We start from the raw sequence: 57,671 nt of genomic DNA, 5'->3' as shown, positions 1-57,671 counted from the left end.
TGCCGCCCAGGAAGAGCCGGAGTCGAACCAGACATCCATTGTGTCCATCCCTTTGCGGTAGGTGCGTCCGTTGTTGCGGTACGCTTGCGGCAATAGCTCCTCGATCGGCAGTTCCCACCAGGCATCCGAGCCTTTTTCGGCGAAGATCTTCTGGATGTAGTCGATCGTCTCCGCGTTCAATAACGGCTCATTGGTTTCCTCGTCATAGAACACCGGAATCGGTACGCCCCAGCTTCTTTGCCGCGAGATACACCAGTCCGATCGCTCCGAGACCATTGCTGTGATGCGGTTTTCGCCCTGTTCGGGAATCCATTTGACTTCGGCGATCGATCGCATTGCCTCTTCACGGAAGCCGTCTACCGAAGCAAACCACTGTTCCGTAGCGCGATAAATCACGGGCTTTTTGGTGCGCCAGTCGTAGGGATAGCGGTGGGCGTAGGTTTCTTCTTTCAGCAGTGCATGGGCATCGCTCAATGCCTGGATAATGGCTTCATTTGCGTCTTTCAGAACATTGAGTCCCTGAAACTGTCCCGCCTCGGCGGTAAAGTTGCCGACATCATCGACCGGAGACAGCACAGGCAGACCATATCGCTGACCCACGATAAAGTCGTCCATTCCGTGACCGGGAGCCGTATGCACCAACCCTGTACCCGATTCCGTCGTGATGTAGTCGCCGCCGACCACGATCGGACTGGTGCGATCGAACAAAGGATGCTGATAGCTAGAAAACTCCAGAGCTCTGCCGCTCAAAGTCGCCTTCACCGTTAGTTCGGTTTCAAACAGCTTCGAGAGGCGTTCGACCAGTTCGGTCGCGACGATCAGATATTTCACGGGCAATTTGTCATCGGCAGCTTCGACGATCGAATATTTCAGATCGCCATTCACCGCGACTGCCAGGTTCGCCGGAATTGTCCAGGGCGTCGTCGTCCAGACTGCCACGCCCAATTGCGGCAAATAGGGTGCAAATTCTGCTGCGCTGTCCGCCAGGCTAACGACGCGAAACGCTGCATAAACGCTGCGGGACGTGTGACCTTCGGGATATTCCAGCTCCGCTTCTGCCAGTGCTGTCTGAGAACTCGGACTCCAGTACACCGGCTTCAAGCCCCGGTAGATGTAGCCCTTGAGTGCCATTTGTCCAAATACACTAATCTGCGCTGCTTCATAGTCGGGCGTCAGCGTCAGATAGGGATGCTCCCAGTCTCCCCACACACCGTAACGCTGGAAGCCTTTTGCCTGCGCTTGCTGCTGCTCAATCGCCCAGGTTTTTGCCCGCTTGCGAAGTTCGATCGGGGTGAGGTGCGATCGAACTTCGGGCTTCATCGCTTGCAGCACTTTCAGTTCGATCGGTAGCCCGTGGCAGTCCCAGCCGGGAACGTAGCGCACCTTGCGACCGCGCAAAAGCTGATATTTATTAATCGTGTCTTTCAGAATCTTATTGAGCGCGTGCCCGATGTGGAGCGAGCCGTTTGCATAAGGAGGACCGTCGTGCAGAATGAAGGGTTCGCCCGGATTGCGCTCTGACAGCGTTTCGTAAATTTGATGCTTTGCCCAAAACTGCTGAAGTTCGGGTTCGCGCTTGGTGGCGTTTGCCCGCATATCAAATTTTGTTTGCGGCAAATTAACCGTGTCTTTGTAGCTTCCGGGTTCTGTCACTGTCACAGCAAATTCTGAGTAATGCGATAGGGATAGTCACGATTGTATCGAATCATGCTCGATCGCGGCTGGTTTTGGGCATGGTGAGTCTGTCACCGAGTAAGTTAATTTAGATTCGGTCTCTTGCTCCCGGCATATTCTGCGGTTTTATGCTGCCTTTTTTTATGCTTCCTTTTAAAGGCTCAAACGATTGCTTCCCAGTCTCCCAAAGGGGTAGTCGTCCCTTTCCAAATCTTTCAGCCCCGTCTGCTGCTTTTCCCCAGACCGCTTTCCAGGAATCGTTCCAGGCTGCTGCTCAGGCTGTGCCCCTGGCTCGTACTCAGCGACGGGCAACCCAACAGCGCATCTCCTCGTCGGGGAAAGCGAATTCCTTGCGATCGGCTCAGCGACGCCGGGGCGTTCTAAAGCAGGGCGATCGATTTAGCTTTGGGCTGTCATCGTTTATTGACGAATACGAACTGCGCGGCATTCAGCCCGGACAGCAGATTGAAATTAATCTCAAATCAAACCAATTTGATGCCTATCTCGAACTGCGGGACGTTCGTTCTGGACGGGCACTGCTGTATGGCGAAAGCATCGATGCCTTTAACTCCGATGCGCGGCTGGTGTTTACGGCTCAGCCTGGAGTGCGTTATCGGGTGCGCGTCAGTGTGTCTCCAAACCCCGTTTCCGGATCGCGGGGCGAAGGACGATACAGCCTGCGAACCCAGAAGATTTCACTTGTTTCCGGTTTTAACTTTTTCTATGGCTACGGCTTAGTGAATGCAGCGGCGGCAGTGGCTCAAGTCGTTGGGCAACCCGTGCCGATCGCCAAACTCACAAACAGCCCGAACTGGGGCACCAATGCGATCGGGGCAGCCGCACCCTGGGCAAAAGGCTTTGAAGGACAGGATGTGGTGGTGGCAGTGCTGGATACCGGAGTCGATTATCAGCATCCAGAGCTGGCGCAAAACCTGTGGAGAAATGCAAACGAGATTCCCGCAAACGGGATCGATGACGACCAGAATGGCTTTATTGATGATGTCAACGGCTGGGATTTTGCCGCCCAGGACAATGACCCAAACGACTCTGATGGTCACGGAACTGCCGTTGCCGGAATTATTGCCGCTTCAGCAACTGCTCAGGCAAAAGGCACTGCATCCCGTGCTCGCCTTATGCCCGTACGCGTCCTGAGCGACAACGAAGAAACTGAAGACAGTGACGCAGTCGCCCAAGGCATTCGCTACGCCATCCGCAACGGGGCAAAGGTAATCAACATGAGCCTTAGCTCTTCACAAGGCAGCTCACTGTTCCAGCCATTGTCCGAAAATATCGCTGCCCTGCAAGAAGCGGCTCAAGCAGGCGTGACCGTGATTTTTGCAGCCGGAAACGATCGCCAAACCTACGGCGCACTGCGTCCCCTGGAGCCTGCATACACTGCTCTTCAGGGATTGGGCATTGCCGTTGGTGCAGTCGATCGAAACCGCCAGCTTGCAGATTTCTCGAATCCCGCAGGCAACCGCCGCATGCCCTTTGTGGTGGCTCCCGGTGTTGATATCTTCTCAACCGATCGCGGCAACAGTCACCGTTCAGATAATAGCGGCACGTCCTTTGCAGCTCCCTTTGTTTCTGGTATCGCCGCCCTGATGCTGAGCGCAAATCCCACCCTCACCCCCGCCCAAATCGCCAGCACCCTCACGACAACCGCCACAACCCAGGGACTTAACCTCTCTCTGTAGGAGTTTGGAAGAGAGTTGAGGGAGCCAAAGGAGCTTAGGAAGAAGGAGCTTAGGAAATTGAAGGGAGTTGAAGCAAACCCTACCCCTGGCTCTCCTGGCTCTCCTGCCCCACCTCACCCCCTCATCTCCCCCAATCAAAAAACTTTCCTCAACTTCCCCCCCTTCCCCCTTAGAATTAACCAGGCGTGAAGAGCCGCCCGCGATCGGCAAAGCAGGAAACATGGTCGGAAGAATTACGAGTGAGGGCGATCGGGCGATGCGCTCTGATGTTGCCCGTCGGCTTTTTGGGTTAACCGGGAAAGGAATCACGATCGGCATTATTTCCGACAGCTTTAATGTCTTGGGAGGTGCAGGAAGAGATGTGCGAGGCGGTGACTTACCGGGAAAGGGCAATCCGTTTGGCTTGAGGCAGCGCGTGAAAGTGCTGAGAGACGATCGAGTGGGCATCGACGAAGGGCGGGCGATGGCGCAGATTGTGCACGACGTTGCGCCGGGGGCAAAGCTGCTGTTTCATCGATCGGGCATAACCGAAACAGAATTTGCAGGCGCGATTCGACGGCTGGCACAGGCAGGAGCCGATGTAATCGTAGACGATATTGGCTATTCGACTGCGCTATTGCTGCAAGACGGCATTGCGGCTCAGGCGGTGGATGAGGTGGCAGGTCAGGGAGTGCTGTATTTTTCTGCCGCAGGTAACGATGGTAACCGATCGTATGAAAGTCCTTTTATTCCCAGCAGCACATTTGACTTTCGCGGCACAACCTATACGGCTCATGATTTTGCGGCTGGAGCTCCTGCCCCAGCGGAACCAGATTTGTTTCAAGACATTAAAATTTCTGGCTTTAATCCGATCGGGCTGTTGTTGAACTGGGATCAGCCTGCCGGACGAATCAGCTCCGATATCGAACTCTTTTTGCTTGATCGTCCCCTCCCTCCCGGTCAGGGTTCCAGCATTCTGGCGCAGGGCGTTCTGCCTAGCTTGGGACTGATAGATCCTGCGCTGCAAAACAATCCGGGAAAGCTGCTGGTCTATCAAAATCAGCAGTCGATGCCCCAAACGGGTTACCTGATGCTTGCCCTCCGTACGTCTGCCAGTTTGCCCTTTCCGTCTTTGATGAAGTGGATCAGCGTTGCGAACGGGGGAGACAGCGACACCGCTTACCAGTACGTCAACGATCAGCCAAACGCAGCCGGAGGATCAACCGTTTATGGACACCCGAATGCGGCAGGTGCGATCGCCGTTGGTTCTGCCTTTTATCGCCGGACACCTGCATTTGGGGTGAATCCTCCCCTGTTAGACAAGGACTCAAGCCGGGGGGGGTCGCCAATTTTGCTGAGTCCGGCAGGCGATCGATTGCCCGCAAGCCAGGCGCGGCTCAAACCAGAAATTGTGGGTCCAAACGGGGTTTCAACAACTGTATTTGGGTTTGCGCCCTTTTTCGGCACTTCGGCAGCAGCTCCCCATCTGGCGGCAGTCGCGGCACTGATGCTGCAACGCGCTGGGGGCAGAAAGAGCCTGACCCTGTCTCGAACCATTACAGACCTGCAACAAACGGCAATCCAGATCGCTGCGGTTCCGGGTCTGAATCCACAAGTGGGCTTTGTGCAGGCAGAAGCGGCAGTGCTGAGCGCGTTTCAGTTTCGACAGGCTGGCTCAACCCGATCGGACACCCTGCAAGGCACAATTCAGGCAGACAATTTGCTCGGATTAGAGGGATCCGACCGACTGTTGGGCAACAAGGGGTTTGATTGGCTCAATGGCAATGCGGGAGTCGATCGCCTGCGAGGGCAGCAGGGCAATGATCTTTTGACCGGGGGCACAGGAGCCGATCGCTTGGAAGGTGGAGCAGGCAACGATACGCTTATTGGCGGCATGAGTCGGGATGTTTTGCTGGGCGGCAGAGGAGCTGATCTGTTGTGGGGTGGCGCAGGTTGCAATCGCCTAATCGATGGGCAGGGCAAAAATACTTTTGTGCTGAGTCGAGGCGGATTTGCCAGAATTACCGACTTCCAGCCGGGACGCGATCGTCTGGGGCTAGCCGACATTCCCTTTGCCCGTCTGACGATTCGCCAGCAGGAACAGGACAGCCTGATTCAGCTCGGACGCAAAACGCTGGCAAGCCTGGAGGAGATCGACGCGACGCTCCTGATCCGAAAGACTTTCCTGGCGGTAAATTTGCCAGAAGCGATCGGGTAATTTCTTTTGGGAAATGCTTTGAAATTCCTTATTTTGAGATTCCTAACAAAGCCGATTTGATCAATCGAGATCAGGTCTACGAATGGCATCAAACGATCGCCGAGGTCGCTTGACTGCATCGGGAATCGATTCGATCGAGCCGTCGATTGTTTCCATTTCCGGGTCGCTGTCAAAGTCCAGATCGCTCCATTCGGCAGCCAGCTCAGGCTGGGGAGAGCTATCGACTTCGATCCGAACAGTGGCGATTTCGGGAGAGCTGGAATTTCTGTCTCTGCTAGAATCCATGTCTTTAGAGGGGGAACTGACAGGGAAGCTACTTTGAGGAGGAAAGACCGTCTGGGGAGGAAAGACAGAGGGCTGAACCGCTGCGGCAGGAGAAGAGGAAGACGGAGCGGAATTTTGGGGAGGCTGAATGGTTTCGCTGACTGTTGTACTCATCAGAGCCCCAATCCAGATTCGTAGCCGATCGAGGGCAGAGACCGTATTTTCAACCAGGCGATCGAGGTTGACTAGAACCGAGGAAGGCTCGGAATTTTGGCGCAGCCGCAACCGATACTGAGCAATTCGCGCTTTGATCACATCCGCCGGGGCAATTGGAGAAGCAGAACTGGGCGATAAGCTATTGCTTGGATGAGAAGGTTTTGCCTGTCCTGAAGTTTCTATTCTTGAAGTTTCGACCAGGCGCAGCTTCAGGGTTTGCCAGCCAAACCAGCCGATCAGAGAAACGCTAGCAACCTGCCCCAGCAGCACCCCGCCTGTCATTCGTCCTGCACACACCCACAGCACCAGCCCGTAAAACAGCCCTACACCGCTCCAGATCAGGTCGTATTTGCGATGGACTTCCGGCAGCAAGAAAGCAGCGAGATACAAACTCAGGCTTCCCAAAGCGACTGCGATCGCCAGAATATAGGCAAGCATTTTTTTCTCCGATTTCAGGCACTCTCCGATCGAGCTTACTCTACCGTACTTGCTTTGTGCTTGTCCTGCTTATCGCAAATCACCCTGATGAGCCACCGCTCTGGAGGAAGACTGCTTTACAAAAAATCATGTATTACATTACATTAATAAATCTATCTATTTCGGTTTTGATTCAGTCTGTGCTGTTGTTATCTCTACAACTTTCAGCTTAACCTCACCTGATTGATTGAGCTATGCTATTTTTCACTGCTCTCTGTATTACCGTCGGAGCCGCGCTTCTGTCCGACCGGGTAGTTCACAGCTTTCCTGAAGTTGCTGTTGGCTGCCTCTCGATCGCTCTTTTGGCACTGGTGATCACGCTTGTTTCTGCTCCCTGGCAAGTTCAGCTTTTGCTAGCGGTTGCGGCGATCGTGTCTTACCGTTCGCTCAATCAGATCAGCGGATAGGCGCAGCGTTGATTCGCTTTGGCGGGCTGAACTTGCCAGAGGGAAAGACTCATTTCAGTTGGCACAAGCGGCTGAGGCTGGTAGCGATTCCTGAGCAGAATGCCCTGCTGCTGAAAAAGTTGCTTTAAGGGCGCAGACGGGTTAAACAAAAACGTGGTTTGACAGGAATTTGCCCAGTTTAAGACGGTCTCAGCAGGCGCGATTCGTATCTGAACTTCGGGCTTGAGCAAATGGCTGATCGATAGCAGATCCATCACTTGGGACGCTTCTGCCAGCAAGAGGGGCGCATTTGCCTGGTTGATCACTGCTGCGATCGCTGGATTGCTGAGACTGCGCGTTTTGTGATAGCGGGAGGGCTGCTGAAGCTGAAACAAACATGAACAAATGCTGATCGCAATTAACCCCACTAAAACACCCGACCAGAATCGCTGTCGGAACGGATGCTTGAATAAGTCAGGAATGCGATCGGACAGGAAAAAGGCGATCGTTAGCAGAACGCCCAGAAGCACGGGCATCATATAGCGCGGAGCCGTCGAAAGCCGCCCGTTTGCGAATAAATCAAACACAATGAGAGGAACGGGAAGGGCAGCCCAAAAGACCACGACAAACAGCCAGACTTCTCGAGGCGTTTTTTGAATTAGCTCTCGTAGCGCAAAGCCCATTAGCCCTACGAGGATAGCAGCGATCGTTACCTGGGCCATTCCTACAATCGGTGGATTGAGCACGACAGGAACATCAAAAAATAGCACTGCCAGCGTATAAATCCAGGTTGCGAGCATTGGCAGCAGTCCCAACGGCAGCCGCGTCCAGGTAGTGTTGTCGTGTAGGGTGGTCAACTGGGAAAGGATCACCCCGATCCAGGGAGAAAATAGCAGCACTGCCCCGATCGCCGCTCTAATCCACCAAAGTCGTTGCTTGCCCCAGCAGAGGGAAACATAAATTCCCTGTCCCCCCAACACCAGCAGCGACAGCAGCGATGTATAAAGTCCGATCGCAGCAGCGACAGCATACAGCAGCCAATCTTGACGCTGTTGCGTTCGCACTGCCCTTAGTAACGTCGCTCCCATCAAGAGCAGCGTCAAACTCCACAAGCTGTAGGGACGCGCTTCCTGAGCATATGCTACAAAAAACGGCGACACCGACAGCAGCATCACCCCAATCCAACTCGTGCGACGCGAATGAAACAGCTCTTCGCACAGCCAGAACAGCGCCGGCAGAGACAGCAGACTGAACAACACCGAGAGCGATCGAATCTGAGCAATGCCATTGCCGGTCAGCTGCAGCCAGAACCGAGCGAAGAGGAAGTACAGAGGAGCGTGTTCAGGGCTGTGGTAAAGAGCGGCAAGGGTGGCAGACCAGGGAAGGGCAGGATGAAGCTGTTGGACATCCAGGAGGTGCTGCACGGTAAGCAGTTGTCCGGTGGCAAGCTGCTGGGTGAGCAGTGCTTTGGTGGTTCCGGCAATGCGAATCGAGGTGGCAACTTCATCCACCCAGTACACTTTGGCTTCCAGATGAATGAACCGAAAAAAGATGCCCAGCAGCACGGGAAGGGCAAGTAGCCAAATCCACAATCGATTCAATTTCCAATTCACGTTCGGATTCATTGTGCCGTTCCCTGCTCACACCCACTGCCGTTCTGCTGAGTTTGCCCGTTTTGAACCTGTTTGTTTTGAACCTGTTTGTTTTGGAGCTGCCACAGCGATAAGTGAATATCTTCCGGGGTCAGCAGTTCCGGTTGATAGATTTCCTTTAGCGTGAATGGTGTGTTATTGCTCAGGCGATCGACCAAACCTGGGGTGGGATTAAACAAAAAATTAGTGTTACAGAAATTGAGCGAAATATCTGAATCAATGGAAGGAAAGATTTGCAGTGTGGCTGGTCGCAAACTGTGACTGAGTGACAGCAAATTCATTGTATTCGCCGCCTCACTCAGGATGAATGGACGATTCGCCTGATTGATAATGGCAGAGATCGGCAGATTAAACCGATTATGCGCCTTTTGATAATCTGGAATCCGATTCAGATTCGATATGCAAGACATCAAACAGAATCCAATCAGCAAGATAAAGATGAACGGCTTGAGAGAACGTCGCGATCGATTGACAACAATTCCAGCGTGATTTTTTTTCCAACCCTGAAAGGAACCGTTCAGCCAATGACTCATCACAAACAAAACCACAAGCTGAAGCGGCAAAAGATAGCGCGGCGTTGCCGAAGCCTGCCCCTGCGAAATCAAATCAATGAACAACAGGACGATCGGAATCGGCAGCGCAAAAGTCAGCAAAAATAGCCGGGTCGATTTTGATGATCTGCGAAGCGAATTAAGTGCAATCCCAATCAACGCCAAAATAAATAGTGCAGTGAATGCTTTGGCGATCGTTTCAACACTCAGCGACACCGACACAGGCAAATCAAAAAAGAGAACCACAACGCTATAAAGCCAGATTGCCAGCATTGCAATCGGTGACAAAGGAATTCGTGCCCAGGTGGTATTGTCTTGAAGCATTGTCCACTGCTGCAAAATCACAATTATCCAGGGGCTAAACAGCAGCACTGCAACACCCGCAGCCCTGATCCATTGCTGCAAAATTCCTGAGTCTTGTTGCCGTCTCAGTGCGACATAAATTCCCTGTCCGCCCAACACCAGCAGCGACAGCAGCGATGTATAAAGTCCGATCGCAGCAGCGACAGCATACAGCAGCCAATCTTTACGCTGTTGCGTTCGCACTGCCCTTAGTAACGTCGCTCCCATTAAGAGCAGCGTCAAACTCCACAAGCTATAGGGACGCGCTTCCTGAGCATACGCCACAAAAAACGGCGACACCGACAGCAGCATCACTCCGATCCAACTCGTGCGACGCGAATGAAACAGCTCTTCGCACAGCCAGAACAGCGCCGGCAGAGACAGCAGACTGAACAACACCGAGAGCGATCGAATCTGAGCGATGCCATTGCCGGTCAGCTGAAGCCAGAACCGGGCGAGGAGGAAGTACAGAGGAGCGTGTTCAGGGCTATGGTAAAGAGCGGCAAGGGTGGCAGACCAGGGAAGGGCAGGATGAAGCTGTTGGACATCCAGGAGGTGCTGCACGGTAAGCAGTTGTCCGGTGGCAAGCTGCTGGGTGAGCAGTGCTTTGGTGGTTCCGGCAATGCGAATCGAAGTGGCAACTTCATCCACCCAGTACACTTTGGCTTCCAGGTTTGCCCACCGAAAAGAAACGCCGAGTATCAGCACAACGAGCAGCCCGATTACCCCAAAGGGGGAACTGCTTCGCATTGCTTCTGCAATCCAAATTCCTTGTTGTTTCTTTTTCTGCTGCAACCGATCGTCCCCGGCAGGAAACTGCTTTGCATCGCCCATAACCCTTGCTCGATCGCGAACTTTGACACCCACTCCTGAGGAGGTACTTTATCAGGTTATTGCGCCTGCTGTGGACGCGCATATTTCTGGATAAATTGCTGAATCGCTTGCCAGTAAATTCGATCGCCGACCCGTGAGACATCGTTGTGCGTTGCGCCAGGAATCAGCAATAGCTGCTTGGGCTGAGGGGCAGCCTCGTAAAGGCTCTGGCTCATAACGGTGGGAACGGTGCGATCAGCAGTGCCGTGAATCAGCAAAATTGGAGACCGAAGCGATCGAACTTTCGTGAGTGAATCAAAGGATTGCGTCAGCAGCCAGTCGACCGGCAAAAAACGTGAATAGCCTCCTACATCTGCCATTTGTCGCATCGACGAAAACGTACTTTCAACAATGATTCCCCCCAGCGTCGACTGACGGCTTGCCAGATCGATCGCCACCGCGCCCCCGATTGATTGTCCAAACAAGAAAATGCGATCGGGCGAAATCTGGCGTGTTTGAGTGAGATAGTTCCAGCTAGCGATCGCATCTTCATAAACGCTTGCCTCCGAGGGAAACCCGCCTGTACTCGCCCCATAGCCGCGATAGTCGATCAGCAGCACCGCTGACCCCATCTGATGAAACTGTGCCGCCCGATTCACCAAATCACCAATATTGCTGCCATTTCCGTGAAAATAAAGCAACACAGGCGCATTTGGCTGCCTTGCCGGAATCCACCACCCGGTAACGGTTCCTTTAGGGTTTCGCTCTGCGCTAATCGCATTCTCGATCGGTAACTCGACGGTTTCATAAGCCAGGTTCACGGTCGCAGGAGTGGCATCAAGCGATCGGGGTGGAAAGAAAATTAGCCGAGTTTGCCCAAAATACAAAGCCAGACAGAACCCGGCATACAGCAGCAAAATCACCAGCCCTAAAGAGCGCAGCAGCGACAGGAATTTCAGGAGCACCATGCGATCGTCCATCAATCGTTTAATTGTTCATTAATAGTCGTTTGCAGTCATTTGCAGTCATTTGCAGTCGTTCAATTGTAGAAGCACGCTGGCGATCGGAATTTAGAATAACGCTAAGCAGGCAGGGCAGCATTCCCTAAATTAACGTTCCACCCCCAACCGAGATTCGCGGGCAATAAATTCATCGCTTTTGCTAGAGACTTTTCGGTTAGGGCATTCTGAAAGTAGGATGGAGTCGATTACCTCGAAGAGAGAACAGCGAAGCGATCGCAGGATACGGGGTGAAGAAGTCCAGGATGCAGAAGTCCAGGATGCAGAAACAGCGCAAGGCGCATTTTTCAGGGAGTTAGGGGGAAAAGACAATGACTGAGCTACTGGAAAGCGACAAACTCAAAGCCAAAAATCAAATTCTGCATTTGCTCAAGCTGCATGGACCGCAAACTGCCGCCGTTTTAGCCGCTCAGCTTCAGGTGTCTGCAATGGCAATTCGGCAACACCTCCAGACATTGCAGGCAGATAACCTGGTTACTTATCAAGAAGAACGCCGTCCGGTTGGTCGCCCGATCAAGCAGTGGCAGCTCACCGAAAAGGCAGCAAAACGCTTTCCCGATAATCATGCCGAACTGCTGGTGAATGTTCTGCAGGGCGTTGAGCAGCTTTTTGGTCAGGACGGACTGGACGCTTTGCTTGCCAAACGCACCCAACAGCAAATCGACAACTATCAGGCACAGCTTCCCGAAGATGGCTGGCAGGCGCAAGTGAAGACGATCGCTCAACTTCGTGCCCAGGAAGGCTATATGGCAGAAGTTGTGCAGGAAGCGGAAGACGCAGTGCTGCTAATCGAAAATCACTGTGCAATTCACTCGGCAGCCCGGACATGCAGCCAGATTTGTGCTTCAGAGCTACAGGTTTTTTCGGCACTGCTGGGATCAGACGTGAAAATTGAGCGAGTTGAGCATCTGATTGCCGGCGATCGTCGCTGTGCCTATCGTATCTCGTCCGCAGAATAGACTTTCTGAAGCCCCCTATAACGAATCAACGCGGTGCAGTGACTCAATCAGCTCCTCGATCTCTTCATCGTCCTGGCACTGCTTCACCTGCGATCGAAACCACGTCAACTCTTCTGGCTCAATCTCCTGCGACTGATAAACCAGCAGCGTGCCTGCCAGGCGTGCCAGCGTAATCGGTTCCCAGGCAATGTGATCTAGCAGTCCCAAAGCATCTTGATAAAGCTGCTGCGCTTCGGCTTCGTCGATCGGCTGTCCCAAGTCGGTGGCGATCGCCTGTAAGCTGTCTTGGATCGTTAATTGCAGTTCGGAGTCTGGAGCAGAAAAGTGAGTCATGGGGCTTGGGAATGGATTTCAGATTTTCATGCACCTTCCATCATGCCGCGAACCCGGAGTGTTCAGGGCTTGGCGTAGCACGTTCCACAAGCCGATTACCCCATCGGGAGAACTGCTTCACATCGCCCAATCGCCAGCCCTAACCCCCCTTCAACCTGCAATCCCGCAATACAATAAAATTGTTAAGAAAATGTCACAAAAATGAAGGCTTGATCTCAATGAGTTTGTTTTTTGCGGCGATCGGAATTGTCCTGTTCCTGCTGATCCTGGGGATAGGGGTTTATCTCCTAACGGCTCGCCGCTATCAATCTGCTGATTCGGTCGCTCATTCCTACGATGAATGGACTGAAGACGGCATTCTAGAGTTCTACTGGGGCGAGCATATTCACCTGGGACATTACGGTTCGCCGCCAAAACGCAAGGATTTTCTGGAGGCAAAAGCAGACTTTGTGCATGAAATGGTGCGCTGGGGCGGCTTAGATCGGTTGCCTGCGGGCACAACGGTGCTAGATGTGGGTTGTGGCATTGGCGGCAGCAGCCGCATTTTGGCGCGAGACTACGGGTTTGCTGTCACCGGAGTGACCATCAGCCCTCAGCAGGTGAAACGTGCTCAGGAGCTCACGCCCGCCGATTTAAATGTGCAGTTTCAGGTGGATGATGCAATGGCACTGTCGTTTCCCGATGCCCGTTTTGATGTGGTTTGGTCGATCGAAGCCGGACCCCATATGCCTGACAAAGCCATTTTCGCCAAAGAACTCATGCGGGTTGTCAAGCCGGGAGGCATCATGGTTATGGCAGATTGGAACCAGCGAGACGATCGCCAGAAGCCGCTTAATTTCTGGGAAAGACCCGTGATGCGCCAACTCCTGGATCAGTGGTCGCACCCGGCATTCTCCAGCATTGAAGGCTTTGCTGAACTTTTGCAAGCAACCAGGTTAGTTGAAGGCGAAGTCGTCACTGCCAACTGGACAGAACCTACCCTTCCTTCCTGGCTGGATTCGATCTGGCAGGGTATTGCTCGACCGGCAGGACTGGTGCGGTTTGGTCCATCGGGCTTGATTAAATCGCTGCGAGAAGTGCCAACACTGCTGCTGATGCGGCTTGCCTTTGGTACAGGTCTTTGCCGTTTTGGGATGTTTCGGGCAGTGCGATCCGAAGCAGTTCCCCCGTTAGGGTAATCGAACGGACAGCCCCAGAAGCCGGAAACCCGTTCAACCCAGCCAGCTCAGGTTTGCCGATTCGCGAGCAATGCCCTATCCTTGATATCGCTGACGCTGAAAGGCATAAAAAGGCAAAACCACCTTCTGTCGCCGAACTGGATCAATTTGCTCCCAGTCGATCGTTTCTCCCTGAACATACTGCTGAGCGAATCCGGTTAGCTCCTGCACGATCGCTTCCCCGCCTTTCTCGATTAAATTGTTTTGGCTCGCCGCACTGCTCTGGAAGAAACCCATTACAGATTGACCCGATCGCCATGCCGTCAGTTTTGCCTGAAGGTCAGAACTTGAAGTCATCACCACGGCTATCCGGTGAGCAAAATGCGATCGTCCGGTGTAGGCAGTAAAGCAAAGGTCGGCGATCGATTGTTCAGGATGATGGCTCAGGTGAACGATGTAGCGATCGACTAGCTGATGCAGGGCAGTTTCGCTGCGGGCAGAGAGGGTAAACAGATGTTGGGTTGGAACCGGGGCAGGCTGAGGGCGATCGCTCACGGGTGGGTCTGCGATCACAATATGGGCATTGCTGCCGTTAAACCCAAAGGCACTGATTCCGGCGGTTCTGGGCTGATTGAGGGGCTGGTCTTGCCTTGTCCAGGAAACGGGATCGATCGGCACTTTCACCGGGAGCCGTTGCCAGTCGATGTGGGGATTGGGGGTTTGGAAATGCAGATTGGGCGGAATTTCTCCATGCTGAAGTGCCAGCACGGTTTTGATAAGTCCGGCAATTCCGGCGGCAGCTTCCAGGTGTCCAATATTCGTTTTGACCGAGCCGAGCCAGAGTGGAGCCGATCGATCCTGCCCAAAAACTTCCGCGATCGCATTCACTTCGATGGGATCTCCGATCGCCGTTCCGGTTCCGTGGGCTTCAAGGTAACTGACCTGCTCGGGCGGAATCCGGCTATTGCTTAACGCCTGACGAATGGCTGCCTGCTGGGCAATGCTGCTGGGAACGGTTAAGCCGCTGGTGCGCCCGTCGTGGTTGGTGGCTGATCCTAAAATTACGGCATCAATGCGATCGCCCGCTGCTACTGCATCCCGGTAGCGTTTTAGCACAATCAAGCCGCAGCCTTCTGCCCGCACAAAGCCGTTTGCTGCCGCGTCGAAACTTTTACAGCGATCGTCGGGGGAAAGCATTCGCGCCTTAGAAAAATTGATGTTGGTTTCGGGGGTAAGAATCCGATTGACGCCGCCTGCCAATGCCACCGAACATTCCCCCTGCCGCAAACTTTGACAGGCGAGATGAACCGCCGTGAGTGACGAAGCGCAGGCTGTATCGATCGATAAACTCGGTCCTGTCCAGCCCAGCAAATAGGCAAGCCGCCCGGATGCGGTGCTATGGGTATTGCCGGTGGTGAGATAAGCGTCGATCTGAGCCCGATCGCGGCTGAGCAACTGCTGCCAATAGTCAATGCTGCAAATGCCGACAAACACGCCGCCCTGAGTTCCAATCAGATGATCGGCTGACAGTCCGGCGGATTCCAGTGCCTCCCAGCCCACTTCGAGCAAAAGCCGCTGCTGCGGGTCGAGGCTGATCGCTTCGCGGGGGGCAATCCGAAAGAAGGGCGCGTCAAAGTCGTACGGGTGGGGCACAAAGCCGCCTTCACGGGTGTAGAGCTTACCGGGAGCCTGCGGGTCAGTGCTGTAAAGATCATCAGTTTGCCAGCGATCATCTGGAACCGGGGTAATGGCATCGGTGCAGCTGCGAAGCAGTTTCCAGAAATCCTCAGGCGTATCTGCACTGGGAAAGCGACAGCCCATGCCGATAATGGCGATCGGTTCGTGCTGTGCCTGCTCTAGGGCGTCAAGTTTTGCCTGAAGCTGCTGAATTGCGAGGAGGGCACGCTGAGTTGGCGTTCGGGTTTCGGTTGCTTTTTCTGTCATTGCGATCGGGCTGTGCATTCCTATAAGTTAAGCTGTTCCAGGGTTTGCAGCAGTAAGGCTTCGGCTTCTGCATCCGAAAGGGACTCAATCTCGGACGGCAGATCGATTCCCCCACTCGGGGAAGTACTTTGCATTGCTGGAGTTTCCCTTCCTTCAGGAAAGGAACTTTGTTCTATCGCCGTCCCAAATAGCCATTGCAGCAGATGATCGGTCAGTGTGGTGATTGTCGGATAATCATACAGCAGCGCGACCGACAACGGTTTTCCCAGACTAGTTTGCAGCCGATTTCTCAGCTCTACGATCGTCAAAGAATCCATGCCCATTTCGGAGAATCCCTGATGCAGATCGGTCAGCGTCTCTGCATGAACGCCCAAGATTTTTGCGATGTGGGCTTTTACATGATGGGTGATGAGGTGAGGGCGATCGTCTGACGGGGCATTGACCAGAGTTTGATAAAAGTCTTCAGCGTCCTTGAAAACAGTGGGGGGATGAGGACGTGAAGAAGGGGAGGAAGGAGGAGAGGCTTGAGCAGAGCATGGTGCGACGAGGGGCTTGAGTGCCGCAGGCGGATTCCAATTTGCCCAATCGATCGGCAAAACGCCGACCTGCACGGATGATTGGTTCAAGAGGGTTTCCAGGATAATGAGTCCGATTTCGGGGGAGATTACCCCAACGGGGAAAGCGCTTTGCATCGTCTCTCTTCCCTCAGCCTGAGCCGTTCTAGAACGGGCTGCCATTCCTGTGGATTCCCACGCTGCCCAGTGAATGCTGAGTCCGGGTAAGCCAAGCGATCGTCTAACCTGAGCCAGCGCATCCATAAAACCGTTTGCTGCTGCGTAGCTGGACTGTCCGCCTGATCCCAGAAGCGAAGCCGCTGAGGAAAACATCACAAAGCAGTCGATCGGGTGATGCTGCGTTAGCTCGTGCAGATTTAAGGCTCCCCGAACTTTGGGGGATAGGACGGACTGGAAGCGATCGGCGGTCTGGTGCTGGAGAATGCCGTCATTAAGGACGCCTGCAGCGTGGAAGATGCCGAGCAGGGGCGGAGGGGAAGGGAGGCGAGTGGGTGGGTGGAGGTAGGGAGTGAGAAGGGTTTGGAGGGATTGTTGATCCGTGATGTCGAGTTGGGCGATCGTGATCTGGATTCCCTGAGCCTGGAAATGATCGAGTTTGGTTTGGGTTTCGGGGGTGGGTTTGCTGCGTCCGATCAGGAGAAGGGAGGTTGCGCCGCGATCGATAAGCCATTGGGCAACGTGCAGTCCAAGTGCGCCGAGGCCGCCTGTAATCAAATAAGTGCCGCTGGGTTTGACGGTGAAAGGCTGTGAGACTGGATGTGAAACGGGAGCAGGTTCAGGGTGGGCAATGACGATTTTGCCGATGTGCTTTGCCTGCTGCATCCAGCGAAAGGCTGCGATCGACTGACTCCGATCGAACACTTTGTGCGGCAGGGGCTGCAGCCCGCGCGAATGAAACTGCTGCAAAAGCTGGCTCAGCAGGGCCTGAATTGTTTGTGGCTGTTCCTGGGTGGTCTGCATTAGATCCATGATGTGATATGCCACATCAGAACGAACCTGAGCAACCTGTTCGGTTGACCAGATGCCCTGCTTGCCGATTTCGATCAGGCGACCGCTCCGACGCAAAATTGACAGATTTGCCGGGATAAATTCGCCGGACAGGGAATTGAGGATAATATCCATTCCTTGTCCCCCAGTTTGAGCCTGGATGGCTGCGGCAAATTCAGTCGATCGATCGCTCAAGACGTGTTCAACGCCAATCGATCGCAAAAAGTCCCACTTCGCCGGAGCTGCGGTTGCCCAGAGTTCTGCCCCTGCCTGCTGCGCGATCTGGACTGCGGCCAGACCGACTCCACCTGCTGCCGAGTGAATGAGCACCCGTTCTCCGGGTTTGATCTGGGCAAGGTGATGCAAGCCATACCAGGCAGTCAAAAAGGCGATCGGAATCGTAGCGGCTGCGGCAAAGTCTAGATCAGAGGGCAGGGGAACCACTCGCCGCGCATCAACCGTGACCCATTCGCTAAAGCTGCCCGTCGCCAGTGCCACCACCCGATCGCCCACTTGAACCGAGGTCACACCCTGGCCGACAGCGACCACTTCCCCGGCACACTCCAGGCCCAGCAAACCCGCTTCGCCCGGATACAGCCCCAGCACGTTCATCACATCCCGAAAATTTAGCCCCGTTGCCCAGACGCGAATCTCGACTTCGCCGGGTTGGGGAGGACGGCGATCGATCGGCTGCCAAACAAGCTGATCCAGCGTGCCGCGATTGAGAATTTCGAGGCGGAGCGATTGAGCAACGTCAGGCAACTTCTCCGTGAAATGTTTTACAACAGAATGTCGTACAAGCCGCGCTGCATAACGGGTTTGATTGCGATAGGCAATCTGGTTTTCCCCGTCCTGGCTGACGAACTCTGCCCAGAGCAGACTTGCGGCTTCTGCGCCCGAAAGGTTTTCTAGATCGATCGTGATGCAGTTCAGTTCGGGATGCTCTAGCCGAATCGATCGCGCCATGCCCCACAGCGGAGCCTGTCCGGTTGCCTCCAGCAAGATCGACGGCTGACAAACGCCTCGCGTCACAATCCAGAGCTGCGGTGGCGGGTTCAGATGAGTTATAGACTGAACGATCGCCAACAAACGGCTGCACTGCTCAGAAACAAACTCTTCCAGGGAGTCGAGAGTTAAAAGTTCAGGGGTCACGGCATCCGCAAAGAAGATAACCCCGCGCAGGTTTGCCCCGCTAGCCCCCTCATTCTGGGGAGAATCTTGCCGATTATTCTGACTTTCAAAGTCCCCTCGGTGTAAGGAATTTAGGGAGCTTTCAGAACCTTCAAACGAAGCCCACTCCTTTAGAGAGGATAAATCAGCCGGATCAAGCCTTGCCCAGGGTTGTTGCTGGGTTTCGAGCAGCCCAGTCAAAGCGTCGATCGAATCATTTGCTTCGCCCACAATCAGCCAGTAACCTCGATCGCTGCAAAGCATTTTCCCTGCTGGAGTCATTGCCTCCTGTGAAGAAACCAGGGGAACAGGTTGCCAATCAATCTCATACAGCCAGTCCTGCCAGGAGAACGATCGCACCCGATCGGATGAAGGTTGAATTCGCTGAAGGGTCAGTCCTTCGATGTGGGCAAGGCATTCACCAGAGTCACTGTACAGCGATAAATCAGCCGTAATGTGAGTCGAATTGTCCGCCCAAGAGCGTAGCTGCACATGGCTCCAAACCGTTCCCGCCGGACGCTGAAGCAGGCTGAAAGACTCGATCGCCACAGGCAAATAAGTCACGCCTTGCAGACGAGCGGGCAGGGCTGCCGCTGCAACTTGAATGCAGGCATCAAGCTGGGCAGGATGAATCTGATAGGGCTGAGCATCACAGGATGAAATTTGCCCTAACGCTTCACCGTCTTTGCGCCAGAGCTGTGCAACCCCCCGGAAGCTTGCCCCATATCGAATGCCTGCGGCTTCAAAGCTTTGATAGTGGGTTTCAGCGAATCGCCGCTCAGAAAGACGCTGCCGGATTTGTGCCAGGCTTGCGCTGGGTAGAATCGGACGATCGCAAACCTGCGCCTGTCCTGTGCAGTGAAGTGTCCAGCCAGAATCTTGCTGGTAATCGGGCTGCTGATGATCGGGCTGTTGACTGTAAATTTCAATGCGAATCCCGGAACCAATTACCTCGCTGCGGTTGGACAGAGGAATTGGGGTGGCGATCGTCTGAACCGTTTGCGGTGTGGATGACAAAATGAGCGGCTGCTGAAACTCGATCTGGCTCAGCGAAATCGTCTCGGTTTTCAACTGTTGCACAGCGATCGCCAGAGCCATTTCCACAAAGGCAGTTCCCGGCAAAATGGGGCGATCCTCAAGGCGATGATCGGTGAGGAAGTCCGGCGAATGTTCGCAGAGAAGCGACTGAAACAGCGCAATTTTAAGCGGCGTAGAAACACGGTTTCCTAACAGAGGATGACTTTCGGAAGCAGTGAGAACAGGCTGAGCCGATCGCTTCGCCGCTTCCTGAAGGGGAAATTGCCCAGGCGGATCGATCCAGCAGCGTTGTCGCTGAAACGGATAGGTCGGCAGAGACATCCGATGACGAGAAAAGCCTTGGTGGAACGCCTGCCAATCTACAGGGATACCCTGCTGATAAAGTTCGCCCAGGCTTTGCAGCAGCGTTTCGGTATTCGAGCGATGCGAAGCCGTTTTCCCTCTGGTTATCGCTCTGGTTGTTTCTCTGGGCAAATCGCGTCTCAAACTTGGCAGCCAAATGCGGCGATGCGAAGCTGTTCCCCCTAAGGGGTCATCGGGAAACTGTTCACGTCCCATCCCTAGCAGCACCGGATGCGCTCCACATTCCAGGAAAATTGCACAACCCGATCGAATCAGGGTCTTCATTCCGGCAGCAAATAAAACAGGCTGCACCAGATGGCGACTCCAGTAGTCTGGGGAGGCGATTTCGTCAGCGATAAAATCCCCGGTCAGGTTAGAAATCAGCTGGCGCTGCGGTGTGGAATAGCTGACTTGGCGCGCAATTTGCTCAAAGTTCGGTTCGTTCGGAGTTGCGCTTTGCGCGAATCGCAGTGGTTCCAGCAGGGGCGAATGAAACGCATGGGAGACATTGAGCCAGGTCGTTTTAATGCCGCGATCGGTGAGGCGATCGACCAGAGTTTGCAGCGATGGAATTTTTCCAGACACAACGATATTTTGATCGCTATTGATGGCAGCGATCGTCACCGTTTCCGGGTCAGTCTCACCCTCAAAATCAGCAAGGAACGATCGCACCGTTGCCTCATCGCTTCTGATTGCCACCATGCCCCCTGGCGGTAACACCTGCATCAGCCGACCCCGCGCCGCCACCAGCTTTAAGCCATCCTCCAGGCTGAATACCCCCGCCACACAAGCCGCCACATATTCACCGATGCTGTGCCCCATGACGATATCTGGCTCAACGCCCCAAGACATCCAGAGCTGCGCTAGAGCATAGTCGATCGTAAAAATGGCAGGCTGGGTATAGAGAGTTTGATTCAAAAGTTCGGCAGCATCTTCGGCAAAGAGCAACTGCCGCAGCGGTCGATCGATTTCTCCTTGTAAGATTGCCTCACACCGATCGATCGTTTCCCGAAACACGGGTTCCGTTTCATAAAGCTGCCGACCCATCCCGGAATACTGCGAACCCTGTCCGGTGAAGAGAAATGCGATGGGCGAAGAAATGCCAGAACGAATGGAGCGGGGACGCTGGGCAATCTGTTCGAGGAGATGCGGAATTGAGTTGGATACGAATGCGAGTCGATGCTCAAAGTGCGATCGTCCGACGTTAGTGGTGAAGCAAAGATCGGCGAGAAAGCGATTGGGTTGTTTGAGGCAGGTGAGCGCTTCTGCATTGCCCCCCAAATGCAAACATTGCTTGAGAAACCTTTCATAGCGGTCAAGCAAATCGTTCAGAGCAGATTCGCTTTTGGCAGATAGCGTCAGCAAATGATCAGGACGATCCGCCGCATTTCCCAATGCCGCATTTCCCAATAGGGAGGAATCATCCGCCTGCGTCACAGCCGCGATCGTCGGAGCTTCTTCAAGAATGACGTGGGCATTGGTGCCGCCGATTCCCAGCGAGTTCACCCCTGCCCGTCGTGGATGCCCCGCTTCCTGCCAGTCCAACAGGCGCGTGTTGACGTAAAACGGACTGCGATCGAAATCAATTTGCGGATTTGGAGCTTCAAAATGCAGGCTCGGCGGAATCTGGCGATGATGCACCGATAGCACTGCTTTGATAAATCCCACCACGCCCGACGCAACGTTTAAGTGTCCCACATTCGTCTTGACGGAGCCGATCGCGCAAAACTGCTGCTGCTGAGTGCTGAGGCGAAACGCCTGGGTTAGTCCGGCAACTTCGATTGGGTCGCCTAACGAGGTTCCGGTTCCATGAGCCTCGACATAGCCGATCGTGTCTGCGGGGACATCTGCCATTGCCAGAGCTTCTGCGGCAACCGTTGCTTGACCCTCGGCGCGAGGAGCTAGATAGCCCACTTTTTGACTGCCATCATTGCCGATCGCCGAACCTTTAATGACCGCATAAATTCGATCGCCCGCTTCGATCGCCTGGTCCAGCCGCTTTAACACCACCACCCCCGCTCCGCTGCCAAAAATCGTGCCTTGTGCCTTTGCATCAAAAGCGCGACAGTGACCATCCGGCGACAAAATTAGCCCTTCCTGATACAGATGCCCCACCTGCTGCGGCGTATGCACCGAAACCCCACCCGCCAACGCAATCTCACATTCGCCCGATCGCAAACTTTGCGCTGCCAAATGAATCGCCACCAGCGAAGTCGAGCAAGCAGTTTGCACGTTCACACTCGCGCCTGTGAGATTCAGCTTGTAAGACGTGCGCGTGGTCAAATAGTCTTTATCGTTGGCAATCGTCACCTGAAATCCGCCCATCGAACTCAGGTTAAACACCTGCATATTTTCGTGGGCATCTAGCCGATCGCGGTTTGGATAAACATGATTTAGCAGGTAAGTATTCATTGACGCACCCGCATAAAGCGCGATCGATCCGGGATAAGAAAACGGGTCATAGCCTGCATCTTCTAGACCTTCCCAAGCACACTCCAGCAACAGCCGCTGCTGTGGATCGATTAGTTCTGCTTCTCTGGGGCTGTAGCCAAAAAATTCTGCGTCGAAGCGATCAACATCCTTCAAAATTGGACTTGCTTTGACATAGGCAGGATTCTGGAGCAGCGTTGGATCAATCCCCGAAGCCAAGATTTCTTCATCGCTAAAAAAGGCGATCGACTCCACTCCGTCACACAAATTGCGCCAGAACTGATCGATCGACTCCGCCCCCGGAAACCGACAAGCCATTCCAATCACGGCAACCTCAGACGAAATCAGAGACGATCGGCGGGTTTGCTGTCGCTGCTGTGCCTGCTGAAGGCTGGAATTAACCGTTGGATTTTCCCTGGTGTTGCTCAAGTCGCTTAAAAATTGCGCCAAAGATTCGATCGTCGGATGCTGAAACAGGCTTACAGTATGCAGATCAGGACAATCGAATTCCGTTTGCAGTCGGGCAAGCACCTGCATGAGCCGCAGCGAGTTGCCGCCCAGTTCAAAGAAGTTATCGCGAATTCCCACCCGTTCCAGTGCTAAAACGTCCTGCCAGATCGAAACAATCTGCTGTTGTCGCTCCGTCTGCGGTCGATCGATTGCCTGCTGTCCCCACAATTCGTTGATTTGCCTGATAATTCCATCAAACTCCCCCGTTCCAAATCTTCCACTCAGCACCGATCGCTGAATTTTGCCGATCGCCGTTTTGGGAATCTCCTTCTGCTCTACCGGAATGACAAATCGGGGACTGATGCCGATCGCCTCTCCCACTCGCCGCTGAATTGTCTTGATCAACGGCATCACAGCAGCCAGATTGTCACACCCTGTCTCTGGACAAAAGAAAATCGCGAGTTGCTCGGTCGAATCGCTGGATTGCTTCCCAGTTTCGCCAGCGGGTAATCGCCGCACTGCACAAGCCGCCGTGAAGGACACCGCTATTCCGTCTAGTGCCTCTACGATCGCCTCAATTTCGTGATTAGCGTAGTTTGCACCGTTGATGATAATCACTTCTTTCTGGCGACCCGTAATCGTTAAGCGACCGGATTGCAAAAAGCCCAGATCGCCCGTGTTAAACCAGCCATCCGGCGTAAAAACTTCCGCATTCAGATCAGGTCGCTGGTAATAGCCAGCCGTCACTGTCACTCCGCGCACCTGAAGCTGACCGATCGTTCCTTCGGGAACAAGCTGATTTGCCTCATCCACAACTCGCAGCGATACGCCGGGAATCGGTTTGCCCAGCTCGATATAAGTGTCCTCGTCCGACGTGGTTTGGCACGAAAAGCGATCGGAATGGACAATGCCAGAGCAAGTTTCCGACATTCCATACCCCGGACTGACCGCCGTTCCGCTTAACCCATGGGGTTCCAGCAGCGCTAGAAAGTGGCGGGTCGTTTTGCCGACGACTGCCTCTGCGCCGTTGCCCATCCAGCGAATTGAGGACAAATCCCAGGTTTTTGCTGAGGTTCCTGCTTGCAGACGATCGATTACCAGCCCATAGCCAAAATTAGGCGACCAGGTTGCTGTGACACGATGCGCCTCGATCAAATCTAGCCAGCGAAGCGGTTCCTGCAAAATTAGCTCATTCGCGACGTGAATTTGCGAACAGCCCAAATACACCTCGGTCAGATGAAACATCACCAGACTGGCAACGTGTTCGATCGGCATCCAGTTCAGCGTGGTCTCTGTTGCCGTCAGTCGGTTCACGGTTGCCATGCCATACACACTGGCGAGCAGATTGCGTCCGCTCAGGGTCACTCCTTTAGGAATGCCCGTACTGCCAGAAGTCAGCAAAATTAGAGCCAGCTCGTCTGGTGCACTGTAATGAATCTGGCGATCGGGTTCAAACTGCTGCAGCTCCTCAGCCAGCAAAATCTCTGGTGAAACGGACTTTGCTGTACTGCTGCCTGAATTCTCTATCGGTGAGGCACTTTGAGCAGATAAAGCACTTTGAGCAGATAAAGCACTTTGAGCAAAGGATAAATCCTCCTGCTGGTTCGGAAGTTTCCTCCTGGTAAAGGGGTGGGGGGCAAATTCCTGATCGTTAAGAAAATCCCCGATCGCTTCCTGCAATTCCCCATTCGCAATCACCACCGGACGCACAAACCACCGCAACGCCTCCAGTAGCGCGATCGCCTTACTGTGATCAGCACGATAGTTCGGCGCAACCGCGATCGGCACGGGCACAAATCCCCCCAGCAGACAGCCCCAAAAGCACGGCAAGAAGTCGAGCCGATCGCTAATTTGCAAAACCACTGGATCTTGGGGCTGGAGTCCGATCGATCGCAGTCCGGCAAGAACTCGCTGTGCCTGAGTCAGCAATTCGGCATAAGACACAAACTGACAACTCTGATCGGGCAGCACATAAAGCACACCCTTTTCCGTTTCACTCGCTCGCAGCAGCAGATCGGGCAACTGGAGGCGATGCGAAGCAATTTCCCCTTTGGAGTAATCGAGATCGGCAGGCAGCGGCTCCCCGTCACTACAGGATAAAGGGATCATCAATTGGCGCAAAGCCATATCCCCGCTGGGATGTCCAAACTGGGTTGGGCGATCCATGCTCATCCTCACTCACACCAGATCTGCTAAGAGCCTATTCTGCATCATGCTGCGATCGAATTGAAGCCATGTTAGTACAGCATGGGCTACGGCTACGTTGTTCCTCGCTCGATTGTGGGAATTCTGCAGAGCAAGGTTTGCGCTGTCTTTTTTCAGCTTCTACTCAGTTCCTTTAAAAGGTCAAAACCCCAGACTCCTTAGAATCTAGGGTTTTCCTAATTGGTGGCGGGGAGCGGATTTGAACCACTGACCTTCGGGTTATGAGCCCGACGAGCTACCAGGCTGCTCTACCCCGCGTCGACTCATCTAATATAGCAAGGAATTGGCAATTGTGACAAGGTTGAGTAGAAATTTTGAGATCGCATGAAAAAAGCGGCTCCGCCTGAGCAGAACCGCCGAGTTGAGGGGTGAGGTCAAACTAGCGAACCGAGCCTTCCAGACGAGCCGTGTCGATCGGCTTCATCAAATACAGGCGCAACAAATTTACGCCAATCTTGGCAACGTGGGGCACTTTCTTCAGCAGTTTCACCACGCCGGGGGCATTGCCTTTGCCTGCTTCCATCAGCTTCAGGTTAGCAGCAGCGGCTTCATCCAGCAGTTTGAAAAAGTCGGGGTGATCCACGTTCAGGATTAGGGGAAAGACCCGTCCTGCGGTTTCGTTCGTTTTCTGGATCACATGGATGTCGTAGTCGCGTGCATTCAAACCCAGCGAAGCATAGAAGCTCGATCGCTGAATGTCGTTCAGAAACATCGTGGCAAACACTGACAGCAAGAAGAACCGCGACCAGAGGCGAGCTTTCCAGTCGTTGAGGATGCTGGGCTGAGACTTCATGATCGCGTCAAAGAAGTCGCCGTGGCGGTTTTCATCCTGACACCAGTTCTCGAAGAACTTGAAGATCGGATAAATCCGGTGTTCGGGGTGTTGCTCCAGATGGCGGAAGATGGTGATGTAACGCCAGTAACCGATCTTCTCTGAGAGATAAGTGGCGTAAAAGATGAACTTGGGCTTGAAGAAGGTGTAGCTCTTGCTTTCGGTGAGGAAGCCCAAGTCGAGCTGAAGCCCAAAGTCGGACATTGCCTTGTTGAGGAATCCGGCATGGCGTGCCTCGTCGCGAGACATCAGCAAAAAGCACTCTGCCAGCAGCGGGTTTCTGTCTTTCAGCTTGCGGGACAACTCTTTGTAGAGCAGAAATCCAGAAAACTCAGCCGTGCAGGATCGCTCCAGGAACTCGACAAACAGAGCACGAGTTTCGCCGTCGAGGTGATCCCAGGACTGCTGGAATTCTTCGTTGCGAACGAAGTGATGGCGATTATAGTCGGTGCGGAACTCTTCTAAGATTGCCCGCAGCTCATCCTCGTTCGGCGAGATGTCCATTGTTGCCATCTCGTCAAAGTCGGTGGTGTAAAACCGGGGGGTGAGGATGGTGTCTTTTGCCGGAACCTTAACTCCAGGTCGCAGCTCTGCAATTTCAGGTTTTTTCAGCGAATCTACCATGTGTTCCTTTTCTCTTGCTTCAGTATGATGCCCAAACCCCAGTTACTTAAGCGAATCAAACCTAAGCAAACCCAGAGGAAGGCTGCTGACTTTAACGGGTGGACTTTTAACGAATGAAAGTCTTGCGGCGATGGCAAGTCCTGTAAAAGACGGATTGCAAAATCAGTCAAAATCTTTTACGTCCCTTAGTCTATCAAGGGATCAGGCTCTACAACGAGCGGCAACGTTAAGAGTTGCAACAGAGGATGGGGAATTGTGACAGGGGTGGGGAAGTGGAAACAAAAGGGTCAGTGCTTGAATGACGGGCGATTGCGACAGCGCACAGAATTGTCAGCAATCTTCCTAAATCTTTCTGAGACAAGCCTTGACCTTTGCAGGAATTGGCTTAATATTGGGTGTCGCAGATTTAGCGTCTCTGTTCGTTGAATTGCTATTTTAGGCGCAAGACCTAGCATCAAACTGCCTGAGCAATTGAGCAAACTCGCGAATTTGGGACGATCGCCTCGAAATAAGAGCAGTCTTTGGTCGAATTGCCTGATTTCAGTTCATAACGGGCTTCCGATTGAAGTTGCAATACAGCAGCGTTAGGCTACACTGATTTCGCTCATTTCGATTTCGTTTATCCGTTTGCCTGACCTGTATTCTCTGTTCATTCGTGATGTAACAGCGATGTAACAGAGGATCTAGTGAACCAGATCTAGTAAACAGGCTCTCGACTGACCCAGACAGCATCACACCTGAAGATTTGACAGCCAAACATCGATCGCACTGTATCAATCGCACTGTAAGGAATTGTAAGGAAAAGCAGCTTTGAAGATTCAGTGGTGGCTCCCCAGTGCCGTTAGCGTTTTTTGTGTCATTTCTCCCAGTGTCGTCGCTCCGGCTCTGGCAACGGGAGTGACATCCTGGCGGTTTGACCCAGGGCAAAATCAGCTTGAGTTTAGAACCCGTGAACCCGTACAGCCCCGCGCCCAGCTTGTAACCAATCCGACTCGTCTGGTGATTGATCTACCAGATATCGAGATGGAGCAGGCTCCGATCGATCGTGATTTCAGCGGCAATATTCGGCAGATTCGCATCGAGCAGTTTGACGGTCAGACGACGCGCATTGTTCTTGAACTGGCTCCTGGTTATACGATCGACCCGCAGCAAATTCGGTTTCGCGGACTTTCGCCAACGCAGTGGACGGTTCAGCTTCCTCAGCCGATGCCCGAATCGGTCGCAGTTTCTCGTGAGGCTCCTCCCGCTGCTTCAGTTACCAATCCAATTGCCAATCCAGTTGCCAATCCGCCTGATGCGATGCAAAGCACTCCTTCCGTGGAGGGAATTGACCCCACGCTAGCCCAAATTGCAGGCATTCAGGCAACGTCAGACGGGTTGTTTGTGCGCTTCAGGAGCGGGGTGCCCCAGGTCGAAGTTGAGCGTAGCCGCGATCGGCGATCGGTGGTTCTGACGGTTGAAAATGCAGTGCTTTCGCCAGAATTGACCCAGCAGGAAGTGTCGATCGATCGATTTGGCGTGGAGCGGGTGCAGTTTGAGCAGGTGAGCGATCGTTCTTCCAATCGTCGCCCAACCGTGCGAATTCGCCTGGAGGTTGACCCTAGCAGTCAGGACTGGCAGGCAACGGTGAGCAATTTGGGTGGAATTGTGATGCTGCCCACTGGAAACAGCTCGACTGCCCGCACCGCTCGCAATCCGTCTGCGTCTGACCGGACAACTTCACGTCAAGCCAATCGATCGTCCGTGGGGGGAACCGCAGAGCGAATTAGTGCAGAACGAGCCAATTCAGAACGAGCCAATGCGGCTCAGAATTCATCGGGTCGATCGATCGCGGCTCAGCCGAATCCGACTCCATTGACGGCTCAGGGAACGAGGGTTTCTGCATCGAATGGCACGGTGACGATCGAAGGCGTGGAACTCAATCCGGTGAATAACCAGCTTTTGATCGAGTCCGATCGCCCTGTGGCACCTACGACTCGCTGGCAAGACGGCACGTATCAAATTGTGCTGTCTCCGGCACGGTTAGCAGAGCGAATTACAGGACCACGGCTAACGGCAAACAGTCCTTTAATTCGGGTGCGGCTGCGGCAGGAAGATGCGGATACAGTCGTGATTTCCTTGCAGCCTGCAACGGGAGTGCGGTTTGGTTCCCTGAATCTGGTCAGTCCGCAGCTTCTATCACTAGAAATGGAGCGATCGCCCCTCCAAGGAACCCCAGCGCGATCGGCTGCGAGTCCTTCTGCTGCGGCTTTGTCTGGAAACCCTCCCTCATTCCGATCCCTACCGCCGCAATCGAATTCAATCCAGCCGTTACCTCGCCCTGGCAATGGACGACTGGTGGTGGCGATCGATCCGGGACACGGGGGAGTAGACGTGGGCGCAGTTGGAATTGGCAACATTCGCGAAGCCGATATTGTGCTGAATGTGTCTCAGCAGGTGGCACGCTTGCTAGAGCAGCAGGGCATTCAGGCAGTGATGACTCGTAGCGACGATCGCGAAATTGATTTGCAGCCGCGTGTGGATATTGCCGAGCAGGTGAACGCCGCGCTCTTTGTCAGCATTCACGCTAACTCAATCAGCATGGATCGCCCAGAGGTGAACGGTGTTGAAACCTATTACTATTCCAGCGGTGCAGGACTGGCAGACACGATTCACCACAGTATTATGAGCGACCTGGGCATGAACGATCGCGGCGTGCGGCAGGCTCGCTTTTATGTGCTGCGAAGAACTTCGATGCCTGCGGTTCTGGTCGAAATTGGCTTTGTCACCGGCAGCCAAGATGCCCCCCGTCTTGCCAACCCCAACTGGCAAAACCAGATGGCAACGGCGATCGCGAGAGGCATTTTGCAGTATCTTAGAACCGCTGCCAGTCGCTAAATCGGGTTAGATTTCGCCGCGTCTTTGACCAACAAGCCGATCGCCAATAAACTCACCAGCGGCGTAAACCAGTCTCCCCAGCGGACGTAGAGCGTTTGAGTTTGGCGGCGATAAATCGTGTGGGCGTGAGTTTGATACAGGCGAAATTCAGACAGCCATTCCGTTTTGCCGTGTGGATCGACAATGCCCGAAAATCCGGTATTGGTTGCCCGCACTGCCCAGCGATCGGTTTCGATGGCTCGCATGACATCCTGAGCGTGGTGCTGTGCCATCATTGCCGGCCCGTAGGGATCGTTGTTGGAAGCCGTTAGAATAAACTCGCCGCCCGATCGCGCCTGATTACGGAAAATATAGGAAAACGCAGAATCAAAGCAAATCCCAACGATCGCCTGTCCAAAAGGCGTTTTCACTTGCTGCTCGCCGTGACCGGGCGTAAGCGATGCCTCAACCGGCGATAGCCGCCCGATGAATTGCCCGATCGTCTCGGCAAACGGCACATACTCGCCCAGCGGCACAAGCTTCACTTTGTCATAGCGGCTCAAGACTTCTCCGTCGCCTGCGATCGTCACCAGTGATTGGGTCAAATTGCCCTGGTTTAACCCGACCGTGCCCACCCAGGCAGGAATGCGGCGATCGAGCAGTGCCCGATAAAACGGATTTTGCAGCGGACGACTGAGCCAGAGCCAGGGAAAGGTTCCCTCAGGCGTTAAAACTGCCTGCACCCCTTGGCCTACCAGCATTTCATAGCCTCTGGTGTAATTATCAATCGAAAGGCGAATTCCCGCTTCAAACAGCTTGATCCGCGTCGGCACATTTCCCTGCACAATCCCAATCGACAGTGCTGCTTCTGGGGGCGTTGCCAGCGATCGGCTCGCCAGACCAAACCCAACCCCATGTAGCCCAATCAGCCAGACCAAACCCAGCCCCCAAAGCGATCGTGCCAGTCGCCCTCGCCCTCCGTCTCTTGCCATCCACCCTTCTGCCAAAAATCCGTTAAAGGCAACGATCGCCCCTGCCACCAGCATCGGTCCTGCAAGCTGCCCCAAATGCAAAATCCACCGATCATGCGGACTCTGCGTATAAGACAAAAACGTCCATTCCAGTGGGCTCCAGCTCCACACCGTTTCCAGAATGCACCACAGTGCAGTGCCCACCACAACACGGCTGACCGGAGCCAGTCGCCCCCGCCGATTAATCCACGCCAGGCTCCCCGCCCAGATGCCCACCAGCAGCCCACCCCAAAGGATAATTATCAGCCAGCAGGCGATCGCAATCGTGATACTGGCAAGCCAGGGAATGCCCATCCAGGTAAGCGGATGCAAATCCTTAATCCAAAACAATGCCGTGCCGTTGTAGCCCACCCCCCAGGCAGCTCCCAGCAAAAAGTTAAAGGTGGGAAAGTGGTTTCTAGCCGCGATTTGGCTCGATTCCGGCTGCGATCGCACGACCAAAACCCACAAAGGAACGATCGCAATCCAGGCAAGAAACCAGGCATTTGCAGGCGCAGGTGCTAATCCCATTACAATGCCCGCACAGAGGGCGATCCAGAGCAGCAAATGAGGCGGCAGCTTGGAATCCAAAATAGCCCGGTAAATCGGTAAAACAGCAGGGTAACGATGCGAAGCAGTTTCCCCTTCGGGGCGATCGGGTAGCGGCATAGGTAAAGTAGGTCGTTTGGGAAGCTCCTTTATTATTTAGAACGATTTTGGGGATTTGGGGGAGTGGAGGGGTGCAGAGTGGCTAAGGTTGAGGGAAGTTCAGTATCTCAGGATTAATTTTCAAGATTAGATTTTCAGGATTAAATCTTCAGGATTAATTGATTGAGACAACACGCTTTTGCAAGTGCGATCGTCCTATCAAAAGCTTGCTAATTCCTTATCCCCAATTTCATTTCCCTTATCCTTTCATCCACCGCTCCGCCTTCATCTGCAACAATACATCTGCCACAATATAAGTTCCCCCTTACCCCCCACCTCCCTGGCGATCGATGAAGCACCGAATTCTTGTGATTCTCACAGTTTTGCTGCTGACGGGCACGGCTGGCTGTCGGCGGGGTGAGCAGGCACAGCAGAAGGAAGTCAGGCTAGGGACGCAGCAGGCAACGCTCTCGGCGGCGCAAACAAAACCTGCCCCATTCCCGGCAGAAACGGCGAATAAGCTTCAGCAGATGTTGAGTGGAAAAGTGGAGTCGATGAAGCTACCAGGAGCGGTGCTGTACCTATCCACTTCAGAAGGAAACTGGATGGGGGTTGCCGGAAAAGCCGATCTCGCAGCACAAACGCCCCTGAAGCCGACCGATCGCTTTCGGCTGGGCACTCTGACCGAGATGTTTGTAGCAATCGTCTGTTTGCAGCTTGCCGAAGAGGACGTGCTTGATCTGGATGCTTCGATTACAAATTGGCTTCCGGCAGACTTGAGCCAGCAAATTCTAAATAGCGAGAAAATTACGGTTCGCCAGTTGCTCAACCATACCAGCGGCTTGCTCGAACCGGAGCGCGAGGCATTTTGGGAGACCGTGAGAGCTGACCCGTCGCGTCAATGGAAACCGCAGGAAGTGTTGGCTTATCTGCTCAACGATGCTGCCGCAGCGGAAGATCGCCCTCCGAGTTCCTTAAATGATTTTTCCTACTCCCACGCCAACTATATTCTGCTGGGCATGATCATTGAGCGAGCCACGGGTAGCCCATTATCCAGGGTCATTCGCTCCCGCATTAGCGATCGGCTCAATCTCAAAAATACATTCCTGGAGCAGCAAGAAGAAATTCCGGGTGGCTTTGTGCAGGGATACGCCGACTGGGACAAGGATGGAGCGATGCAGAGCGTGACCAAACCTTTAATTAATCCGGCGATCGGGCTGGGCGATACAGGCATGATTTCGAGTGCGCCTGACCTGGTGCAGCTCTTTCGCGGGCTATTTCTCGACAATGCGCTGTTATATGAAACCTCGGTGGAGAAAATGCTGACTCTGGTAGACTCCGATGAGGGCGGCTATGGATTGGGAATTGCCCGCTTGCCGACTGCTTGGGGCGAAGGCTGGGGACAAATTAATCAAACAACCGGATTTTCGATGGTTGCCCTTTATCTGCCCGTCCATGATTTGATGCTGATCGCCTGGACAAATACCAGCGATCGCAATACCGAACCCGTCTACGAAATCGCTCGCCGCAGTCTACGAATTATTCTAGGAATGCCCTAGCCCGGTGTTTCGTCTTCCCAGTCGTCCTCCAGCCAGGACTCGATCGTCTCAGCGGGTACGGCTGCATCTTCGCTCACATCCTCGACAATTTCCGCTGTCACGACTTCGACGGCTGACACATCCAGGGCTGCATCTTCACTGACATCTTCCGTTTCCATCAAGGTCATCGAAGAGATTTGCAGCGAATCTGCGCCTGTTAGAGGGGTGATTCTTGTTTCGGGCTGTTCTTCGATCGGTTCAGGAATCGGTTCTAGCAGCTCATCTTCGGTTTTTGTCTCTATTTCTGTCTCTATTGAAATCGGTTCAGCAGCAGCTTCTGCGGTTTCTGCAATTTCCTCTGCGGTTGCCTGGGAAGCAGCTAGGTCTGAGGTTTCAATGGCTTCGGAAAGTGGTTCCCGGTTGGTTTCCAGGTTGGTTTCCAGGCTTGTTTCTAGGTCGGTTTCTAAATTTGCGGCAACCTGTGTTTCCGTGTCTGAGCTGGCTGCCGCGACTGCTGGCTGCGCTTCGGGGCTTGCTGCGGGATCTTCGGTCAGGCTTTCCTCCTCAGAAACGATTGTTTCATCCCATTCGTCTTCTGTGTCCAACTCTCGAAACTCAGCATCGATCACTTCGACCGGAACGAAGTTACGCTTTGTGCGGGGTGCGCTTGTTTGTGCCGCCGAATTTGGGGGGGAGCCTGCTTGGGGTTGTGCGTTCTCAGAGCGAGGCTGAGGATCGGGGTAGCGAGTTTTTGCGTTCTTTTTGCGGCGATCGCCCAGAGAATCGATCGTTCCCGTTTCCGTTCCATCCGTGCCAGCGGCAGCAGTTGCCGGAATCGTTGTAGCCCGGAGCGGCGGCAGGATTTGCTGATTGATCCAAACTCCGAATAAGGTAAAGTCTCTCGCCACCGCATTGACTGGATAAGGTTCGGTCGCGGCGATCGTTTGTTCCTTCGTCAGCATGACCTGCGCCACGCTCACCGGAACCTGCAAAAACAAATTGCTGATCAGAAAGCTCACCGTTGCGAGCAGCAGCCCCCCCAATGCTCCACCGGGAACGATCGTGGATGACTCCCAGGCGATCGGCGCAAGCTGATAAAGTGGCCACAGCACAACGAACAATAAGACCGCCGTCAGCACTGAAAGCCCCTTGCCCAAAGGCTCCTTAAACCGCCGCAAGAGCCGCCGCTGCTCGTCGCTGAGATGCCGGGGCTGCACCGCCAGAAACATCAGGCTATAAATGCAGAAAGGACGCTGCCACTGCATCCACAAAATCGGCAAAGCCCCAATTGCGCCTACTAGCCCCAGTTCTACCCAGGGCGGCAACAGCGAATTACTCGCCGCAAACCCCAGCAAACACCCTTCGAGCGCGATCGGCACAACCGCCACCCCCGCAAGATGCACCCAGAGATAAGGATCAAGCCAGAAGGAACGCATTGCTGTTCTCCGTTGGACAGGTTGTTGATTGGATCTTACCTGAGAGGATGAGTGGATGGATGTCTTCTCATCTCTTCATTCCCCCACCTTCTCCAGAATCTCCTCATCCAGTGAGAAATCCACCTCAGCGGCATCCCGCCCGATCGCCAGATAGTCATTCTGGAAGGAATCTTTTAAGCCGGAAATCAGGTCGAATTCAGGCTTCCAGTAAAGGTCTTTTTGCGCTTTGTAAATGTCGGTGAAGAAGTGCTGGACACGCATCGGAAAGGCTTTCTTTTTGCCGAAGTCAAACTGCTTCGGGTCGTAGTGGACAATTTTGAGCGAGGCGGGGTCTTTTCCGGCGGCAACGGCACAGGCACGCGCTAAGCCATCAAAGGTGACATAGCGATCGCCCGAAATGTTGTAAATTTGCCCGATCGCTCTGGGATTACCCAGCACCGCGACCATTGCACTTGCCAGATCGTGAACGTGACCAAACTGGGTGATGTGCATTCCGTTTCCGGGAATGGGGACGGGACGATCGCGCACAATTCGATCGAAGTACCAGGCTTCCAGGTCGTTATAGTTTTGCGGTCCGTAAATATAGACCGGACGAACCGAGGTGAAGGGAATGCCCTGTTCTGCCAGATAGGTTTCGGTTTCAAACTTGCCTTTGTGTCGGCTCTTGGGGTCAACGGGGTCGCTTTCCTGGTGGGGCATTTGGTCAGATTTGAGGTAGACCCCTGCTGAGCTGACGTAGACAAAATGCTTGATGCTATCGCGAAAGATTTCAGCCAGAGGTTGAGTGTCGCTCAGTTCGCGTCCATTGTTATCAAACACTGCGTCAAACGATTCGCCTGCAAGCTTTTCTTTAAGCTGGTCTGTATCGGTTCGATCGCCGTGGATTTGCTCAACGCCTTCGATCGGTGCAGGTTTATTGCCTCGATTAAACAGCACCACTTCATGGTCTTGCTCGACCAGCAGGCGCGTCAGATGAACCCCAATAAAGCGAGTTCCGCCCATCACCAAAATTCGCATTGTGCCTTTCCCCCTAGCTGAAATACTGTTACCCATCGTAAAACTGATTGGGATTCGTTTATCCTTGCATTGAATCTAAAGCTGAATCTGCCGATGCTGCCTGTCCAAATTCGCCCTGCAACGACCGACGATCGCTCGTTTATCCTCAGTCTTGTTCCGCGCTTTGTGGAATTTGGCTCTCCCACTGAACGCGATCCCGATCAGGTGATTCGGGCAATTGCAAAGGAAATCGATCGGGCAATCATCAGCTATCCCACACCGCAAAATATTTTTATTGCCGTTGATTCACAGGGCAAATCGCTGGGGTTTATCTTTCTGGAAACGCTGACCGATTTCTTCACGCAAGAACGCCACGCCCACATTTCCGATATCGTCGTCATTCCCGAAGCATCAGGGCAGGGCATTGGTCAGGCACTCATGGCGTATGCCGAAACCTGGGCAAAGGCGCGAAGCCTCAGCTTTATTACGCTCAATGCATTTGGTGGAAATGGTCGGGCACGATCGTTTTATAGTCAGTTAGGCTATCAGGAAGATACGGTGAAATATTTAAAGCGATTGAATTAGGCGATTCGATGGGTTTAAAAATCAAGGGGATCACCATTGATATCGCAAAAAATAGCAACTGCAGAAAATAGCAACTGCAAAAATTAATCGAATTTCTGTACTCATTCCTTCTCTTTCGAGCCACGATTATCAACATCGCTCTTTCGGTGTTGTGAATGGAATCAATCGATGGCGATGCTGAATCAAGATCTGAAATGCCCTCGTCCCCAACCCATCTAGTGGAAACCGGGTGAGCAATCCTATGAAATCCTACAGCCCTGATAGCCTGCTTGTAAAAGCAACGCTGCTACTCGTCAGTACCCTCACCGTCATGGCAGGAGCAACGATCGCCCCCTCGCTTCCGGCAATGCGGCAGCATTTCTCAACGGTTCCCAATGCCGATTATTGGGTCAGATTAGTCTTGACTGTTCCCGCGCTGTTGATTGCCCTGGGCGCACCGATCGCAGGCAGCATTATCGATCGCTTTGGACGCAAAGGACTGTTAGCGGCGGCGGTGTTTCTTTATGGCTTAGCTGGAAGCTCTGGCTATTTGTTGGATTCGCTCGGGTCAATTCTGGTCGGGCGAGTGCTGCTGGGTTTGAGCGTGGCAGGCATTATGACCACAGCAACTACCCTGATTGCCGATTATTACCTGGGGGCTACCCGTGCCCAGTTTCTTGGACTGCAAGCTGCCTTTATGGGATTGGGCGGCATGGTGTTTCTAACCCTGGGCGGCTATCTCGCCGATGTCAACTGGCGGCTGCCGTTTTTAATTTATTTGCTGGCGTGGTTCATTTTTCCTTTAATTTTGCTGGTGCTGCCCGAACCTGATCGCAACCGATCGCCCAACCAAACCGAGAACCTTCCTGCGGAGGCAGTTCCCTGGACGGTGCTGATCATGACCTATGGGATTGCGCTGATGAGTCAGATTGTGTTTTACATGATCCCTGTGCAGCTTCCCTTTTATCTTCAGCAAATTGCGAATGCAAATGCATCTCAAAGTGGATTAGCGATCGCCCTTGCCACGCTTGCGACCTCAATCAGTGCCCTTAGCTATCAGCGGCTCAAAGCGCGGTTCACTTTTACCCAGCTCTATGCGATCGCCTTCCTGCTGATGGGAATTGGTTATCTCATTATTAGTTTTGTCTCTCGCTACAATCTGGTTTTGGTCGGCTTGGCGATCGCTGGATTAGGAGTCGGACTGCTAATGCCCAATATGAATGTCTGCTTGACTTCATCTACTCCGGTCGCGCTGCGGGGAAGAATTTTGGGTGGACTAACGACGAGCTTTTTTCTGGGTCAGTTTATTTCGCCGTTGATCAGTCAACCGCTCAGCCAACAGGTTGGTTTAGGCGCAACCTATGGACTGGCTGGGGGATTAATGCTGGGCATGACGCTTGCAATGCTGGCAGTGATGCTGCGCTGGAAAGCAACGCCAGAGGTGTGAGAAAAACTGCGGCGATTCCATTCTGATCGCGACGATTGCTTTCTAGGATGACTCGCTGCCTGGAATGATCCCAGGGTTAATCCACCATCGATCGAATCATGTACTGCACAAGCTGCTGATTCCCGATCGGGCTGAGATGAATGTGATCGCGATAAAGCGTTTCGGGCTGAGAATTGGCAGCAAACCGGGGAAGAACATCCAAAAATCGAATTCCTTGCGTTTCAGTAAACGCTTGCAGACGATCGCGGGCAGTTTTCTCGTAGTCGCGCGAGCCGGGCGGTTTGAGTTCGCGCAGGAGCGGCGTAATCACCAGAAAAAACTGAGCGTTAGACTGTATCGCAATCGAGTAAATTTCTTGAATTGCCGCCAGGTTTTCTCCCACCCGATCGCCTCCTGCCAGCTGAAGCTGGACAAGTTCAGGAATTGGCTTTGACTTGAAGGCATAACGCTGAATCACCTCAGCTAGGGCAAACGGCGGAGTCTGAGCCGGATAGTTGCGATCGCGCCCCACCTGTACGGAAGTAGGAACCGTGCCAAACAAATCATCGGTGTTGATCAGCAGCACGATCGCCTGTGATTCAAAGCTGCCAAATCGTTTTAGATAAGCCAACTGATTGCGCGGCGACCAGGAATTTGCAGAAGCATTCAAAACTTCGACTTGCTCAAGGTTTTCGGTTTGGAGCAATGGAACGGTTTGATTTTTTGATAATCGTGTCTGAAGCTGGGCTTGCAGCAGAGCAGAAATCGTTTCGTCTTGATCAGTCCACCACGCCCCGTTTGCGATCGAATCTCCTAACAGCAAGATCCGCAGCGTGTCCTGATTTCGTTGGGGGGTGATCGGTGAACTTCGCATTGAGTATTGATTGATTGCAATTCGATGACCAAACCGACGAGTGGTTTGATTCGGAGCTAGCAGATAGCCAATTTGCGGGTCGGCAACGTACAGCAGCGGCTTACCAAAACCAAAGAACGATCGCAGTCCCAGCTCCAGGACTCCAGCGATCGCGATGATCAGCAAGGTTGACATCAGAATAGGCATTGCGACTGAACCTTTACCAAATAAGAAATTTTAATGGTGTGACCTGGATAACTGGAGGTTTCCCTTGTTTAGCTAAAATTATGATATTGATAAGCGATTAACCTGCCTTCTGGAGGTGGCACCTCTCTTTCATGCTGCTTCAACATGAAGGCATGATTGTTTCACTGCAAAGGATCACCCCCCTATGACCGACCAAAATCGAGGAATCATGAAATTTCAAAGCGCAGACAGCACGCCAATGGTCACACTCTCGGCTGTGCTAATTCTCGGCTCGATCGCTTTTTTGATCATCTGGGCACTTCAGTCTGCCTATGCGATCGGCTAACCTATTCGTTAAGTGATCATTCGTTGACTGATATTTGCATTAATCATTCCTTCTTGAATTTTCTGGGGCAGTGCTGCGGTGCTTGCCCTTTTGTTTTATCTTCATATCTTCATTTCGATCGCTTCAATTCCTATCGCGCATCAGATCCATTGAGGAGAGCCATCGAAGAGAAAGTAATGCCTGATACCAGCCTGAAACCGTGAAATCGATCAGGTAACCATTGACCTGTCTAGATGGACTGAACAATCATCGTTTTTTCTGAGAAAGGTTAAGGGTCTTGCCTTCAAGTCAGGGCAAGGCTAAACAGCATGCTTTAATTTGCTCTAAGTAATCGGATGAGCCCATTTCATTGAGATTGTGTGGCTTGCATACTACAGTCGTGCTACAATCTGTATTGTCAAAGCGATCGATCGTCATTCTGCTGCGGTAAACGGTCGATCAGTCGTCTGCACATTAGACACTTTTCAAATATTCCCTCATCTTGCCAGGGAAAAGAATTGTTTCGCTGTCCCCAATTCGGCTAACACTTTTCACTAACACTTTTCCGCTAATCCTTTGCTGATTTTATTCATTCACTTCAATTTGCTCCACCGCATTTTTCTATGGCTAACTTTCGTGATTTAGCACATTATTTTCGACCGTATTGGTCTGCGGTTATCTTCAGCATTGCCACAAGCAGTTTGTTTGAAATTCTTGATCTGGCTGTGCCTTATGCGATCGGACAAACACTCAACGTGCTATCGGGTCAACCGATCGATACCATCTTGCAGCAGTTGCTTGGAGGATTGGCGGCAACGACTGGAATTCCGGCGAGTCGCGGGCTTACCCTTGCGGTGCTGTTAGGACTGATCTTTCTAGTAACGGTCGTACGGGCGCCGATTCAGCCCTGGATTAGTCACTGGTATCACTGGGAGATTCCCCTGCGGGCACGACGCGATCATTCGATTCGATCGGTGGCAAAAATTCTCAAATTACCGATCGAATTTTATGACGAAAACAATCCGGGTCGTATTGCCGGACGGGTCGCACGAGGATTATCAAACCATACCTGGACATATCCCGAAATTGCCGGAGAACTGGTTCCCAAACTATTTCGAATTGTGGGAATTTTTGTCGTGATTTTGCTGATCGAATGGCGGATCGCGCTGCTGTTTCTAGCGTCTTTTATCTTCATTCTTGCCTTTACGCTCAGGGGCTTAAAACACTTGATTCGCAAAGAAGAAAGCCTCGATCGCTATATGGAAAACACCGAGAGTCGTACCTCGGAAATTATCACCAACATAAAAACAGTAAAGGCATTTGCAACCGAGGCGGCGGAGCTAAAGCGGCAAAGACAGCGATTCGATCGCGAACTCAATGTGGTGATCAACCGAGTTCATCGGGGCTATGTGACGCTGTTTACCTGGCAGCGATTTGTGATTCAGATTTGCGTATTCCTGATTCTGGCACTAACACTGTGGGCAACGGTGCGCGGCGAGATTTCGCTGGGTCATTTCGTGACAACGTTAACCATTTCCAGCATGGCGTATGCCGAACTGGAACCGATTAGCGGATTAGCCGAAGTCTTTGCCCGCCGCTATTCCTCGATGCTGCGCTACCACGAGTTTATGCAGTTGCCCGACGGTCAGGACACAGTTGAACTGGAACAGCCCGCAGCCGTTAAACATTATGAGTTTACGGGGAAGGTGCATTTCGATCACGTGTCCTTTGGCTACGCAGCCGATCGTCCAGTGCTGCAAGACATCAGCCTGCTGATCGAACCGAAACAAACGATTGCTTTAGTGGGGCGATCGGGTTCTGGCAAATCAACGCTGGTGAAACTGCTGTTTCGCTACTTTGATCCGCAGCAGGGACGCATTTTGATCGACGGGCAGGATACCCGACAGCTCGATGTTACAGGCTATCGGCGCAGACTGGCGATCGTCCATCAGGAAGTGGATGTGTTTAACGGGACACTGCTCGACAACCTGACCTACGGCAATCCGAAGGCGACGTTTGCAGAAGTCGAAGAAGCCTGTCAGATTGCCAGAGTCGATGAGTTTGTGCGGGTACTGCCCCAGGGCTATCGCACAATCGTCGGCGAACGGGGGGTGCGCCTATCGGGCGGCCAGCGTCAGCGTTTGGGCATCGCCAGAGCATTGCTGATGCACCCGGATGTGCTGGTGTTTGATGAGGCAACCTCTAGCCTGGACTATGAATCAGAGCGATCGATTCAGTTGGCAATGCGATCGATTTTGGGAACCCGAACGACGATCATCATTGCCCATCGGCTCAGCACGGTGCGCGAAGCAGACCAAATCGTAGTGCTGGATCAGGGTCGCATTGTGGAAGTGGGCAGTCATACAGAGCTTCTAAATCAGGGCGGCATTTATCACCGCTTGCACCAGTTGCAGGAAACCGGGGAACTGCTGGCATAACAGACGACCCGATTACCAATATCGACTCTTGAGCTTCCAGGCGTGATGTCCAAACTCGTGATTCCAAACGCTTTTGAGGGAAAGCAAATAGCAATAGCAGTAAACGCTAAACTGCATAATGTTCTTTAAGCCAGCCGATCGCGCCACCTCAGAAGGCTTAAACGGGGGGCGATCGGCTTTCTGTTTGAGAAACTCTGAAAACCAGTGAGGATTGGTCTGGAAAAGCTGCATCACAATCTGTTTGGCAGAATCGCCGCCACCGAACAGCGTTCTCATGCAAAAGTCGATCTGTTCCTGCACATAGCTGCCGATGATCGTGCGTTTGCGGCAAGCTAGCCAGTAAGTCAGGTTCCGATCGCGGGGGGTGGAGCCAGATTGTACGGTCGGGTTTTGCACGCGGGCAAGATAGCCTTTTTGCATGCCCGTCTCAACGTCAATCTCGTACCAATGGGTGACGGCTGTGACTAAAACGTAGGCGTCATCCATTACAATCCCTTCCGGGATCACGATTTGCCGCAGGATTTCTCCCTGTGCAGCGTAGCATTTGCCGTCCAGCTTCCGCACGACAACATTGCCGTTGTGATCCATTACTTTACCTGCACAAAGGCGAGCATTTTGATTGTGCTTCAAGGTATCAATTAATTCGCTGAGTCCAGTTGGGGTGATGAAAACGACATCCGCATCAAGCAAAATGTAATAGTCTGCTGGCTCTGTGGCATGATGCACAAAGTGATTCCAGGCATTGCACTTATCAGCAATCGGAAGTTCAATCACCTGAGCTTGAATTCCAAACGGGGCAAATTCCCGCAGAGCTTCTCTGGCAATCGCAGCCATGCGATCGGTTGAACCATTGGACACGACAGTAATGGAAATGCTGTACTCCTGCTGAATCAACGTCTGCGATCGCAGCGAGTCCAGAAGTCGCCCGATGCCAAACTCCTCGTTATAGCCGAGAATTCCGATCGCAATCTTTTGCATCTGAAGTGTTATGGATAATACGAGAAGGAATCAACACAATGGTTCACAAAGTAGCGATCGAAGTTCGATCGAATAATATCTAGATAAACAGAATTCTAAGGAAGCAGCAGTTAAATCTGAAACAGCTTGTGAATAAAATTTCTTCCTTTCATTGCAATTTAATCCTTGATCCGATTAAACCCTACAGAATAGTTAACAGTTCAGCTTGCTATAAGCGTCTGACCAGGGGAGGATTTCGCTTAATTTCTTCTGATAGGGATTTTTTTGGATTAAAATTGGATTAAAAATAGACAAGCAGGACAACGCCGCAGGAATACCGTACTTGATCAATTCGGTTATTGGATCGCTGCTGCTAACTCAAACCAGTAGAAATTTAGTAAATTTAGTAACAGACCTCTCTTTTGCCAGGACTTCCTATGAATTCCCCTGTCTCCTCGATTCTGTTACGGCGACCGATTCTGCTGGGCGGACTCGGCTTGACCTGCGGCGCGCTCATGCTAAACGGTCTGGATGCTGGCTTGTCTCATTGGGGCGGCACGATCGTTTGGGGTGCAATCACGCTGGGGTCGGGAATCTGGTGGCTTCAGCAGCGCACGGCAAAATCTCTGACCGATCGCCTGAAACTGCCGACCACCCCTGCCGATCGCGCTCTGGTTGACAAAACCCTTGCCGCTGTCGAGCAGCGCATCAGTCATCTTATTGCCGAGCGAGGAGAAAATAGCGAAATTCATCCTTCGATTACTAGCTTTCAGGAACAGCTCAGCACCCTGAGTCAAAGCCTCGATCGCCAGCAGCTTTCTCTGTCTTTCCTGGGCGGACGCGCTACGGGGAAAACAACCCTCTCCCAGCTTTTCCGGCAGGGGGGAATTGAGCAGCCGCAGGACATTGCAGGCAGTTGTGAAACGCCACAAGCTCATACCGAGGAAGTGACCGGAGCTGATCTGATTCTGTTTCTTACTACAGGCGACCTGACCGACTCTGAGTTTCAAACCATCCAAACGCTGCTAGCTCAGCGGCATCGCGTGCTGCTGGTCTTCAATAAGCAGGATCAGTATTTGTCAGACGATCGCCCCGTAATTTTGCAGCAGTTGCGCGATCGCGTGGCGGGCATTCTGGCAGCCGAAGATGTGATCGCAGTCTCGGCAAAGCCCGCTCCGGTAAAGGTGCGTCAGGTGCAGGCAGATGGCTCAATGCAAGAGCGACTGGAGCATCCAGAACCCGAAGTTGCTGCCCTTCAGACCCGGATTCAGCACATTCTTACCAGCGAGAAGCAGCAGCTTGTTTATGCCACCGTCGTGCGGCAGGCGCAGGCTCTCCAGCGATCGATCCAAACCGAGCTGAATCAGGTGCGGCGCGATCGTGCCCTGCCCATTATCGAGCAATATCAGTGGATTGCGGCAGCAGCAACCTTTGCGAACCCGGTTTCCAGTCTTGACCTGCTGGCAACCGCCACGATAAATGCTCAAATGGTGATGGATTTAGGCGCAATCTATCAGCAAAAATTCTCGCTGGAGCAGGCGAAGACAATGACCGGAGCCCTGGCAAGCCAAATGGTGAAGCTAGGCTTAGTCGAAGTCGCAAGCCAAGCAATTTCGCCTCTGCTGAAAACTCACGCACTTACCTATGTGGCAGGTGGAATGCTCCAGGGGGTGAGCGCAGCTTATCTCACACGGGTCGCAGGCTTGAGCCTGACCGAATACTTCGAGGAACAAAGCTATCTTACGCAGGCTGAATCCGCGTTCCAGCCCGATCGCCTAATGCAAAAACTGCAATCGGTCTTCCAGGCAAACCAGCGGTCGGCATTCCTGCAAACCCTGGTGAAGCAAGCGATCGGTCGGCTGACCCCTCCGGCTGCGGCTGAAGCATCATAACTGCGAACAAAGTTACTGCAAACAAAGTTATTCGGCGGGCGATCGAATACTGAACGAATCGTGCTGAATTGATACAAGACTCCCAGGCTTCGGTTTGGGAGTTTTTGTTGATCAACTTCGCCCCTTTTGAAGGGGAGCTAGAGGGGAGCTTAAAGCTCCTAAATCCGTTCTAATTCCCTTGCTTGGCCGATGCCGTCCTGAAGGTTGCTTTTGGATTGCACAACTTTCGATTCAGCCATCATCAGCCTGCGATTGCCTGATTGCAGCAGGATTGAAACTACTTCTCTCCCTGGTCCACTCATCCTATTTATTACTCATTTGTTTTATTGCTGATAAATTATTGCTGATAAAGCCTAATCATTTCAGCGGAATCAATAGCGAGATTACCCGAGTAAATCACCGCGAATCGATCAGAAGAAATTAAGATTCCTACTTCAGGGTGAAGGAAATAATACCTTCCAACCTCATTGCAGACTCACCAGGTGATAAGGGAACATTAGGAACATCTCTAGATTCTGAATAATGTTCGACCTCATCCGGAATCTTGTATCCCCCAGTTATTACATTCCGCATGGACACTGCTATCTCTGGCAGACTCCTTTGGTCTGGCTGCATGCCAGTAGCGATGCATTAATTGCAATTGCCTACTTTTCGATTCCCCTGATGTTGGTCTGCTTTGTATGGAGACGGAAGGATATCCCGTTCTCGCCAGTATTGTTACTGTTTGGGGCCTCCATTGTCCTTTGTGGAACCGGGCATCTTCTCGATATCTGGACGCTTTGGCATCCTGCCTACTGGCTATCTAGTGCAGTGCGAGCAATTACGGCTGTGGTGTCTTGCTACACAGCATTACAACTAGTTGAGTTACTGCCTCAATTCCTGACGTTGCGAACCCCAAAGCAGTTAGAACGCTTAAACCAGGAACTCGAGAAACAGGTGATGGAACGACAGCGGGCGGAAGAAACACTGCGAACCATCGTAGCCGGGACTGCTTCGGTCACAGGGCAAGACTTTTTCCCGGCACTGGTAAAAAACTTAGCTTCTGCTCTCAATGTTCCTTGCGTTGTGGTTTCAGAGAAAGTCAAGAGTTCTCCTGCGACCCTGCAAACCCTTTCTTTTTGGTCGGACGACCGCTTGATCGCAAATACCCAATTTCACCTATCGGGAACTGCCTGTGAACAAGTGGTGCAAGGTAAACAACTCTGTAGCTACGGCGGTAGGCTAAAGCAGCTTTTCCCTGATAATAATTTTCTTCCAGCAGACAGTCCACTTGATAGTTATGCGGGAATTCCCCTGCTAGATGCCAACCAAGCAGTCATCGGAACGCTCTGTATCCTGGATGTTAAACCTATGAAGCTAGATGACTGCACTGAAGCCTTGCTCAGTGTATTTGCTGCTCGGGCTGCTACCGAACTTGAACGTAAATGGGCTGAGGAGGAAAAACGTCAGGCCTATGAAGAATTGGAGTTTCGGGTTGAATCTCGTACAGCCGAATTCGTTCAAGCTAACCAGGCTCTAGAAATCGAAATTCAGGAACGGATTGCGGTTGAAGCAAAACTTCAGCGGATTGCAGAGCGAGAGCGAACGACTGCCTGCGTAATTCAGCAAATGCGGCAGAGTCTAGACTTAAAAGCAATTTTTGACGCTACAACCAAGGAACTTCGTCGAGCAGTTCGCTGCGATCGCACTCTAATTTATCGTTTTCAGCCCGATTGGACTGGGCAGGTTGTGGCTGAATCCGTGGAGGAAGGGTGGAATACAATTATTGCAATCGAAGACTATCAGCAGGAATTGACCCCTGCAACCCTTGAGCAACCTAGCTGTATAGTGAAGAAACTGGACGGTGCAGAAGTCCTTATTCGCGATACCTATTTACAGGAAAACGCTGAGGAACTGTATCACCAGCGGTTAAATTACTGTTGTGTTACAGATATCTATCAGGCAGGTTTTGATACTTGCTACTTGCAGCTATTGGAGTTTTTGCAGGCTCGCTCTTACGCTATTGTCCCTATTTTCTTTGGTAATAAGCTTTGGGGCTTGTTAGCGGCTTATCACAATACTGAACCTCGTGAATGGCAACTCTCCGAAGTTCAGATGATGACTCAAATTAGCAACCAGTTAGGGGTAGCGGTTCAACAGGCAGAATTGTTAACCCAAACGCAGGAACAAGCCAAACAGCTACAGCAGGCTAAAGAAGCTGCGGATGCGGCTAATCGGGCTAAAAGCGAGTTTTTGGCAAATATGAGTCATGAGCTTCGGACGCCACTCAATGCCATTCTGGGCTTTACCCAGCTTATGCAGCGAGATGAATCCCTTAGCCTTGATCAGCGGCGATCGATCGAAATTGTCAATCAAAGCGGGGAGCATTTATTGGGGCTAATCAACGATGTACTGGAAGTCTCAAAAATCGAAGCAGGGCAGGTAACGCTCGATGAAACCGAATTTGACCTGTACCAGTTGCTCCACAGCTTGCAAGCCATGTTCCAGCTAAAAGCCGAAGCCAAAGGCTTACAGCTCAGATTCGATTGGACGATTGATGTTCCCCAGCGAATTCGAGCAGATAAAAACAAGCTGCGTCAGATTTTGATTAATTTATTGGGAAATGCAGTCAAGTTTACAGAGCAAGGCTGGATTAACCTGCGAGTTCATGCTCTTGTCTCTTCTGACCGAGTTACAGGTAAATCTGGAGACTCTATTGAGCTGAGCTTTAAGATTGAAGATACGGGAGCAGGCATTGCAGCCGATGAGTTAGGCAATTTATTTCAGGCCTTTAAACAAACTCGATCGGGACGCAAATCCCAGGAAGGAACGGGTTTAGGTTTGCGAATTAGCCAGCGATTTGTGCAGTTGATGGGCGGTGAAATCACGGTGCGGAGCCAAGTTGACCAGGGGAGCTGCTTCAGCTTTGAGATTGTCGTTGGTTTAGCTCAAAATGCCTCTAACTTTCCCGAAATGAACGATATATCCGCTGCCCCCTCCGCTGATATTCCTTGGAGAGCAGTCAATCATCGCCTTCTCATTGTCGAAGACAACGCAACAAATCGGTTACTCCTTAAGAAAATTCTGAGTCATTTAGGATTCGACATTCGAGAAGCTGAGAACGGTCAAACTGCCGTTGCGCTTTGGCAAGAATGGCATCCCCACGTAATTTTAATGGATATTCATATGCCGATCGTGAACGGTTATGAAGCCACTCAAAGAATCCGGGAGCTAGAACAACAGCAACCAAATTTACAGCGCACCTGTATTATTGCCATTACCGCCAGTGCCTTTGCTGAACAAAGACAGGCGACCCTTGCTGCAGGCTGTGATAGTTTTGTCAGCAAACCGTTTCGGCGCGAAGAATTACAAGCAGTGCTCTCCAAGCATATCGGCATTACATTTCTCCCAAAGCCTAGTTCCAAAACAGCAATTCCGCAGTCGGGCTCTCCTGGCCACAAGTCCCCGCTTGATGCGTCTACCCTGGCTGCCCTGATGCCACCGGACTGGATTGCTCAGCTTCACTTTGCAGCGGCTCAAGGAAATGACACGAAGAGCCTGGCATTAATTGCTCAAATTCCCTCAGAGCATTCCACGCTAGTTACAGCGTTAACGAACTTGGTGAAACGGTACCAATTTGATCAGTTAACTAGCCTGACTCAACCTGAAAACTCAACCATCGATCAAGGGAGCATTTAGCCAGACCCATGAGCAATGAGAATTCTTTTCTCCCTCAACCATCATCCCTGAATCCGCTGGCTCAGGCTGATATTCTGATCGTGGATGATGTTTTGGAGAATATCCATCTTCTCTCAACCATCCTGGACTCTAGTGGCTATGAAACCCGGAAAGCAACAAACGGCAAAATGGCACTGACGGCGATCGCAACAACGCTGCCCAGTTTAGTGTTATTGGATATTCGGATGCCAGAAATCAGTGGCTACGAAGTGTGTCAGCGATTGAAAGCAGATCCCAAAACAGCCCATATTCCGGTGATTTTCTTAAGTGCAGCCGATGATGTTACCGATAAAGTAGAGGCTTTCCGAATTGGAGGGGCAGACTACATCACTAAGCCCTTCCACATGGAGGAAGTTCTCGCGCGAGTACAGCATCAACTTGCGATCGTTGCAGCGCAGCAGACGATTCACCAGTTAAACGTGCAGCTTGAGCAGCGAATCAAAGAGCGTACTCAACAACTGGAAGCTGCTAATGCTCAATTGCTCAATATGGCATTTCGAGATCCCTTAACCCAGTTGCCCAATCGCGCTTTGCTCATGAAGCGGCTTCAAACCCTTCTGGAACCTGGCAACTCGCACCACCGCTTTGCTGTGTTTTATTTAGATTGCGATCGATTCAAGATTGTTAATGATTCGTTAGGACATCCAGCAGGGGATGAATTGCTGATGGCAATTGCTCAGCGGCTACAGTCCGTTTTACGATCGCAAGATCTCCTATTTCGCTTAGGAGGAGATGAATTTGTAATTCTATTAAACCATCCCGTCGAAGCAGACACCGCGATTGAAATTGCTCAAGGGATTTCTAATTGCTGCTCCGCTCCTTTTAGTTTGAGAGAACGAGAGTTTTTTATTTCTTTCAGCATCGGGATTGTTTTAGATTGTTTAGCTTACCGCAATCCTGAAGAACTGCTGCGAGATGCAGATATTGCAATGTATCAAGCTAAATCCTTGGGTAAGGATCAGTATCAGATTTTTAATCCATTAATGTATCAACAAATTTGTCACCGAATTCAGCTTGAAACCGATCTCCGCAAAGCCATTCTTAATGAAGAATTTGTTTTGCATTATCAGCCCATTGTGGAATTAGCAACCGGGGCGATCGTCGGTGTTGAGGCGTTAGTTCGATGGTATCACCCTGAAGCTGGGTTAACTCCGCCCAACCAATTTATTCCGATCGTAGAAGAAACAGGACTGATTCTGAAGCTGGGACACTGGGTATTAGAAGCAGCTTGCCAACAACTTTATGCCTGGCAACAGCAGCGGTTTGTTCACTCATCTTTTTCTGTCAGTGTGAATGTATCTGCTCACCAGCTCGCCCAGGAAAACTATGTCAAACAGATTGATGAGGTTTTAGCCAAAACTCAGCTTGATCCTCAGTGCTTAAACTTAGAAATTACAGAAACGGTAATTATGCAAAGCAATAATTTTGCTGCCAGCGTAATCCGCGATCTCCGCGATCGGCATATTCGGCTCAGCATCGATGATTTTGGTACGGGTTATTCATCGCTCAGCTATCTTCACTCCTTTCCCCTGGATCATCTCAAAGTCGATCGTTCTTTCATTCAGCGGTTGGATGAAGAAAGTAGCTTGAGTTTAGTGACTGCGATCGTTCAAGTTGCTAAAACAATGGACATGAAATTGATTGCGGAAGGTATTGAAACAATCGAGCAACTGACCCAACTAAAATTGTTAGGCTGCCAGATGGGTCAGGGATATCTATTTTCTAAGCCTTTGCCTGTAGAAGAAATGACTAATTTGTTAGCTCAATCATTGGGCGGGGTCGCCAACGGATAAACGTCGCAGCAGTTCGGGATATATTTACGATTTCGACTTCAAGAGTAGAGCCAAACCAGGTGCAGATTGTAATTGTGGATAATGCTACAGGCATGACTGAAGCAGCGTACCAACATAGCGTGCCAGCATATTTTGGCGTTGCTGAATTTGAGTATGATTCGCCCCCCTAGCCCCCCAACTTTTGGGGGAATTAATCCTCAAAGTCCCCAGCATTGAGAGATTTAGGGGGTGATGTAATATCTAACCCAATCGCAATGCTTTGTACGGTTTCGCACAATACTCGATCGTGGCTCTCGTGGGACAGGGCAAAAATGAGGAAGACAAAGATTATTTATGCTTAACTCCCTCTCAGGATAGACTCTAATTTTTCGCCTCATCATGAAAACTAATAAAAGACTTGACTGCCAGCAATTGGTCTGAAAGTCTGGTGCAGTGGGAGCAAGCTGCGATCGTTTCAGTTTGCCCCGACTTCTGCTGGTCAATTGTCCCTAGTTCAAGATCAGCGGTTTCGCTATTTTAAAGATCCAAAAGGATCTAACAACATTTACATTAAAGATCCAAAACATCTACATTCGCTATGTACCTATCAGTCTGGCCCGGTAAGCCCTATCCCCTGGGAGCCACCTGGGACGGCAAGGGCACCAACTTTGCTCTGTTTTCAGAACATGCCACTGGAGTAGAACTCTGCCTGTTCGACAAGAAAGGACGCGAAACCCGCCTAAAACTTACCGAAGTCAGCAACTTTGTCTGGCATGGGTATGTGCCGTCGATCGGTCCCGGACAGCGATATGGATTTCGGGTACATGGTCCCTTTGCCCCGCAGGAAGGACACCGCTTTAACCCGGCTAAGCTGCTAATTGACCCCTATGCCAAAGCCGTGGACGGCGATATTCGATTTGGGGAAGAAATTTTTGGCTATCGCTGGGGCGATGAAGCAGAAGATCTCTCTTATTCAGAATTAGACGATGCCCATCTAGTTCCCAAGAGCATCGTGATTGATGAGTATTTTGACTGGGAAGGCGATGATCTGCTGCAAACACCGCGCCATGAGACGATCGTTTACGAGGTTCACGTGCGGGGCTTTACCAAGCTACATCCCGAAATTCCGCCCGAACTGCGGGGGAGCTATGCAGGGTTAGGGCATCCGGCTGCCATTTCGCATCTGCAATCGCTGGGAGTGACCGCAGTCGAACTCATGCCCGTGCATCATTTTCTGGCTTGTCCAGGGCATCTGGCGGGCAAGGGCTTATGCAACTATTGGGGCTATGACTCGATCAACTACCTGGCTCCCTATGCAGGCTACAGTGCTAGCGGCAAGCAGGGACAGCAGGTGACGGAATTCAAGCAAATGGTGAAGGCACTGCATCGCGCCGGAATTGAGGTGATTCTGGACGTGGTGTACAACCACACGGGCGAAGGCAACCAGATGGGTCCAACTCTGTCGCTGCGCGGCATTGACAATGCATCATACTACCGTCTGGTGGAAGGAATGCCCCGCTATTACATGGACTTCACCGGCTGCGGTAATTCGCTGAACGTGCGCCATCCCCAGGTGCTAAAGCTGATTATGGACAGCCTGCGCTACTGGGTGCTAGAGATGCACGTAGACGGCTTTCGGTTTGACCTGGCTTCTGCTCTTGCCCGCGAACTGTATGCAGTCGATCGCCTGGCGTCTTTCTTCGACATTATTCACCAAGACCCAATCCTGGCAGATGTGAAGCTGATTGCTGAGCCGTGGGACGTGGGCGAAGGCGGCTATCAGGTCGGAGAGTTCCCGCTGTTGTGGTCGGAGTGGAACGGCAAATACCGCGATACAGTACGCGACTTCTGGCGGGGCGAGGATAGCCGTCTGGCAGAGTTTGCCTATCGGTTTACGGGCAGTTCAGATCTGTACCAAAGCAACGGACGCAACCCCAGTGCAAGCATTAACTTCATCACAGCGCATGATGGATTCACGCTGCACGATCTGGTGAGCTACAACGAAAAGCACAACGAAGCGAACGGGGAAGAAAACCGAGACGGCGAAAGCCATAACCGATCGTGGAACTGCGGCGCAGAGGGCGACACCGACGACCCCGATATTCTAGCTCTGCGCCAAAAACAGCAGCGCAATTTTCTCGTCACGCTGATGCTGTCTCAGGGCATTCCCATGCTGGTGAGCGGCGATGAAATGGGTCGATCGCAAAAAGGCAACAACAACGCCTACTGTCAGGACAATGAGCTTTCCTGGCTGCACTGGGATTTGCAGGAGGACAACGACCAACTGCTGAATTTTACCCGCGAGCTGATTCACTTCCGGCGCAATCATCCCATTTTTCGGCGGCGTAAGTGGTTTCAGGGACGGGCAATTCGCGGGTCTGGCGTCAACGATATTGCCTGGTTCAACCCAGACGGCAAACGCATGACCGAAGAGCAGTGGCACGATGGCTTTGCCAAGGCGATCGGTATTTTCCTCAACGGTCAGGAAATTCTCACCCCCGGTGCATACGGTGAACGCATTGTAGATGACAGCTTCCTGATGCTATTTAACGCCCACTACGAGCCGCTGGACTTCTTTTTGCCGGCCGGACTGAACAAATGGGCATGGCTGACGCTGATCGACACCACGCAACCGCGCATGCTCGAAGATGGTGATTGCCATGAAGGGGGAACTGCTTCGCATCAATACACCGCTGACAAGCCAATTACAGTCGCGGATCGATCGATCGTGCTGCTGAAGTGTTTGGGCATGGCGTGATCGATCGAACAGTAGGTGGACATCGCGGTTGTTTAGGAGTGGGGGGAGCGGCAAATCCAGCAAACCCCCCATCAGGGCGGGGAGGTTATAACGGGATAGTTCTCAGGGGTGATGTGAATCCCTGCCGAAATATGTAGAAAAATAAAGGATTTGTTTGATAATCCGCTTTTTCTCGACCGTATTCTGAACTTCACAAACGCCGCCATGCAAATCGGATCTCGCTATCTTGGTAACGGTCAGTGTCAATTTACCGTCTGGTCGCCGCTCAGCCAGCAGGTCGATCTTCATCTCGTATCGCCCGAAGACAAGCTCATTCCGCTTCAGCGCAGCGAACAGGGCTACTGGCAAACCACGATCGCTGCCGAACCCGGCACACTGTATTTCTATCGGCTCAATAACGAGGTCGATCGCCCCGATCCCGTATCGCAATCGCAGCCGCAAGGCGTTCATGGGGCTTCTGAAGTGGTTGACCAGGGCAAGTTCACCTGGAGCGATGAGCAGTGGCAAGGGGTTCCGCTCGAAGATCTGGTGATTTACGAACTTCATGTCGGCACGTTCACAGCCGAAGGAACCTTTGATGCGATCATTCCCCGCATTCCCGAATTGCTGGAGTTGGGGGTCAATGCGATCGAGATTATGCCCATTGCTCAGTTTCCAGGCGATCGCAACTGGGGCTATGACGGGGTATATCCCTACGGAGTGCAACAGTCCTACGGCGGCGTGGAAGGCTTAAAGCGATTGGTGAACGCCTGTCATCAGCAGGGCATGGCGGTAGTGCTGGACGTGGTGTATAACCACATGGGACCAGAAGGCAACTATTTCAGCCAGTTTGCGCCCTACTTTACCGATCGCTACCGGACGCCCTGGGGCAGTGCAATGAACTTTGACGATGCCTACAGCGACGAAGTGCGGAATTATTTTGTTGAGAACGTGCGCTACTGGCTACGAGATTATCACCTGGACGCGCTGCGGCTGGACGCGGTTCACGCGATTTACGATTTTGGCGCAAAGCACATTTTGCAAGAAATGGCAGAAGCAGCTGATCAGATTGCAGCTGAAACCGGATGCAGAAAATATTTAATTGCCGAAAGCGACCTCAACGATCCGCGCATTATTCGATCGCCGGAAGCAGGCGGCTATGGCGTTCATGCGCAGTGGTGCGACGATTTTCACCATTCGCTGCGAACAATTCTTACTAAAGAAAGCCATGGCTATTATGCCGACTACGGCGACCTCGACAAGCTTGCCAGAGCCTACCGGGATAGCTTTGTTTATGCCTGGAGCTATGCGCCCAGCCGCAAACGACATCACGGCAATACAGCAAGCGACTGCCCTCCCAGTCAGTTTGTGATTTGCACTCAAAATCACGATCAGGTCGGCAACCGAATGCTGGGCGATCGACTGACTGAAATCGTGTCGTTTGACGCGCTGAAACTGGCGGCGGCGGCGATGCTGCTGTCTCCCTTTCTTCCGATGCTGTTTATGGGCGAAGAGTACGGCGAGGAAGCTCCGTTCCAGTATTTTGTTAGCCACGGCGATCCCGATTTGGTGGCAGCGGTGCAAAAGGGTCGCAAAGAAGAGTTTGCTGCGTTTCATGCAGAAGGCGAAGCTCCCGATCCGCAGTCGGAAGAAACGTTTATGCGATCGAAGCTGAACTGGGAAAAGCGGCATGAAGGCAAGCACAAAACCCTCTGGCAGTTCTACCAAACCCTCATTCGCATGCGGCGAGAAATTCCAGCACTGACGTATAAAGACCGGAACTGTATGGAGGTTGCCGTGCTGGATGACGAACAGGTGCTTACGCTGCGTCGCTGGTATCAGGATCAGGAGGTGGTTTGTTTATTTAACTTTCACGCGAAGCCTGTGGATCTCAGCCTCACTTTAGCGGACGGCAACTGGAAAAAGCTGCTTGATTCCAGCGATGCCGCTTGGAGTGGAAGTGGATCAACCTCTGCCGAAACCGTCACTGTCAATGCAGCACAGCCACAGACGTTTCAGCTGAATGCAGAAAGCGTTGTAGTGTATAGCAAATAGCGTTTTGAGCTGTCAACCGTTCCCGGTAAGGCGATCGAGCGTTTGCCTGTTCTGTTGGAAGAATTTCCTCGGCCTGGAATCTACCTTACAGGACTCCTCTTTTCAGAATAAGTGTGGCAATATACTCATACCTGAAAAGCAAATTGCCGTCGCACCCCGGATATGAGCGCATTGGTTGACTATACATGGGTTGCCCATATATTGGTCGCCGATCATTGTTTACATAAAAACCAAACAGCAGTTTTCACTGGTCTCTGAATTAAAAGCCTTTAGCCCCCCTATGATGCGAATTCCCTTAGCGACTTATCGGCTTCAGTTCACCCCGGACTTCAGGTTTGCTCACGCTCAGGCGATCGTCTCTTACCTGGCAGAACTGGGCATTTCAGATATTTATGCCTCACCCGTTTTAACAGCGCGTCAGGGCAGCACCCACGGTTATGATACCGTCAACCCTAAACAAATCAGCCCAGAGTTAGGGGGGGAAGAAGCCTTTAACGCACTCCTTGAGGAACTCAAGCCCCGGGATATGGGTTGGCTGCAGGACATTGTGCCCAACCACATGGCGTTCGACAGCCAAAATTACATCCTGGTAGATGTGCTGGAGAACGGTCCTGACTCCCAATATCACGACTATTTTGACATCGACTGGAATCATCCTTACGAAGGGCTAAAGGGAAAGGTACTGGCGCCCTTTTTAGGTAAGTTTTACGGTGACTGTTTAGAAAGCGGTGAACTCCAGCTTAAATACAACGAACAAGGCATTTCGATTAATTACTACGCGCTCAGTTTCCCGATTCGGATCGAGTCGTATAGCCATGTGCTGATGCACAATCTATCGCAGATTCGCGAGAAGTTAGGACGCAATGATCCGAGTTTTGTGAAACTGCTGGGCGTTCTGTATATGCTGCGCTACATTCCATCAGAAACAGAGCGGCGAGAACGCTATGACCAGATCACCTTTATTAAGCGAATGCTTTGGGAATTGTGGAATGACAGCCCTGAAATCAAAGCATTTATCGAAGAAAACATTCAGACTTTCAACGGTGAAGTTGGCAATTCTGCAAGCTTTAACTTGCTGGACAACCTGCTATCAGAACAGTTTTTCCGCCTTTCTTATTGGAAGGTTGGAAACGAAGAGCTAAACTATCGGCGATTCTTCACGGTGAACGATTTGATCGCAATGCGGGTTGAGGAAGAGCGCGTTTTTGACACGACCCATTCCTTTATTTTTCAGCTTGTTGAAGAAGGCAAATTTACAGGCTTGAGAATTGATCACATTGACGGTTTGTATCATCCGGCACAATATATTGCTCGTTTGCGAGAACAAGCCCCGGATGTGTATCTCGTCGTTGAGAAGATCCTGGAACCTCATGAAGAGCTACCGCTTAATTGGGCAGTTCAGGGAACGACAGGCTATGACTTTATGAGCAAGATAAACTGCTTATTCTGTCAACAGTCCAGCGAAACCGAATTTGATGCTATCTATCAAAACTTTATCGGTCGAGCAATATCCAGCGAGGAACTGATTGACGAAAAGAAACGCCTGATCATCGGCAAACATCTAGCAGGCGATATTGATAACCTGGCAATTTTGCTGAAACAGCTTTCGGAACGCTATCGCTATACCAGTGACTTCACTATGTATGGTTTGAAGCGGGCACTGGTGGAAGTGCTGGCCATGTTCCCGATTTATCGCACCTATGTCAGCTCCGAAGGATTTCGGAAACCTGATCAGGAATGCCTGCGGCAGGTCATTGAGAAGGCAAAAGAGAAGATTCCCAACTTCAACAATGAGGTGTCGTTTATCGAAAAGTTCCTGCTGCTGGAATTTGACGAAAAACTGCCAGAGGAAGACAAAAAACTCTGGCTCCATTTCATTATGCGAATGCAGCAGTTTACGGGACCGCTGATGGCGAAAGGTGTTGAAGACACGGCAATGTACGCCTACAATCGCCTGGTTTCTCTGAATGAAGTGGGTTCGAGCATTTCTCAGTTTGGCATCTCGATCGAAGACTTTCACGCCTACAACCAGAATCGAGCTGCCCAGTGGCCCCATGCCATCAGTGAAACAGCGACCCACGACACCAAGCGGGGCGAAGATGTACGTGCCCGACTCAACGTGCTGTCGGAACTGCCTCAGGAATGGGAACACCATCTGAAAAACTGGCATGCCATTAATGCACCCCTCAAAGACACCGTAGACGGCTTGGATGCTCCTGCTCACAACGACGAATATTTCCTGTATCAAACGTTGCTGGGAGCTTATCCGTTTGATGCTGCCGAACACGATACGTTTATCGATCGGGTTAAAGAATACGTGATCAAAGCCTGCCGCGAGTCGAAAGTTCACTCGTCCTGGCAACTGCCCGACAGCGACTACGAGGCTGCCTATACGCAGTTTGTCGATCGCATTTTGAAGAACACCGACGACAATCTGTTCCTGCAAGAATTCCGCCCTTTCCAGCGCAAGCTTCAGCACTACGGCATTTGTAATTCGCTGTCTCAAACGCTGCTGAAGATGACCGCTCCGGGCGTACCCGATTTCTACCAGGGCACAGAGCTATGGGATTTGAGCCTGGTCGATCCCGATAACCGCCGTCCGGTGGATTACGAAAAGCGGTTCCATTTCCTCAGAGACCTGAAGCAGCAGATCGACACCGACATTTTCGGCTGCATTAATCAACTGCTGAAGTCTCCTGACGACGGACGGATCAAACTCTTCCTGATTCACCAGGTACTCAAAGCGCGTCACGCCCTTGCCGACCTGTTTCAGCGCGGCAGCTACGAAAAAATCGCTGTAGTAGGCAGCCTGAAGGCGCATTTGACTGCCTTTATGCGCGAGTTGGGTGACACCAAGGCGATCGTCATTGCGCCCCGCTTTCCGACAGCGATCGTGAAAGAAGGCGAATACCCGATCGGCGAACAGGTCTGGCACGAAACTCGCCTGCTGCAACCCCCCGGATCGTCTTCGCTATGGCGCGATGTGATTACGGGACGGGAAATCTCCAGCGAGGAAACGATCTGGATTAAGGAAGTACTAACTCATTTCCCGGTTGCGCTGTTGGTGAGTCAGGAGTAGGAATGGTTTGAGACCCTGGTTTGAAAGCGATAAAAGGGGCTACATTGCTTCCTAAATAGAGGATGAAAGGGGCAATATAGCCCCTCAATTCCTCAAATCTGGGGAACTTTGAGTTCCCTCAAGCGAGCCAGGTTCCTCTTAGCATTAGAAGGCAAGATTAGAAGGCAAGGGGCAGTCGGGGAAGAACCCTGACCGATAAAGCATTCTTTTAAGACGAAAAATCAACATCTAGCGTCCAAAATTGGTATCCGATCGCCAACATCGCACTACAATAAGAACAAGCGATCTGGTCTAAGGACAGAACGGTCATGAATCTTTTCCAACGGTTGCGGGATGTGATCGGGTTAGGCGAGGGCTACGACGAGTACGACGAGTATGACGAAGATGGCGAACTAATCGAAGGCGAACCGCCAAACGACGGCCGATCGCCTATGCAGCGGTCTGCGTCGGGAAAAGTCGTGGGTATGCCCGGTGTGCTGATGGAAGTCACGCTTATGCAGCCGCGATCGTTTGAAGAAGCTGCTCAGGCGGTTCTGGCACTGCGCGAACGCAAATCGGTCGTTTTAAACCTGGGATCACTCGACCCTGTTCAGGCGCAACGCTGCGCGGACTATGTGGCAGGCGGGGCATTTGCGATCGACGGACATCAGCAACAGCTCAGCACTCACATCTTCCTCTTTACCCCCAGCTTCGTCCAAATCACCCAATCCGGCGTCGAAGCCACCATGCAGCAAATCGCCCAAGCGCAACAAAATCCCTGGATACCCCCCAATTCCGCCTCACCTACCTCCTCATCCACCTATCTCCCTACCTCCTCATCCACCCGTCCCCCTCGCCCCCTATGATGGAGAT

General features: G+C 52.2%; 31 protein-coding genes, 1 tRNA gene and 1 pseudogene (1 of these 33 running past the window's edge). 18 read left to right on the top strand and 15 right to left on the bottom strand.

Features of this window, described 5'->3' with window-relative positions; genetic code table 11:
- Window positions 1–1,653: pseudogene (ileS, locus tag NDA02_RS09030) on the bottom strand (isoleucine--tRNA ligase) (its annotated part extends 1,491 nt beyond the left edge of the window); the annotation flags it as partial.
- A gap of 164 nt (window positions 1,654–1,817) precedes the next feature.
- Here ileS and NDA02_RS09025 point away from each other — a divergent pair.
- Window positions 1,818–3,371, top strand: coding sequence for a S8 family peptidase (locus NDA02_RS09025; protein WP_348254827.1), 1,554 nt, complete (start codon window positions 1,818–1,820; stop codon window positions 3,369–3,371).
- A 67-nt stretch (window positions 3,372–3,438) separates the two neighbouring features.
- On the top strand, window positions 3,439–5,568 hold the full coding sequence (locus NDA02_RS09020; protein ID WP_348254825.1) for a S8 family serine peptidase: 2,130 nt from the start codon (window positions 3,439–3,441) through the stop codon (window positions 5,566–5,568).
- Window positions 5,569–5,628: 60 nt separating this feature from the next.
- Here NDA02_RS09020 and NDA02_RS09015 read toward each other — a convergent pair whose 3' ends face one another.
- Complete coding sequence (locus tag NDA02_RS09015; protein ID WP_190791814.1) at window positions 5,629–6,486, bottom strand: Ycf66 family protein; 858 nt, start codon at window positions 6,484–6,486, stop codon at window positions 5,629–5,631.
- A 233-nt stretch (window positions 6,487–6,719) separates the two neighbouring features.
- On the opposite strand from NDA02_RS09015, the gene NDA02_RS09010 reads away from it, so the two are divergent.
- Window positions 6,720–6,932: a hypothetical protein gene (locus tag NDA02_RS09010; RefSeq protein WP_348246938.1), complete on the top strand. Its 213-nt coding sequence runs from the start codon at window positions 6,720–6,722 to the stop codon at window positions 6,930–6,932.
- Here NDA02_RS09010 and NDA02_RS09005 read toward each other — a convergent pair.
- The 3 genes from NDA02_RS09005 to NDA02_RS08995 are packed head-to-tail and all read right to left on the bottom strand — an operon-like array spanning window position 6,917 to window position 11,237.
- Window positions 6,917–8,536 carry a glycosyltransferase family 39 protein gene (locus NDA02_RS09005; RefSeq protein WP_348254824.1) on the bottom strand — a complete coding sequence of 540 codons (1,620 nt, stop codon included), beginning with the start codon at window positions 8,534–8,536 and terminating at the stop codon, window positions 6,917–6,919. The two genes, NDA02_RS09010 and NDA02_RS09005, sit on opposite strands and share 16 nt — an antisense overlap.
- Window positions 8,533–10,323, bottom strand: coding sequence for a glycosyltransferase family 39 protein (locus NDA02_RS09000; RefSeq protein WP_348254822.1), 1,791 nt, complete (start codon window positions 10,321–10,323; stop codon window positions 8,533–8,535). Before NDA02_RS09000 ends, NDA02_RS09005 begins: the two co-directional genes overlap by 4 nt.
- A gap of 23 nt (window positions 10,324–10,346) precedes the next feature.
- Window positions 10,347–11,237, bottom strand: coding sequence for an alpha/beta hydrolase (locus tag NDA02_RS08995; RefSeq protein ID WP_348254820.1), 891 nt, complete (start codon window positions 11,235–11,237; stop codon window positions 10,347–10,349).
- A 362-nt stretch (window positions 11,238–11,599) separates the two neighbouring features.
- Between NDA02_RS08995 and NDA02_RS08990 the strand changes: the two genes are divergently transcribed.
- Window positions 11,600–12,247 carry a metalloregulator ArsR/SmtB family transcription factor gene (locus tag NDA02_RS08990; protein WP_190791810.1) on the top strand — a complete coding sequence of 216 codons (648 nt, stop codon included), beginning with the start codon at window positions 11,600–11,602 and terminating at the stop codon, window positions 12,245–12,247.
- A gap of 15 nt (window positions 12,248–12,262) precedes the next feature.
- On the opposite strand, the gene NDA02_RS08985 is transcribed toward NDA02_RS08990, so the two are convergent.
- Window positions 12,263–12,580 carry a hypothetical protein gene (locus tag NDA02_RS08985; protein ID WP_190791809.1) on the bottom strand — a complete coding sequence of 106 codons (318 nt, stop codon included), beginning with the start codon at window positions 12,578–12,580 and terminating at the stop codon, window positions 12,263–12,265.
- 218 nt (window positions 12,581–12,798) lie between these two features.
- Here NDA02_RS08985 and NDA02_RS08980 point away from each other — a divergent pair, with 218 nt between their 5' ends.
- The gene (locus NDA02_RS08980; protein WP_190791808.1) at window positions 12,799–13,758 is read left to right on the top strand and encodes a methyltransferase domain-containing protein; all 960 of its coding nucleotides are present in this window, start codon (window positions 12,799–12,801) and stop codon (window positions 13,756–13,758) included.
- Window positions 13,759–13,833: 75 nt separating this feature from the next.
- Here the strand turns inward: NDA02_RS08980 and NDA02_RS08975 are convergent, their stop codons facing one another.
- The 4 genes from NDA02_RS08975 to acsF all read right to left on the bottom strand — a co-directional run bounded on the left by NDA02_RS08975 (window position 13,834) and on the right by acsF (window position 26,334).
- Window positions 13,834–15,681 carry a polyketide synthase gene (locus NDA02_RS08975; RefSeq protein WP_190791807.1) on the bottom strand — a complete coding sequence of 616 codons (1,848 nt, stop codon included), beginning with the start codon at window positions 15,679–15,681 and terminating at the stop codon, window positions 13,834–13,836.
- 20 nt (window positions 15,682–15,701) lie between these two features.
- Window positions 15,702–24,839 carry a type I polyketide synthase gene (locus NDA02_RS08970; protein ID WP_190791806.1) on the bottom strand — a complete coding sequence of 3,046 codons (9,138 nt, stop codon included), beginning with the start codon at window positions 24,837–24,839 and terminating at the stop codon, window positions 15,702–15,704.
- A gap of 220 nt (window positions 24,840–25,059) precedes the next feature.
- Window positions 25,060–25,136: transfer RNA gene (locus NDA02_RS08965), tRNA-Met, on the bottom strand.
- A 121-nt stretch (window positions 25,137–25,257) separates the two neighbouring features.
- On the bottom strand, window positions 25,258–26,334 hold the full coding sequence (acsF, locus tag NDA02_RS08960; RefSeq protein ID WP_190791805.1) for a magnesium-protoporphyrin IX monomethyl ester (oxidative) cyclase: 1,077 nt from the start codon (window positions 26,332–26,334) through the stop codon (window positions 25,258–25,260).
- An 810-nt stretch (window positions 26,335–27,144) separates the two neighbouring features.
- Between acsF and NDA02_RS08955 the strand changes: the two genes are divergently transcribed.
- Window positions 27,145–29,211, top strand: a complete 2,067-nt coding sequence (locus tag NDA02_RS08955) for an N-acetylmuramoyl-L-alanine amidase (RefSeq protein WP_190791804.1) — start codon at window positions 27,145–27,147, stop codon at window positions 29,209–29,211.
- Here NDA02_RS08955 and lnt read toward each other — a convergent pair.
- Window positions 29,208–30,869 carry an apolipoprotein N-acyltransferase gene (gene lnt / locus NDA02_RS08950; protein ID WP_190791803.1) on the bottom strand — a complete coding sequence of 554 codons (1,662 nt, stop codon included), beginning with the start codon at window positions 30,867–30,869 and terminating at the stop codon, window positions 29,208–29,210. The two genes, NDA02_RS08955 and lnt, sit on opposite strands and share 4 nt — an antisense overlap.
- A gap of 329 nt (window positions 30,870–31,198) precedes the next feature.
- Between lnt and NDA02_RS08945 the strand changes: the two genes are divergently transcribed.
- Complete coding sequence (locus tag NDA02_RS08945; RefSeq protein ID WP_190791802.1) at window positions 31,199–32,407, top strand: serine hydrolase domain-containing protein; 1,209 nt, start codon at window positions 31,199–31,201, stop codon at window positions 32,405–32,407.
- On the opposite strand, the gene NDA02_RS08940 is transcribed toward NDA02_RS08945, so the two are convergent.
- Together NDA02_RS08940 and NDA02_RS08935 are read right to left on the bottom strand one after the other, a co-directional pair.
- The gene (locus tag NDA02_RS08940) at window positions 32,404–33,822 is read right to left on the bottom strand and encodes a low-complexity tail membrane protein (RefSeq protein WP_190791801.1); all 1,419 of its coding nucleotides are present in this window, start codon (window positions 33,820–33,822) and stop codon (window positions 32,404–32,406) included. The two genes, NDA02_RS08945 and NDA02_RS08940, sit on opposite strands and share 4 nt — an antisense overlap.
- 75 nt (window positions 33,823–33,897) lie before the next feature.
- The gene (locus NDA02_RS08935) at window positions 33,898–34,839 is read right to left on the bottom strand and encodes an NAD-dependent epimerase/dehydratase family protein (RefSeq protein ID WP_190791820.1); all 942 of its coding nucleotides are present in this window, start codon (window positions 34,837–34,839) and stop codon (window positions 33,898–33,900) included.
- A gap of 93 nt (window positions 34,840–34,932) precedes the next feature.
- Here NDA02_RS08935 and NDA02_RS08930 point away from each other — a divergent pair, with 93 nt between their 5' ends.
- Together NDA02_RS08930 and NDA02_RS08925 are read left to right on the top strand one after the other, a co-directional pair.
- On the top strand, window positions 34,933–35,403 hold the full coding sequence (locus NDA02_RS08930) for a GNAT family N-acetyltransferase (protein WP_190791800.1): 471 nt from the start codon (window positions 34,933–34,935) through the stop codon (window positions 35,401–35,403).
- A 241-nt stretch (window positions 35,404–35,644) separates the two neighbouring features.
- On the top strand, window positions 35,645–36,829 hold the full coding sequence (locus tag NDA02_RS08925) for an MFS transporter (protein WP_190791799.1): 1,185 nt from the start codon (window positions 35,645–35,647) through the stop codon (window positions 36,827–36,829).
- A 76-nt stretch (window positions 36,830–36,905) separates the two neighbouring features.
- Here NDA02_RS08925 and NDA02_RS08920 read toward each other — a convergent pair whose 3' ends face one another.
- The gene (locus tag NDA02_RS08920) at window positions 36,906–37,868 is read right to left on the bottom strand and encodes an SGNH/GDSL hydrolase family protein (protein WP_199296527.1); all 963 of its coding nucleotides are present in this window, start codon (window positions 37,866–37,868) and stop codon (window positions 36,906–36,908) included.
- Window positions 37,869–38,052: 184 nt separating this feature from the next.
- Between NDA02_RS08920 and NDA02_RS08915 the strand changes: the two genes are divergently transcribed.
- The gene (locus NDA02_RS08915; protein ID WP_190791798.1) at window positions 38,053–38,193 is read left to right on the top strand and encodes a hypothetical protein; all 141 of its coding nucleotides are present in this window, start codon (window positions 38,053–38,055) and stop codon (window positions 38,191–38,193) included.
- 602 nt (window positions 38,194–38,795) lie between these two features.
- Window positions 38,796–40,610 carry an ABC transporter ATP-binding protein gene (locus tag NDA02_RS08910; protein WP_190791797.1) on the top strand — a complete coding sequence of 605 codons (1,815 nt, stop codon included), beginning with the start codon at window positions 38,796–38,798 and terminating at the stop codon, window positions 40,608–40,610.
- Window positions 40,611–40,622: 12 nt separating this feature from the next.
- On the opposite strand, the gene NDA02_RS08905 is transcribed toward NDA02_RS08910, so the two are convergent.
- A complete protein-coding gene (locus NDA02_RS08905; RefSeq protein ID WP_190791796.1) occupies window positions 40,623–41,588 on the bottom strand; it encodes a glycosyltransferase family A protein in 966 nt (321 codons plus the stop codon).
- Between the two features lie 416 nt (window positions 41,589–42,004).
- Here NDA02_RS08905 and NDA02_RS08900 point away from each other — a divergent pair, with 416 nt between their 5' ends.
- The 7 genes from NDA02_RS08900 (at window position 42,005) to sepF (ending at window position 57,664) form a co-directional block, all read left to right on the top strand.
- Window positions 42,005–43,459, top strand: coding sequence for a DUF697 domain-containing protein (locus NDA02_RS08900; protein WP_190791795.1), 1,455 nt, complete (start codon window positions 42,005–42,007; stop codon window positions 43,457–43,459).
- A 522-nt stretch (window positions 43,460–43,981) separates the two neighbouring features.
- Entirely contained in the window at window positions 43,982–47,137 is a 3,156-nt protein-coding gene (locus tag NDA02_RS08895) for a GAF domain-containing protein (RefSeq protein WP_190791794.1), read from the top strand.
- Window positions 47,138–47,145: 8 nt separating this feature from the next.
- Window positions 47,146–48,969 (top strand): EAL domain-containing protein, encoded by a 1,824-nt coding sequence (locus tag NDA02_RS08890; RefSeq protein WP_348254816.1) that lies wholly within the window; start codon window positions 47,146–47,148, stop codon window positions 48,967–48,969.
- A 577-nt stretch (window positions 48,970–49,546) separates the two neighbouring features.
- Complete coding sequence (gene glgX / locus NDA02_RS08885) at window positions 49,547–51,706, top strand: glycogen debranching protein GlgX (protein WP_348254815.1); 2,160 nt, start codon at window positions 49,547–49,549, stop codon at window positions 51,704–51,706.
- 204 nt (window positions 51,707–51,910) lie between these two features.
- Entirely contained in the window at window positions 51,911–53,740 is a 1,830-nt protein-coding gene (gene treZ / locus NDA02_RS08880; RefSeq protein ID WP_348254813.1) for a malto-oligosyltrehalose trehalohydrolase, read from the top strand.
- 283 nt (window positions 53,741–54,023) lie between these two features.
- Window positions 54,024–56,819, top strand: a complete 2,796-nt coding sequence (gene treY, locus NDA02_RS08875; RefSeq protein WP_190791818.1) for a malto-oligosyltrehalose synthase — start codon at window positions 54,024–54,026, stop codon at window positions 56,817–56,819.
- A gap of 308 nt (window positions 56,820–57,127) precedes the next feature.
- Entirely contained in the window at window positions 57,128–57,664 is a 537-nt protein-coding gene (sepF, locus tag NDA02_RS08870; RefSeq protein ID WP_190791790.1) for a cell division protein SepF, read from the top strand.
- Window positions 57,665–57,671 lie beyond the last annotated feature (7 nt).

The organism is Leptolyngbya sp. ST-U4, from assembly GCF_039962215.1.
Lineage (GTDB): Bacteria > Cyanobacteriota > Cyanobacteriia > Elainellales > Elainellaceae > Leptolyngbya_A.
The sequence above is the reverse complement of the archived record's forward strand: the minus strand, read 5'-3'. Positions and strand labels throughout refer to the sequence as shown.

Coding starts and splice junctions, on each gene's coding strand:
- NDA02_RS09025 (WP_348254827.1), top strand. CDS start 1,818: ATGCTTCCTTTTAAAGGCTCAAACGATTGCTTCCCAGTCTCCCAAAGG.
- NDA02_RS09015 (WP_190791814.1), bottom strand. CDS start 6,486: ATGCTTGCCTATATTCTGGCGATCGCAGTCGCTTTGGGAAGCCTGAGT.
- NDA02_RS09010 (WP_348246938.1), top strand. CDS start 6,720: ATGCTATTTTTCACTGCTCTCTGTATTACCGTCGGAGCCGCGCTTCTG.
- NDA02_RS09005 (WP_348254824.1), bottom strand. CDS start 8,536: ATGAATCCGAACGTGAATTGGAAATTGAATCGATTGTGGATTTGGCTA.
- NDA02_RS08995 (WP_348254820.1), bottom strand. CDS start 11,237: ATGGTGCTCCTGAAATTCCTGTCGCTGCTGCGCTCTTTAGGGCTGGTG.
- NDA02_RS08990 (WP_190791810.1), top strand. CDS start 11,600: ATGACTGAGCTACTGGAAAGCGACAAACTCAAAGCCAAAAATCAAATT.
- NDA02_RS08985 (WP_190791809.1), bottom strand. CDS start 12,580: ATGACTCACTTTTCTGCTCCAGACTCCGAACTGCAATTAACGATCCAA.
- NDA02_RS08980 (WP_190791808.1), top strand. CDS start 12,799: ATGAGTTTGTTTTTTGCGGCGATCGGAATTGTCCTGTTCCTGCTGATC.
- NDA02_RS08975 (WP_190791807.1), bottom strand. CDS start 15,681: ATGACAGAAAAAGCAACCGAAACCCGAACGCCAACTCAGCGTGCCCTC.
- NDA02_RS08970 (WP_190791806.1), bottom strand. CDS start 24,839: ATGGATCGCCCAACCCAGTTTGGACATCCCAGCGGGGATATGGCTTTG.
- acsF (WP_190791805.1), bottom strand. CDS start 26,334: ATGGTAGATTCGCTGAAAAAACCTGAAATTGCAGAGCTGCGACCTGGA.
- lnt (WP_190791803.1), bottom strand. CDS start 30,869: ATGCCGCTACCCGATCGCCCCGAAGGGGAAACTGCTTCGCATCGTTAC.
- NDA02_RS08945 (WP_190791802.1), top strand. CDS start 31,199: ATGAAGCACCGAATTCTTGTGATTCTCACAGTTTTGCTGCTGACGGGC.
- NDA02_RS08940 (WP_190791801.1), bottom strand. CDS start 33,822: ATGCGTTCCTTCTGGCTTGATCCTTATCTCTGGGTGCATCTTGCGGGG.
- NDA02_RS08935 (WP_190791820.1), bottom strand. CDS start 34,839: ATGCGAATTTTGGTGATGGGCGGAACTCGCTTTATTGGGGTTCATCTG.
- NDA02_RS08930 (WP_190791800.1), top strand. CDS start 34,933: ATGCTGCCTGTCCAAATTCGCCCTGCAACGACCGACGATCGCTCGTTT.
- NDA02_RS08925 (WP_190791799.1), top strand. CDS start 35,645: ATGAAATCCTACAGCCCTGATAGCCTGCTTGTAAAAGCAACGCTGCTA.
- NDA02_RS08920 (WP_199296527.1), bottom strand. CDS start 37,868: ATGCCTATTCTGATGTCAACCTTGCTGATCATCGCGATCGCTGGAGTC.
- NDA02_RS08915 (WP_190791798.1), top strand. CDS start 38,053: ATGACCGACCAAAATCGAGGAATCATGAAATTTCAAAGCGCAGACAGC.
- NDA02_RS08910 (WP_190791797.1), top strand. CDS start 38,796: ATGGCTAACTTTCGTGATTTAGCACATTATTTTCGACCGTATTGGTCT.
- NDA02_RS08905 (WP_190791796.1), bottom strand. CDS start 41,588: ATGCAAAAGATTGCGATCGGAATTCTCGGCTATAACGAGGAGTTTGGC.
- NDA02_RS08900 (WP_190791795.1), top strand. CDS start 42,005: ATGAATTCCCCTGTCTCCTCGATTCTGTTACGGCGACCGATTCTGCTG.
- NDA02_RS08895 (WP_190791794.1), top strand. CDS start 43,982: ATGTTCGACCTCATCCGGAATCTTGTATCCCCCAGTTATTACATTCCG.
- NDA02_RS08890 (WP_348254816.1), top strand. CDS start 47,146: ATGAGCAATGAGAATTCTTTTCTCCCTCAACCATCATCCCTGAATCCG.
- glgX (WP_348254815.1), top strand. CDS start 49,547: ATGTACCTATCAGTCTGGCCCGGTAAGCCCTATCCCCTGGGAGCCACC.
- treZ (WP_348254813.1), top strand. CDS start 51,911: ATGCAAATCGGATCTCGCTATCTTGGTAACGGTCAGTGTCAATTTACC.
- treY (WP_190791818.1), top strand. CDS start 54,024: ATGCGAATTCCCTTAGCGACTTATCGGCTTCAGTTCACCCCGGACTTC.
- sepF (WP_190791790.1), top strand. CDS start 57,128: ATGAATCTTTTCCAACGGTTGCGGGATGTGATCGGGTTAGGCGAGGGC.